The following is a 57,671-nucleotide window of genomic DNA, read 5'->3' as shown; positions in this document are numbered from 1 at the left end:
TCCGGATCCACAGGAGCTTGTTTGGACACACTGACCTCAATATCCTCCAATTCGATTTTTTTCTTTTTTACCGTTGGATCGGGAGGAGTAGAAGTAATATTGCCCTCATCATCGACATAAGCAATCATGTCATCCAGATCGCCCCCTTTATTGGAATTCGATTTTCTGGCTTCTTTCTTTTCTACTTTCTCCTTCTTCTTCCTTAATCTTTTTTTCTCTTTTTCTTTTTTGTTAAAAGTTTCTTTCGATTTTGCCATAAATTAATTTTTGTTGAACGTTACTTATTCCTAACACACAACACAGATTATCCGAATAAGATTGCATAAAAGCCTGATGTTTCTACTAATCGAATGACACTAGGAACTGAAATAAAAAAATCAATTTCGATCAGTAACCTAATCCTGGAAAGCATGTTGTGGCTTTTTAGGATCACAAATTTGACCAAAAAAATGGATTTTTCCTATTTCATCGCTGCAATATATTTCTCAATGTGCTTCTATTTTGATTTTACGCCAGTTTAATTCGGGTAAGTGATTGCTATACTCGGGATTCCCTTTTAATTTCGGAATCGTAACTTTACCAATAACTTCAAACCAATCCACCATTTCGCACATCTAACCCATCCCCTGTTTATGAGAAAGACTGCATTACTCCTGTTTTTTCTAGCCTGGATAACTTCCCTGGATTCATTGGCCCAATCCCAGCAAGGTCCGTACATCCGCATCATGGTCAGCCCATCGGCACCAAACATGATTTACCGTACCGGAGAGGCCATCACGTTTGATGTGGCGATCTACAAATTTGGACAATTAGTAAAAGACGCTGACATCCAGTACGAAGTTGGTCCGGAGCTAATGAAACCCGAAATAAATGGCCAAACGGTACTAAAAAAGGGCAGCGGGCAGATTAAAGGAGGACAGCTATCCGTGCCGGGTTTTATCCGGTGCAAAATCACCTATCAGGAAGATGGAAAAACCTATCAAAACACGGGAACTGCCGGCATCGATCCGGAATCCATTGAACCCACCACCAGTCTGCCGGATGATTTTTCTGAATTCTGGAAAAAGGGCAAAGAGGAGTTGGGCCAGATCCCCCTCGAACCCGTCCTGACACACCTCCCCGACCGGTCAACCCACCTAACAGATGTATACCATGTACAATTCAGAAATATCAGCGGGTACATCTATGGGATTCTCAGCAAGCCCAAAAAACCCGGCAACTATCCGGCTATTCTACATGTTCCCGGAGCCGGAATCCGACCTTATTATGGGGCCAATAAGGATGAAAATGTAATTTCATTGCAAATTGGTATTCATGGCATTCCGGTAAACTTGTACGATTCCCCCATTTATCAAAACCTTTCGGCAGGAGCCTTAAGGGATTACAACCGGATTTTTCTGGAAGATAAAGACCGGTATTATTACAAAAGGGTGTATCTGGGCTGCGTTAGAGCAGTGGATTTTATTTATTCCCTGAGTGAATTCGACGGCGAAACCCTGGGCGTTATGGGAGGTAGTCAGGGAGGTGCCTTGTCCATCGTTACGGCCAGTCTTGACGACCGAATTGATTTCCTGGTAAGTTATTACCCTGCCCTTTCAGACCTTACCGGGTACCTGCACGGACGGGCGGGCGGCTGGCCTCACCTGTTCAAAGAGGAATGGACCAATCAACCGGCCAAGGTTGCTACTTCAAAGTATTATGATGTGGCCAATTTTGCCCGATTTATCCAAGTACCCGGATTCTATTCCTGGGGATTCAACGATAATGTGTGTCCGCCAACCTCCATGTATGCGGCTTATAATGTCATCCCTGGGGATAAGACCTTATCGCTTTATCAGGATGCCGCTCATTGGCGCTATGCTGAACAAAGCGAAGAAGGACATGCCTGGATCATGAAAAAACTTGGCGTCGAATAACGAATTCAAACGAAAATCCGGCAGGGGTATTTCAGTCAGGCCCCCTGCCGGATTTCTACCGTCATTTTTCCGGCCAGCTTGTTTCTACTCCCTGAGATCGGATAAAATCCTGAAACTCGGCCAGCAGCGACCTGTCTTCCCTGACAATTTTTGGACGAACCTTTTTCTCCATCGCAAAGGGCACCAGCATGCCAACCGCCTCTCCGATACTCCACTCTACCGGATGCAGCCGGTAGCATCCGTTAGTAATGTGGGTGGTACCTATGTTTTTATTTGCAGGCAATAAATTCTCCATTTTTCTGGGGATAAGGGCCCCTAAAGGAATCTGAAAGGGCAGCGAACCAAAATCAATGTAATTATCCCCACCGGAACTGGGATGCAAGTCAATATGGTAATACCCTATCCCCACGCTATCGTAAAAATCTGCCGATGTGAGCTCCTGCCCACTTAAGCCCGTAATGCTCGCCCGCTGTTCGGCACCCACATGTTCCTCAAGAACCGTAAATAGCGCTTTTATTCTTCTGGATTCCCGTACATACGGATATTTTGCGAGTCCATCAGAGCTGCCCATCAGGTCATGCCGCAATCGCAAACTGGGCCAACCTTTTCCGCCATCCGGCCTGGGTGCCTCTGTTTGGAGCCAGTAAAGCATGGAAAGGCTTTGCTGCTTTCCGGCATCTACATGTCGGTTAAACTCCGCGTCACTTACATCAATGATATTTCCGGATACGTAATCGTTTTGAGGCCAGTTAACAATGGTAGCATCCCCCTGATAAAAACCAGGCTTAAAATTGTCCTGATGTAAAATTCGCCGGTAAAGCATCAGGTTAAGCTTGTCAGCCGTGGGGATCCCTTCCGGGTGAAAGCCCAGTTCTTTTGGTTCCAGGTTACGGGGATTACTGTAATTCAGTTCCAGCATTTTCCCTGCCCATGGCGGATCCATTTGGGGAGTGAAATTTTTCCAATAGGAATAATCAGCTGGTTGAGGGATGGTCCAATCTTCCCCTTTGACATAATCCATGGCAAAGCAAACCGTAAACGCCTGATTATTATCCGGTCGGTGGCTGCTTCCCGCATGAAATTCTCCGGTGTCCGCCCGGGATTCACTGCCGGTGATGTATTCGGTACCTGTGAGTGGTAATAAGTCTCCCAGCTCCGTGGCATCTACGAAGTACCTGCCTTTGGCGATGATGGTACTGCCTTCACGTAAATTTTTAAAACGCAATTCCTGAACCCGGTTCTGGCGTACCTTAGCAGAAACAACTTTGTGCTCTTTTAGGATGAGAATTTTCCGGGCACTTTCATAGGGTGCAAACATTTCTTCCAATACCCGATGTGCTACCTTTGGCTCATGACACAAGCGGGAAACAGAGCCGTTTCCAGGATTTAATCGTTCATTGGCAGCCGCTTCCGGAGTAAGGGGATAGTGCCGCTTGTAATACTCCCGGACATTTTCCCGAAATTGCCGGTAAAGTGCCGGTGCACCATGGGTTTCGATCCACTGGTGTTCGTCTGGTGGCACTCCCTGCTGAGACAACTGCCCCCCTAACCAGTCCGTTTCTTCCGTCATCAGTACAGAAAGGCCGTTTCTTAGGGCAGCCAATGCGGATGCGCAACCTCCCAAACCTGCTCCTGCAATGACCAGGTCGGCTTCAAAAACGGCTCCGTTTTCCGCTACCTTCACTTCCCTGTTTAATCCCAGTGCAGCGGCCGGCGTTCCTATCACGGAAGCAAAGGAACCCGTTCCCAGCGCTACCTTTCCAATAAAGTCTCTTCTCTTCATACGATTACAAATTTTGGGCTGATGGATGATTATTTAAACTTATAATTGAGCTAGTGATTGCCAAACCTGATAAAGGCCCCTGGGTACGTGAAAACAGCCTTTCCACTTTCCTCCCTTCAAAGGTAGCTGCACCTTACCATACCGGTCCAGGTATCCAAACCATTCCGGATAGTCCGGGTCTTTGAAATGGGTCCAGGTGTACGCATGCACTTTTTCGAACCAACTTTGACAAACCGGATCCCCGGTCATCTGGAATGCTTTGGCCAGAAATACCAGGCATTCCAGGTGAACCCACCATAACTTCTGATTCCATTCCAGTTTATCGGGCGGATGACCTTTGATATCCAAAAAATAATAAATGCCACCGTATTTGGAATCCCAACCGTGTTCCAGCGTTCGCAATCCCGTCTCAATGGCTCTGTCCCTTAATGTTGGATCACCAAATCGCTTCGAGAGGTCCAGCATAAACCACATGGCTTCTATAGCGTGCCCCGGGCTAGTCAGTCTTCCCTCAAAGGAATCACAGAAGCTGCCATCTTCCAACACATTTTCCAGGACCAAGCCCGAATGGGGATCCAGAAACACATCCATCACTTCGTGAATGACTCCTGACACCAGCTCTTGCACCAGCTCTTCATCCAACAAAGACTCCATTTCCAGGGTGAGGTTGCTCAAAATCATGGGAAGCGCAAAACTCTTCAGGTTTCGGGTACCGGGAAAAGCCTTATTGTACTTCTCTTTGGGATTGCTTCTTCGCGAGAGGATGTTTTCAAAGGTACTTACTGCCAGGTGGGCATATTCTTCCTGCTGATCCACTTTATATAGTGCCGAAAAGGCCATGGCTGCAAAACAGTCCGAAAAAATGTTGTATGGCTGCACCAAGGGCTCACCGGCTCTGTTCAACGAAAAATAAAAATTACCCTGCGCATCACTGCCATGTTTTTGAAGAAACCGAGCACCATCTCTGGCCAAATTCAACCAGTCAGGATTGGTTTCCACCTTTTCGCAAAGCATGGAAAAGAACCATACCTGCCGGGCTTGTAACCAGACAAATTTATCGGTATCATAAACCTTTCCCTTTTGATCCAAACAGGTAAAATACCCGCCCTGCTCTTTATCAGGGCTATGTTGCCGCCAAAAAGGAATCACCTGATCGAGAAGTTCGTTTTTGTACGTATCCAGATACTGTTTCATATGCTATTATGTTGGTCTTTTTGGTCTCCTAACCAATACGATTCAATGTCCTCCAGGCTCCTGCCTGAAGTTTCCGGGATTTTCTTCCAAATAAGGTACAGGTAAGGGAAACACATCAACGCAAAGAACATGAAGGTCCCCGAGGGGCCCAGTTTTTCCAAAAACCAGGGGGTCAATTGCCCCACCAGATAGGTCCCTACCCATAAGGAAAATCCGGCAATAGACATGGCCAGCCCCCGTATTTTGTTGGGGTACATTTCCGAAAGCAACACAAAGATTACCGCTGAAATGCTGATGGCGGTGCAGAAAATATACATTAAAAACAAGGTCAACAACAATAAGGAGGACAAACCTAAATTAGAACCAGCATAGAAATAGAAACTGATCAAAAGTAAGCTAAGAATCATTCCGCTTACCCCAAAATACACCAGCTTTTTTCTACCCACTTTATCAATGATCAACAGGGCCAAAATAGTGGTCAGAACATTGACCAAGCCTACCATTACCTGATAAAACAAGGCATCCCCACCGGATAATCCACTTTGCTCAAAAATCCCGGGACCGTAATACAATACGGCATTTACGCCCATAAACTGCCCTAATACCGCAATCGCCATCCCATAGAGAACGGGCCGGAGGATCTTCGGGTTTTTCAACAGCTCGAAGTTGGATTCGCTGGTCTTAGCTGCCTGTTTTCTTACCTCCTCTATTTTAATTTTCGCCAACTTCCTATCCGGATATAGCCGGCTAAACACCCTTTCAGCACGATCCGCACGTTGGTTGATAACTAACCATCGGGGACTTTCCGGTATGATAAACAATACCAGTAGAAAAAACAATGCGGGCAGTAGTTCCATCCCAAGCATTCCCCTCCATACCTGCTGGTGAAAAACCAAATCCCAGGGCTTCTGCTCGCTAAAAAGGTCCGTTGCTGACCATTCCAATAGCTGAAAATTCACCAGGTAAGCCCCTAGAAAACCTACGGTTATGGCCAATTGATACAGGGAGACCAGGCTGCCCCGGATCTTGGCTGGCGCCACCTCTGAAATGTACATGGGAGATACGATGGAAACCATTCCAATACCCGCTCCGCCAATGATCCTGAAAATGACGAGTGAAAAAAAAGAAGGTGCCAAAGCACATCCCAAGGCAGATACCGCAAACAAAAGGGCTGCCAGTAGCATCACCTTTTTCCTGCCAATAAGATCTGCCAACCGCCCGGAAATGGTTACTCCCAAAATAGATCCCAGCAAGGCACAGCCCACATACCATCCCTGAGACATGGCATCCAAATCGAAAAGCTCGCTTACCTGACCTATGGTTCCGGACACCACTGCCGTATCGTATCCAAACAAAAAACCACCTATCGCCGCAATCAGCGATAGCGTCAGAATATACCGAAAGGAAGCATCAAATATCATTGGTTTGCAGCATCGTTGGTGGAAGATTTACTGATAGGGTTGGTATTTTTTCTTGTTGAAAACTATATGTTTTGCATGCCTTTCCAAACCATAAACTCGAAAGAAAATTGCCTAATCAATCCCAATCCGGAATAGACCAGGATTTATGTTTATCATACTTTAATTTCCCCGTAGAAATCACCAAAGGGGACGAAACGTTATTCCGGTAAAGCATCCCTGTTCCCAGCCCTTGCGGGAGTACAGGATTTAGGGAAGAGGTCAATTGAGCAATGGCATTTAGCCCGATATTACTTTCCAACGCAGAGGTCATCCACCATCCGATTCCCAAATCCTCAGCAAGACTGATCCACTCTTTTGTTGCCAGAATCCCGCCTACTAAGCTGGGCTTCAAAATCAGGTAGGCCGGTTTAAGATCCTCCAGTAGGGCTTTTTTCTCCTGGATATCGTGGATACCGATTAATTCTTCATCCAGCGCAATCGGAATGGGGGATGTTCGGCACAATTCAGCCATGGCTTTCCCATTTCCTGGACCAATAGGCTGTTCAATACTATGAATTCCCAGTTTTGCCAATCGATTCAGCTTACCCATGGCCTCATTTGGATTAAAAGCACCGTTGGCATCTACCCTTAATGTGATTTGTTCTTTGCTGTATTTTTCTCGGATCGACTCCAGTAAGGCCAGCTCCGATTCAAAATCAATGGCACCAATTTTCATCTTGATGCAATCAAAGCCCTGCTGCAACTTTTGTTCTATCTGCTGCTTCATAAATGGCTTTTCACCCATCCAGATAAGTCCGTTGATGGGGATTTCCGTGCCGTACTCATAGAAACGGTTGGGAAGAATTTTCCTTATACCCCCGTTTACTAAGTCCAACATGGCTGTCTCCAGGCCAAACCGGAGGCTGGGGAACTCTTCTAGCCCTGCCTCAGAAAGTATCTGTAGGATTTTTGTGGGTTCCGTTGAAAAAGGAATGTTCTCCAGTTCTCCTAAAACTTCCATCGCCCGGTCCATAAAATCCGGACGGTCATCCGGACTTAGCCCTTTTAAGGGTCCTGCCTCTCCTATCCCATAGATTTCAGGAAAAACAGGGGATTGGACCCGGATAAAGTGGGTTTGTTTATCTTTCAATACCCCCCTACTGGTACCTGCATCGAAAGCGAAATCCAGGATGTAGGGCTTGATGGCTGCTTTGACTTTAAAGGTTTGAGTCATTTCCGTCTTTAAATAGGTTCAAATATGCGCATTTTCTTTTAATCCCGACACCCTTTTATTCCCAAATCCTGGTAATGACCTCCCAAATAGTCGTATCTGTACAAGGTCCGGTGACAGGCAATTGGCCTAAAAACGCTATATTTGCCCGAATTTAAAATTGAAAGGATTACCAGACATTGCACATGGAGATTACCCCTAACCTTAAGGACTACGACTACCATTTACCGGACGCTTTCATCGCCAAATACCCCTTGAAAAAGCGCGATGCTTCCAAATTACTTCATTATGAAAAGGGAGAAATTCAACATGCACATTTTTCAGACCTACCTACGATCTTGCCTGCCAATACGCAATTGGTATTCAATGATACCAAGGTAATTCCCGCCAGACTGCATTTTAGAAAGCCTACCGGCGCGGCTATCGAGCTCTTTTTACTAAACCCACTGAAGCCCTCAACGCTTATTCCACAGAGCATGGGCAGTCATGGGCCGGTGGTCTGGGAATGCATGGTGGGAAACCTAAAGCGGTGGAAGGAAGGTGAGCAGATTGCATGCGAAATACTTGTAAACCAGCAAAATATAGTACTCCGGGCAAAATTACTTTCAAAGGAAACGAAAGCAGTGGAATTCAGTTGGGATCCGGCTGAACTTACCTTTGCCTCCATTGTGGAAGCTAGCGGAGAAGTACCGCTCCCTCCCTACCTGAATAGAAAAGCAGATGACTCGGATAAATCAAGATACCAAACGGTCTATTCAAAGATTCAGGGAGCAGTGGCGGCTCCCACTGCCGGACTTCATTTTACCGAAAAGACCCTGGAGGAACTCAAAAAAAGAAACATCCCCCTTCACTACCTTACCCTTCACGTGGGAGCAGGTACATTTTTGCCGATTAAGCATCAAAATATTTTGGAGCATCCCATGCATCGGGAACAAATGGTCTTTTCTAAAGAAAATATCGAAAATTTGTGCCGTACCCGGGGAAATATAGTGGCGGTCGGCACCACCTCCTTGCGATCCCTGGAAAGCTTGTATTGGTACGGGGTTAAACTAATTTCGGGGTCCAATACTGAGTTTCAGGTAGGAAAGTTAGAACCCTACACTGGCGAGGAAAAAAACATTTCCAAAGAAAAAAGCTTTGAAGCCATTTTGGCCCACATGGATAACACCCATCAGACCCAGCTGATCGGTGCCACGGAGATTTTTATTTTTCCTGGCTATCGCTTCAGGGTCTGCAATGGACTGGTAACTAATTTTCATCAACCCTGTTCTACCCTAATATTGCTGATTGCGGCCTTCACCCGTCAACAATGGAGGGTAATTTATGAAGAAGCCTTAAAGAATGAATACCGGTTTTTGAGCTACGGAGACAGCAGTTTGCTATGGTACAATAAATTGGAGGTCTAATCTTTTAATCGAATCCGTTGCTACCCAACTTTTGAACGCCACTGATGAGTGTTTGGTAATAGGTCCTCCCCACAGGAACCTTTTCGTTACGAACGGATACCTCTTTGGGCGAAATGGTTCGGATCTCTTCCAGGTTTACTATAAAGGATTTATGAATTCTGAGGAACGATTCCGTCGGCAAAATTTCCTCAAACTCTTTTAAAATATTTCGTAATGAAAAACTTTTTTCCCTGGTCACCAAGGTCGTATAATTGCCATCTCCTTTGAGATAAACGATCTCGGAATAGGCAATTTTCGTTAGACAACCTTTGTCTCTTATGAAAATAGCATCTTTGATAAGAATCTCTTTGGATCCATCATAAGTATCCGACACGCCATTCACCGCTCTATCCGCTATTTCCTGTATATTTTCTTTGAGTCCCATATTGATTGAATGATTATTTTTTCCTCTTTTAGAATAAACTCCGCTACCAAACAAATGTTTGTATAGCAGTGAAAATATTCAGATGGAAGGCAGATTGGAGGGCTACGGGAGCAAGGTCAGTAGTTCAGTTTTCTATTCTGAAAAAACCAACTCATTTCTATTAATGGGGTTCATTACGGTACAAGCATTCCTTTTACATCTAAATTTTAGCTTTTTAATGCTATTATTTAGCAGCTTATTTTACATTTCAAAAAGTATTTTTTAATTTAAAGTTTGTTAAACGATTAAACGTAAATAAATAATTATGAAATTTTTAAAAAAATCACTGATTGCAGCCTTACCATTGCTCTTTTGTTTCCTAAACGTTGGTTGTTCCGTAGGAGAGGATAATGATGTGGGATCCTGCTCCGTTCGATGGTCGATCGAACTCCAGGATGAAATAAATGCCATGTCACAGGCTGCGATTGCCCGGGCACAAAACCCAGGTCCGACTACCTGTGAAAACTTTAGATCTGCTTCGGAAGCCTTTTTGGAGGCACTACGTCCCTATGGAAATTGCTCCACCCTAACCGGTCAGAGCCGCTCAGAATGGCAAAATGAAATGGACGAGGCCGAAACCCGGATCCAAGAACTTGATTGCAGTGAAGATACCTAAACTTCCATTAACTAGAGGAACTTTTCCAGAATTTTACCAAATAAGGAGGTTCTGTTTTCGTTTTTTATGCCTTTGAATTCCACTGCAAAAGCTTTGGAAATGAGCAAGATCATGTCTTCAGAACTCTCCCTGGTAAAAACTTCGTTTTTCATTTTATTGATGAAATCCAATGCCTTGCAACGCTCGGTGAAAGCATTGTTTAAAAATTCCTGATCAAAAGTAATTCCCAAAGTAGCTAAGGCCAAAATTGAATAATCATGTTGACGAAATAGGAGCCGAAAAGCTATTTCGCCGTTGGGATGTTCCCAGTAAAAATTATGTGAACTATCTCCCCAAAAAGTGGAAAAATCTCCATACGTACACCATTCCAGGCCCGCCAACTGATAGGGGTCTTTCCATTCAAACGTTTCCGCTTCTTGTAGGGAGCTTTCCTTTAGGTACTTTGCCAGGGTAATCCCCTGGGTGGATAGTGGAATTTTGAGGTCCTCAGCCGAACCAGCATGGATTCCCTTTAGGTTTTGACCAATGGCAAAAATGCCATCCTTCGTCTCCAACCCATAGTTTGGGCCTACTCGAAACGATTCTCCTGAATAAGCCGGTTGACCTCTCAAAAAGAAAAAATCCGGGAAATTTCCCTTGTCGTGAAACACCGCCTGGCCGGCCAATTCTTCACCATTCTCCAGTCGTACGCCTCTGATTTCCCCTTTTTCACCCAATAAATAGTTGCTTATTTTTTCATTAAAAATTAGATGAATGCCGCTGGCTTTTAGTTTCTTGGCTACCAGGCATGCCTCTTCTTCCGGCATGCTTTGTATTGCCAACCTGCTCTCAGTACTGATAAGTGTAACCTTCAAGCCCATTCGTTGCAATTGATCAGCGATGGCGATGGCAACGAATCCATCGCCTCTTACAATGGCCTCCCTGACCGACTCCTGAATCCAATCTATATAATCATCAGCAGTAGTCAAATGCCTTAAAAAACCACCCTTTCGGTGAATTAATAACTTAGGTTTAGATTCATTTACGACTACCAACCTATCAAATTCAAGCGGCCCATCTGGCATCAAAAGGCTCTTTTTATCAAAATCAATTGCTTCTACGGATGCAATTATAAATTGCAAATCAGATTGCTTCTGCAGCTCACTTGAAAACGATCGGTTTAATCCCTTCAGGGCACAAAGGGCATTCAAATAGAAAAGATCCGAGGGGTGTTCCGCTATGATCGTAAGCCGAAAAACATCGGGTTCATGTAACCATTCCTTAAGAAATTCAATTCCGGAAAGGCCAATTCCCATCAAAACAAGATGCTTCCTTCTATCTTTTATCAAACTGCTATTCATTGGGCCTGAAACGATCTACATTCACCTTTAAAAAGTAATACACACTTTATCCTACTCGGTTTTCAACAATCAGGCCAAATTAAAAAAGGCAATCCACCGATTTTTACTATTTTGATATTAACTGCTCTCCCCAAGTAATTTAGAGGGTTTCACCGGACTCTTTCTTTTTAATCCAAATTCCTCAATTGCGTATTTTTTGAGATGATTTTCCATTTCTTCCACGCTATCTGTCAATAAAAATAAATCCAGGTCCTCTTGACTGATCGTTCCCTCCCTGGCCATGGAGCGGATATGCTCGAAAAGGTGCTGGTGAAATTCCTTACCCATTAACACTACGGGAAACCGCTTCATCACCCGTGTCTGAATCAGGGTCAATGCTTCAAAAAACTCATCTAGCGTACCAAACCCTCCCGGAAGCACTACGAAAGCAAAACTGTATTTGGAAAGCAAAACTTTTCTCACAAAAAAATAATTAAAATCCATGTATTTGTCCAGGTAGGTGTTGGGATACTGTTCAAAAGGAAGTACAATATTACAACCAACGGATTTGCCTCCCACCAATTTCGCCCCTTTATTGGCTGCCTCCATAATGCCAGGCCCTCCCCCAGTCATTACCGTAAAGCCTAAATGACTGATTGCCTGCCCTACCTTGACCCCTTGTTTGTAAAAATAATCAGAAGGCTCAAACCGGGCAGAGCCAAATACGGTCACGCAAGGCCCCACGAAATGAAGCATTCGGAATCCGCGTATAAATTCAAGCATCACTTTAATTAAAAACTTAAAATCCTTTAACCTGGTCTGAGGACCAGCCATAAATGCTTCTTCCTCGGGGTTAACCAAGGGATTAATAATTTTTTTAGGTTCTTTTACCATGGCTACGTTTTGATATCAAAAATTAACTTTTTAACGATTGAACCGCAAATGAGGCTGAGATCAAAGAAACAAAAATAAAGAATTAAAAACATGCAACTATCAAATAAGGGGAAAATAAGGTTATATTTAAATCAGCTTTAATGAATTGCGAAATTCCCTATCAAACCTGTATCATAATAAAATGTTTCTTGTTAATTTTTTTCGCCATTGCTTATTGGCAGTTGGAATGCCTGTCTTTGAAAGTGACGATTTTGCCTCCCTCAATCCAGAAAATATTCGTAAAATGGATGTTGTCAACAGAAATCTTTACATCAAGGACCACCAATTCAATGGTATGGTGCGCCTGAGCTCCTTCGAAAATGACTTTGGCCCATTTAGTTCGCCAGAGAAAGCGTTGTTTATCGAATAGGCGGGGATTCAACATCCGAGGTTATTTTACAATACCCTGGGCCACGAGAATACAGCAGCCCCTATTCCTGATTTCCGGAACATACTTTATTGGAGTACTGCTAGAGTGAATGAACTGTATTTCAATCCATCTATGCTTAAAGGGAAATTTATCATTAGCATACACTTCGGGGATCGCCTGAATAATATCTGGAAAAGCGAAAATTACCTTACCGATTTGAAATAAAGCCCGTTCGAAGTGATAAAAATCACTGGGTCTGAACTTTATTTATGGGAATTTTATGGTATCAAATAAATTAAAATACCATGAACGAAGAAGAAATAATAACCATACCTAGAATCGGCGATCAGGCTCCGGATTTTGAAGCCATGACAACTACGGGACCGATCAAATTTTCAGAATACATCAAAGACAGCTGGACCATACTGTTCTCCCACCCAGCTGATTTCACACCTGTTTGCACCACAGAAATGAGTGGATTTGCGCTGGAGCAAGGTTTCTTCGATGAGAAGAAAACCAAATTGGTGGGATTAAGCATCGATTCCATTCATTCCCACATTGCCTGGGTAAATAATGTGAAAAAAAATACAGGTGTCTTGTTTGAATTTCCCATTATCGCAGACATTGACATGAAGGTCTCCAAAAAATACGGCATGCTCCAACCTGGAGAAAGTGAAACGGCAGCCGTGAGGGCCGTATTTTTTATCGACCCTAAAGGGAAAATAAGATTGATCATGTACTATCCTTTGAATGTAGGAAGGAATATGGATGAAATAAAAAGGTCGCTGGTGGCCTTACAAACGGCTGACAAATACAAGGTAGCCATGCCATTGGATTGGCGGGAAGGTGACAAAGTCATTGTTCCCCCACCAAAAACCGTAGCGGAGATGCAGGAGCGGGAAAACAGTGATTTGGAAATGGTAGATTTCTACCTGGCTAAGAAAAGCATTTGAAAGTGATCAGTCATTAAATAAACAGGCAGGCCTGAATTGGGTCTGCCTGTTTTGTTTCAATTGGGAATATTTTTTTACTCATGGAATAATATCGTTTCAGTGGCCTTCATTTGATTATTGGCAGTCCAATGCCAGAAGACGTAGTAATTGATGAAGACGGCACTTTTTTAGTTCTTTAATAATTGCCTAGACAGTGGCAGTTAGAGTAGGGAGACTGATCCTAATATTGTAGCTATTATTATCGCCAATAAAACCAAATACTCTTCAATAAGAAATAGCACATTCCAAAAAATAGCACTCCAAAACCCCGACTTTAGCCAAAATTGAGGAAATGTAAGGACATACGATTTTTAATTGGGTTCGGGAATCAAAAATTTCAAATGATTTATTGGATCCGATTTGCCCTGAAAAACAAGAATCGCATCATAGGGGAACAATATAACAGGAAGTATGGGACGTTTTTGGTGAAACCTGGAATCGGGCCATCAATATTGGCCAAAGCCAACGATGCTCCCCTAGCCTGCTAATAAGTGTACGGAGGTATGCTTTGCCCCATTGGTGGTAAATCCCTGAGTTTTGGAGTATATGTAGGGAAATGCTTCAACCCGGTACCCGCTTCGGAAACAGCTACGAATCATCGGTCGCTTTCGTTGTCAGGGTTGCAAACCCTGTTTATCTGGATTCGTCATGGCAAATGTCGAATAGCGCATTTTCTGCTGTTTTATTTTTCCCCAAGCATACCCAGTTCAAAATTCACACGATGCGCCTTCCTTTTATCATACAAGTCATCAAAAACTTCCTTTCTCAATGCACTATCCCCGGATTTTTTGTGCCATTGCTCCTCCCCTGCAAGGACAATACCCGCCTCATGGAAATCCAGCAACTGATCATAAGGCCCCCTGTTTCCCATCAGCTTGACCAGGATAGGGGCCATCTCAATCATGACAAACAGCAAAATAATCAACCAATTGGCCCAGTAAATCGCCGTATTTTTCAATGTCAAATCCTTGAAAGCCTGCAATCGGGCCGCCAATCCATCATAAGCATCCACTGAAACCATTTGGTTCTGAAATTCCTGCTCTTTTAATACATTAATTCCCCTGATCTCTTCCTCCAATTCCTGGATTTTAGACTCGTTTAGCCTTTGTGTATATTGATAATCCTGTTCCGCCTGATCCAGTTGCTTTTCTTTCTTTTCGGCATTTATACCGATTCCGGCCAGGCCCGTGGTGCCTTCGGTTTTGATGCCAAATCTCTCCTGATCGTATTCCCTTTGCTTTTGGTTTCGGAACGCTTCCTTAGCTGCGATGGCATCTCTGAGACCTTGGATTTTACTTTCCAGGGCTGAAATTTCCGGAAACCCCTCGGAAATTTTTTTCCGGCTATTTTCAATGGTAAGGAGTCGATGTTCATCCAGTTGCCTATTGATTTCCTTTTCAAAAATCCGCAACTCCAGGGGCTTGGCAATAACCAGGGCTATCAGTAAAGCCAAGACCAATCGGGGAAGAGCCTGTTTGAATTCCGGGAAAAATTGATCCTGCTTTTTTAACGTGGAAACGATGTAGCGATCTAAATTAAAAATCATCAACGCCCAGATCAAAGCGATGACCAAAATCACCCAAAAAGAGGAAAAAATGGTTGACAAGGCATAGCTTACAGATAGTCCTGCAAAAACTGCCGTAAAAAGGACCGTTGCTCCAATCCCTAAAAACCTGTTTATACTTACCGGACACCTCCGCACCAATGGCAGGTAAGCACCGGAACAAAATATCAGGAATTTCTCTACATTATGCATCTATCATTTAATCTTTTGAACATTGCCATTCAAAATGTATACCATGGAAGTGCCGACACAAGGCCGGAGAAAATAAAAAGCACACCTTGATATTAATAATATATAACAATCTATATTACAGCCACATATATTATTTATAGCAGGACAGGATTAAGAAAAATTCGATCCGGAAATTTAAAGATTAGCCCTGATTAAGCATCTGGATTCATTAAAATCCAAAACTGTACGCTTTTTATGTCCGTTTTTGTGACAGTCATTTTTACAGCAGGTTTTAATCTTTCGAATTATTATAGTAGTTTAAAGCCCGTTAACGATGTGCCCCATGAAAAACCTACTATTCCTTTCCCTGCTTTTTTTAATGCTTTGTCCAGATTCTTTTGCTCAGCACCCCGAACGCTTTTCCGATCAGGTCAGGCAAATAACACAGGATTATCCTCCTCAGAATTTTCAGGCTTCGGTTGTTTTTACGGGAAGTTCTACCATCCGAATGTGGAAAAGTCTCCAGGAGGATTTTCCGGGAGAAAAAATAGTCAATTCAGGCTTTGGCGGCTCCCAGGCCAGTGATTTACTGCATTACCTGGATGAATTGGTGTTGGATTATCAGCCCGAAAAGGTGTTTATATATGAAGGAGATAATGACCTGGCTGCAGGGAAAACCAACGAGGAAATCATTGAAACGTATAATCTGATCGTTAGCCAAATCCACTTGGAACGCCCTCAAACCGAAATCATTTTGATCAGTCCCAAGCCCAGCCTGGCCAGATGGGAATTGGCCGATAACTACCGGGAACTCAATGCTACTCTGAAAAAATACGCCAGAGGAAAGAAAAAGGTATCCTATGCTGACCTATGGAATCCCATGCTAAATTCCAATAAAACACCAATGGAAGATATTTTTCTCGAGGATGATCTTCATATGAACGCTAAGGGATATTCCATTTGGGCAAAGCAGATTAAGAAATATTTGTAGCTCGTTAGATCTATTTTACTCCTCCAAACCGGGTGCACCCTTCATGTAAGTAAACGTGTTTCAATTTTTGTAAGTTATCATTCTACTCATTTTTTGACGCTTAATGGCGGATCTTTCACCCACTATTGGGGCGAAAATCGATCTCGATAAACTTTTTTGGCCTATCGCTTAACATCGGCCATTTTCACCTGAAACAGTTTTTTTCCTAACTCAATTATAAATCGGGTATCCTGCTTCCTATTGTAGGCTAATTCAAGCTTTGAACAGGCCGTCGATAAAAGATTCTTTTTTCCTAAATAGTCAATTTTTACCTTTGCAGGTATAGTAACATAAAGTTAACATTTACTTAACATATGAATAATATTAGATTCCTGCAGGCCTACCGATCGTTAAAGCCGCTTGATAATCCGTCGAAAAAAAATAAATGCGAAGCTAACTCCAACAACGTATGCCATTGAAAACACCTTTTATTTTTATTTTAATATGGTTTTTTCAGGGCACTGTTTTGGCTTTTCAGGACGATCCGCCGGAAAGCGAAACGTCCTACAGTTCTAGAGGCTTTCAGTTTACTTCTGCGGACGGCTTGTATCGGTTGCAATTGGCTGGCAGGCTTCAGTTTCGATTTGCCACTCCGGCTGATCAGGATCCGGTCACTTACGATGACTTTTTTGAACAAAAGCAAAACCTTTTTAAGATCAACCGGGCACGCTTTAAGGTAGGGGGCCATGCACACAAGCCCTGGCTGAAGTATTATTTCGAATACGAGCTCTCCGCATCCCGCCTGCTGGATTTTAGGGTTATGGTAGAAAAATGGCCCTGGCTAAGCTTTAAATTCGGACAGTGGAAATCAGAATATTCCAGAGAAAGGGTGATATCCAGTGGCAACCAACAAATGATGGAGCGTTCTATTGTCAACCGACCGTTTACCCTGGACAGGCAGCAGGGAGCCAGCATTTATGGCAGACTGGATGGAGGAGGGCTGGCTGATTTCAACTATCACCTGATGGTTTTAACAGGTACAGGAATCGGCGCCAGAAACAATGATGACCAAAACTTGATGTATTCAGGGAGGCTCCAATGGAATATCCTGGGAGATGGGGTGTCCATGAGCGGCTCCGCCTTAACCCGCTATAAAAAACCAGTGGCATCTCTGGCCTGGGCAGGAGCGACCAATACCAGCCAATATACCAGATACTCTTCTCAGGGAGGAGGTCAATTGGTAGGTTTTGAGGACAATGTTCCGGGAAGGTATAAGATTGATCAATTTCTCCTTGAAAGTAGCCTGAAATACAAAAGCTTTAGCTGGCACAGCGAATTCCACCGGAAAAGCATACGGGACAACCAACTGAATCAGTCGACAAAATTAAGTGGTTGGTTTGTACAGGGCGGTCTGTTATTGAACCCCCGATCCATTGAAAAAGAATTACCTCTGCTGGAATTGGCCTCCCGATATGCCATATACCAACCGAATCAAGTACTTCAAATGAACAGTGAGGAAGAAATATCATTGGCTTTCAATTGTTTTTTTAATGGACACCAGAATAAGTTGACCGCTGACATCACCCATTTTGAATTTGAAGAAAAATCCGTCAACCGGGAGGCCAGCGGTTGGCGTTTCAGGATTCAATATGATTTTTCATTTTAGCCACCCAAATTCCGCCTTAGATTTGGATATGATCCATCCCCTCCCTTTATTTGCACTTAATTCAGGAAACTGATTTATAAAGAAGAGGCGAGAGAACAGGCTCCGTGAACCTCTGGCAACCTTCCGCCCAACGGAAAGGTGCCAAGACCTGACCCAATTGGGACCGATAAATTAGACAATATGAAAATAATAATTACTTCCTTCCAATCCGAACCGCTACCTTCTTGGCAACGTTTTTTGCTGAGTTCGAATCATTTCCTCCTTTCTTACCAAACCCTTTGAAATAAACCATAAATGGACTATAAAAACTTTGAAACTCAGGCAGTTCGCATAGCTGCCTCTTCCTCTGATCAGCGCGAGCACTCGGCTCCCATTTACCTGAGCTCCAGTTTTGTCTTTGATTCGGCAGAACAGGCCAGGCAACTCTTTGCCGATGAACTACCTGGAAATATTTATTCCCGATACGCCAATCCCAATACCAGTGATTTGATCGAAAAAGTGTGTGCGGCCGAAGGGACCGAAGCCGGTGTTACTACCGCCTCCGGCATGGCGGCCATGTTTGGCAGTATGGCAGCCTTGTTGAGTCAGGGAGATCATGTACTTGCTTCCAGATCACTGTTTGGCAGCACCCATCAATTACTAACCCGGGTTTTTCCAAAATGGGGCATTTCTCATTCGTATGGCGATATTTCGGACATTGGCAATTGGGAGAAACTGGTTCAGCCGAGTACCAAAATGGTGTTCGTCGAAACCCCTTCCAATCCCGGCCTGGAAATCATAGACTTGGAATACATCGCCCGTTTTGCCAATGCCCATAATCTTATTTTAGTGGTAGACAATTGTTTTGCCACCCCCTATTTACAGCAACCAGCCAAATGGGGAGCCCATATCGTGACGCACAGCGCAACTAAATTCATAGATGGTCAGGGTCGGGTGCTGGGCGGACTGATTCTGGGAAAACAGGAATTGATTAATGAGGTACAATTCTTTATGCGCCACACCGGTCCTTCCCTTTCCCCATTCAATGCCTGGGTTTTAGCCAAAAGCATGGAAACCCTGGCCGTCAGAATGGACAGGCATTGTGAAAGTGCCTTTAAAATTGCCAGCTATTTTGAGGGAAACCCGGAAGTGGAAGTAGTGAAATACCCTTTTTTACCATCCCATCCCCAATACCGCCTTGCCAAAAAACAAATGCGCCATGGCGGGGGCATCATCACGCTAACCTTAAAAGGTGGGCTGAGCAGAGCCAAAAATTTCATTGACCGACTGCAGATGATCAGCGTCACCGCCAACCTGGGCGATAGCCGCAGCATCGTCACCCATCCGGCTTCTACCACTCACAGCAAATTGACCGAGGAGGAACGAGAGCGAGTAGGGATCCTTAACGGATTGGTTCGGCTTTCGGTGGGCCTGGAGCACGTGGACGATATCATCCTGGATATTGAGCGGGCACTGGACCAATCGAAGAGTTAAATTATTGAGCGGTTAGGCAAGAATTCCTTTTACGACCTTTCCGTGAACGTCGGTCAGCCGATAGCGTCTACCCTGGTGTTTAAAGGTAAGTTTTTCATGGTCCACTCCCAATAAATGTAATAAAGTGGCCTGAAAATCGTGCACATGGACCGGATCACGGACCACGTTATATCCCAGATCATCCGTCTCACCGTAAGTGATGCCTTTCTTTACGCCGGCTCCGGCCATCCACATGGTAAAGCAGTTGGGGTGGTGATCCCTGCCGTAATTTTCCGGGCTTAGGCGACCCTGGGAATAACTGGTTCGACCAAATTCCCCTCCCCAGACGACCAGGGTATCCTCCAACATGCCCCTTTGCTTCAAATCTCTGATTAAGGCCGCCGTTGGACGATCCATGCTTTGGGACATGGTTTGAATGTCTTTGGGAAGGTTTCCATGCTGATCCCATCCCTTGTGATAGAGCTGGATAAATTTGACATCCTTTTCTGCTAGTTTCCGGGCCAGCAAGCAATTCGCGGCATAGGTTCCCGGTTGGTGTACCTCAGGGCCATACATATCCGTTATATGTTCCGGTTCATCCGAAATATTCATGGTTTCCGGCACAGAGGTCTGCATGCGATAGGCCATTTCGTACTGCGCAATTTTAGCATTGATTTCCTCGTCATGGGACTGCTGATAACCTAAATCGTACAATTTCTTTAAATGATCCAGGTAATTTCTGCGGTCCCTGCCCGAAATACCCGGCGGGTCATTCAGGTAAAGGACCGGATCCTTTCCGGAGCGAAATTGTACGCCCTGATGAAGACTTGGCAAAAAACCATTTCCCCATAAGCGGCTGTAAACCGGCTGGGCACCTTGTTTCCCTTGTGAGAGTAACACACAAAAAGACGGCAGGTTTTCATTTTCGGATCCCAAGCCGTAGCTTACCCAGGAACCGATCGATGGTCTTCCGGGTTGCTGAGAACCGGTTTGAAAAAAGGTAATGGCAGGGTCGTGATTAATGGCTTCCGTATACATGGATTTCACCATGCAAATATCATCTGTAATACCTGCAATATGCGGCAAAAGCTCACTTACCCAGGCTCCCGATTGCCCATATTGCTTAAAATCATAGATTGACCCAACCATGGGAATGGACTTCTGCCCGGCCGTCATCCCTGTCAACCGCTGTCCCTGACGGACACTATCCGGCAATTGGTCGCCGTTTCTTTTCTGTAATTCAGGTTTGTAGTCAAACAATTCGAGCTGAGAAGGCCCACCGCTTTGAAAAAGATAAATGACACGTTTTACCTTGGGAGAAAAGTGCGTACCTCCCCCGAATCCAACTCCTCCCGTCGAGGCAGCCCTGGATTCAAAGGGGGATACCAAAGAAGAAAGGGCTAGCCCTCCCAAGCCCAGTCCGGTTTTGCTCAAAAATTCCCTTCTCGAATAGTTGTTGGTGTGCTGGCACAAATCGGACATGGCGACTACTTATCTTTTGGTATAAAATTCATAATGGTTAAACAGCAAACTTGCCACCATGGTCATGGCTGCCGTCTTTTCAGGCGCAATGCCCCTATCGGCGGGATGTTCTCCTACGGAAATTAAACTCCTGGCCGACTCCAAATCATCCCCAAACCGTTTCCTTTCTGACTCATACATTTGCTTCAATACTTCCAGTTCTTCCCGTTTGGGATTCCGACCCAGGGAGTTTCGAACACCGAAGCTAAGCTGGCGATCCAAATCCTGATCGGCTGCATTCAGCATTTTCTCTGCCAAAACCCGGGAAGCTTCGATCACCTGAGGGTCGTTCATCAGAACCAGCGGCTGCAAAGGCGTATTGGTTTCCTGCCTGCTTACCATGCATTCCTCCCGGTTAGGCACGTCAAAGGTTGTCATCGAAGGAGGAGGAGCCGTTCGGCGAAGAAAAGTATACATGCTTCTGCGATACAAGCTCTCCGCACTGTCCTGTTCATAGTTATACAGAAAATAGGAAAATTCCCCCTTTTCTTCCCATAAACCTGGCGGCTGATAGGGCTTCACGCTAGGTCCTCCCAGGTCGCTGACCAAAAGTCCGCTGGCCTTTAAATAACTGTCCCGAATAAATTCTCCCTGAAGCCTGTGACGAGCCCCCCTGGCCAACAGCACATTATCCGGATCCTTTTCCAGAAGCGTTTCATTCGTTTCAGAGGATTGCCTGTAGGTCGCCGACATGACGATCTTTTTGATCAGGTAGCGCAAATCCCATCCATTTTCCATAAAATCCACTGCCAACCAGTCCAGCAATTCAGGATGGCTGGGCAACTGCCCCTGACTGCCGAAGTCATCTACCGTGGGCACAATGCCCCTACCGAAAATCCGATACCAGTATCGGTTTACGGTAACCCTTGCTACCAGTGGATTTTCTTTGCTGGTGAGCCACTTCGCCAAACCCAGCCGGTTTTTTGGCCAATCGGGAGAAAACCCAGATAGAATTTCCGGAACCGCAGCCAGTACCTCTTCCCCGGGGGCATCGTAAGCACCTCTGTCCAGCACAAATGTTTTTCTTGGGCTATTGCGTTCCTGCATGACCATGACCTCTTCGATTCCTGCCATCAACTTCAATTTTTCGGCTCTTAACCGGGCAAGGGAGTCTCTTATTACCGCCCCTTCAGAATTTTCCCAGTAATTTACATGGGCAAGCTTCATTGATGAATCGGAAAACGGTTTACCAGTAGCTTCGGAAAAAATCCAGGATGCTTCCCATGCGGTCAATTCCCGGTCAAATATTTTTAAACCTGCCAGGCTTCCGGTATATATACCGTCATCCCCGCTAAAAACCCGATAGCTTCTGCCAAGTCGCAGTGCTTTCTTTACTGTTTTGTAACTCGTATTAATAGGAAGGATACTTTTATACAGGTTGTCTTTTTCAATTAGCTTCTGGGATTCCCTCCCGTTTACAAAGAGCTTTAGTCCCCGGGCTTTTCCCGAGCCGTCGTAGGTAAAGGTTACCTGTGTCCATTGGTTGGATGGAATGGGGCTTCCACTAATGTTGATAACGTTATGCGGCAGGGCATGGATCAACTGAACGTTGACCTGATTCAAGCTATCCAAAAATAGCTCATAGCCCCTCCAATAAGTGTTTTTATTTCCAATATTCCCTAGTATAAACCGGTAAGGTTCGATCGTTTCCGGATTAACCCAGATACTAAAGGAAAAGGCTTGATTCATTTCAAACAATCCTGTGGAAGGAATTTCGATAATATCGTAATCTTCTTTAAATCGCAAAGCTTTCGCTCCTGGAGTTGGCCCGGGAACGATTTCCGGACTTCCGGAAACCCGTGCTTCCATGCCTTTTTGTTTGGATAAGGTTTTTTCATCCGCATAATCATCAAGAGGGAAATGAGCCACCAACCCCTTATCGATGGTTTTGGCGGGTGAAATCGGTGCGGTTCCCAGCTCCCCATCCCGGTAGGAATCCGCTAATTTTCCTTCCAGCCTCTTAATTTCTGCTTTGATGCGGGCGATTTCAGCATCCGTCTTTTCATCGGTAAACAGCATCATGGGACCGGCATTCATATCATCACCGGTCATTCCTACTTCATCTACATTATTATAAAAAGCAGCCAGACTAAAATAATCTTTCTGGGAGAGTGGGTCAAATTTATGATCGTGGCATTTGGCACATTCCATGGTTAGTCCCAGGAATGCCTTGGCGGTGGTTTCAGAGCGGTCAAAAACGTATTCCAGCCGGTACTCTTCGTCAATAATCCCTCCTTCCGCTGTCATTTGATGGTTTCGGTTAAAGGCCGTTGCGAGTACCTGTTCCTTTTCCCTATCCTTCATCATGTCTCCCGCGATTTGCCATTGGACGAAGCGATCGTAGGGCATATTGGTCTGAAAGGCTTTGATTACCCAATCTCTCCAGGGCCACATCATCCGAATGCCATCGGCATGCAATCCATGTGAATCCGCGTACCTGGAAACGTCCATCCAATCCAACGCCATGCGTTCGGCGTAGGCATCTGAATGCAATAATTCATCCACAACTTTTTCATAGGCATCCGGTGAAGTATCTTGTCGAAACCTTTCTACCAACTCCCAATCAGGAGGCAAACCGGTCAGGTCCAGGGCCAATCTGCGGATTAGGGTGGTTGGCGAGGCTTCCGGGGAGGGTGACAATCCCTCGCTGTCCAGGCGGCTAAAAACAAATGCGTCTATTTCATTTACCACCTGTTGAGAATCGTTTGGTTGGGGTAAGGATGCCTTTTGGGGTGGAATATACGCCCAGTGGGGCTGGTAAACTGCCCCCTGTTCAATCCAGCGAATTAAAATGGCTTTTTCCCTATCCGATAAACTTAGATTGGATTCCGGAGGAGGCATTAGGTAATCCGGATTCTCGGAAACAATGCGATGATACAGACCGCTTCTTCCAGGCTTGTCCGGAAATACGGCCTTTTTCATCCAGCTTCCTTCTAACGACTGGTAAGCACCCGCTTCCGTGTCCAGTCTTAATCCTGCCTCCCTGGTATTGGGATCCGGTCCGTGACAGGAAAAACACCGATCAGACAAAATGGGCTTTACATGTAAATTGTATACGATTTGTTCTGGAATCAGCTCCGCTTCCTCACGAACCGCCTCCGGAGGATTCGGGCCGCAACCCCATAATACAATAGCAATGAGTCCCAAAAGAACCCCGTTGTAAATGAAAATGCAAGTAGACCTAATCATACCATAAAAGCAGGTGATTAGGCTAAAATAAGAAAAAAAATAGTAGAATAACGAAAATACTCCCAACAAAATCTGCCATAGATCTATTTGAAGGAAAAGAACGTAAGGTGCGGCTTGCCTTTTGATCTAATAGGAGTCACGCTACTCGCCTGGAGCGTCTGTGCCTTCGATCAGTTTTACGGGCTTATCATTTTCCAATTGAGTGCTAACGATAAAATAAGGGCCCGTAATCACTTCCTGTCCCTCTTCCAGCCCCTCCAATATTTGAATATTTTCAAAATCAGATATACCGGTTTTTACTTCCTGAATTTTGGCAAGCTCTCCGTCCCGGATAAACACCAATTCCTTCATAGCACCATTACCATCTTCGGAATCAATGGTTTGACCCGCACGAGTGGTAACGGCAGCGAGTGGAATCGACAGCACCTCCTCTTTTTTCTCGGTAATGATCTCTACACTCGCGGTCATCCCGGGCCTAAAGGGGAAGGGGTTTTCATCCGTAATGAGCTCTTTATAGGAATCATTCAAAATTCGTATGCGGACTTCAAACTCCGTAACGGCATCCGAACTTGCTTTTTCGTTGGCAGAATTGGCAATGGCGGTTACCACCCCCGTAAACGTTTTCCCGCTAAACGTATACGCATCCACCTCAATTAAGGTCGTGTCCTTCAAACTAATGCGTACAATATCATTTTCGTTCACATTTACCCGTACTTCCATTCGGGACAGATCTGCTATACGCAACATTTCGGTTCCGGCCATTTGGGCTGTTCCCACTACCCGCTCTCCCTGTTCAACCAGCAAACTGGAAACCACCCCGTTGGTGGGAGAATACACGTTGGTCAACCGTAAGTTTTCGGCTGCCTCGTCTACTGATGCCTGTGCGCTTTTGATGATGTATTCGGCAGCTAATACCGATTGTCTGGCCGCCTCCAGGTCGTTCTGAGCCGTTAAAAAATCCGCCTTCGCCTGTTCAAAATCAGCATCCGAAATCACTTTATCCTCGTACAATTTGGTGTTTCGATTAAACGAAAGCTCGGCCCTGTTAAATTGCGCTTCGGAACGTTTTAGCGTCGCTTTGGACTGGGCAAGATTTGCCAGTTGCTGGTTTAAATTGGCCTGAGCCCTATCCAAAGCAGATATGAAATTATCCGGTCGAATTTTCACCAACAAATCTCCTTTATTTACGGAATCGCCTTCATTGACATTCAGTTCAATGATTTCTCCCGCCACATCCGGGCTCATTTTTATCTCCGTTTCGGGTTGTACCACCCCTGAGGCACTTACCTTTTCCACGATATCCCGTTTAACGACCGCTCCCACCTCTACTTCCAACGGCTTTTCTCCGCCGATCCACCCCGCTTTTCTTCCTATAACCGTAGCCAGTACCAAGACCACCACGATGGCCAAAAGGATATAAATTAACTTACTTGACTTCTTTTTTGCCATGATTTTGGTTGGATTATAATGTAAGTGGGTTTCCCAGGTAAAAGTCCAGCACTTTAGCACTGAAAACATATTCGTATTTGGCAGTCACGAGATCTGCCTGCGCATTGAAAAGATTGTTTTGGGCTACCTGAAAATCCACTGCGTTGATGGCTCCTACTTCAAAACGCTGCCGGGCCATTCGAAACGCTTCCTCCAAGGCCTCTACTCGTAATTGTGAGCTTCTGTAGGATTGCCGGGCAGCATAGGCCGAAGTGTAGGCAGACTCAATATCCTGCCGCAATTGGTTCTTTACTTCAATCTGCTGAATTTCACTCAAGCGTTTTTGCACCCGCGCCCGTTGTACACCGGCTTGGTTTCTGAAATTAGAAAAAATCGGAATGGAAAGCCCCAGGTTTGCGGACTGGGAGAGGTTGTTTTCAAATTGCCGCAAAATCGGATCTGAGGTAGTAAAACTAGTCTGATCCACGTAATTGGAAAAGACATTGGCACTCAGGTTGAGGCTTGGGAGGTAGGCTCCCTTGGCGATCTTAATACCGTATTCCGCAGCTTGCACCCCAAATTCAGCTGCCTTAATTTGCGGTAAGGTACCTACGGCAACCGAGTAGATCTGCTCCACTCCCTGGGTACCAACTGTCAATCCATCCACCTCAAGTTCCGGAATAAGAATATCAAAATCCTCTGAAAAAGGCATCTGAAGTGCCTGTGATAAATTTAGTCGGGCAATCCTCAAATTGTTTTCCGCATTGATTACTTCCAGCTCGTTGGTCGCCGTTTGTGCCTGCAAATCCAGTTGATCTGCCATTGGTAACGAACCGGCAGCTACCAATTTTTCGGTTCGTGAAAGCTGCTCCCTGCTTGTGGTCAATTGGGAATTGGCTATGTTGAGTTGCTCCTTCGAAAAGGCAATATTGATAAATAAATTAATCGTATTTAACGTAATATCATTTCGGCTTGCTGCCAGATTCAACCGATCCGTTTCCACATTCAAAGATGCCTGCTTCACACTATTCCGAATCTGACCACCCGCAAAAACGGGTATACTTGAGCTGGCAGAAACATTAACATTCCCAATCCTTCTGGTTTCAAAAAGATTCGTAACAGGGTTAATAGACCTTCCCCAACGAAATCCAGTAGAGCCTCCCATTGAGAAGGAGGGCAATTGTTGTCCTTTGGATTCCAACAAGGTGGCCTCCGATGAAACCAAATTCAACTCGCTCCTTCTTAAATTAAGGTTGTTCTCCAATGCAATGGCTACACACTCTTCCAGCGATAATTTTCCTGCGGTATCTTGAGACAAGCCGGTGGTCAATTGACCCAGTCCTAATAAAAATGCCAGTAAAACGTGTTTCATGAAATGAGGGTATATTGGAATTTACCTAAACAACTATATCGAAGCATGATATGAATACAAAAGATGACTATAAAGTTAATAAAAACTTTTCAACAGCATCCAAAATTGATGCTAAATTCAGCACTACCTATAAGTTTATGCGAATATATGCAATAGCTCCGTCTGGACCTGATTTTTTAATTAAATTTAACCTTCCATAAAATAAGTGAATACTCACTGTCCGTATTCGGGCGGTCAACTGTACGGTAATGAAACATTTTCTTTCCAACAACCAAAAAGCATTTGAAGAAGTCGATTCCCTGTCGTTAAACAGGGCGATGCTTTTCGGGGATGGTATTTTTGAAACCATGGTTTATCATCAAGGAGAAATTCGGTTTAGCAGTGCACACCTGGAAAGAGCAAACCGGGGCCTCCGGATTCTTCACCTATTGCCTGAAAAACCCCTTGATATGGCCCGGATTTCCACCCTGATCAACAGCCGTTTTGAGAACCAAAACACCTATCGGATTCGTTGGAATATTTTTCGCAACGGATTGGGCAAGTATACCCCAGTAGCATCTGATTTTTCCGAATTGCTCACGATCTCGGACTTTCAGGCAGCCCCAAAAATAAAAGAAAGGGCTTTCATCAGTGAATCCGTTCGCTTGTATGATTTCCTTTGGGCAAACTGTAAAACCCTAAATGCCCTTCCCTATGTATTGGCTAATCAGGAACGAGTGGAACGAAAGATGGACGAAGTTATCCTTCTGGATAACAAGGGCTTTTTATCCGAAGCGGGAAGTTCTAACCTTTTCTGGCGTAAAAATGGACGGATCTTTACCCCCTCCTTAAATCATGCCTGCATTGCCGGTGTTGGGAGAAAACACATTTTAGAACGACTCCGACAATTAAAAATCAAACATACTGAGAGCAGTTTCCGACCCGATGAACTAATGGATGCCGAGCAGGTATTTGTGAGTAATATTTCCGGAATAAGTTACCTAAAACAGCTAAACGGGCGGCGGTTTGATACCCGTCCCATTCCGGAACTGGAATCCCTATTCGACCTTGACACCCAAGGCTAATCAAGAATTTTTTAGACCGACACGGCAGCCTTTATGTGCGGATGCGGATCGTAATTTTCCAAAAGGATATCCGCATAGGTAAAGGAAAATATATCCTTCACATCCGGATTTAGTTTCAACTGAGGTAATGGCCTGCAGTCCCGGCTGAGTTGTAATCTTGCCTGATCCAGGTGATTGCTATACAAATGAGCGTCGCCAAAAGTATGGATAAATTCTCCCGGTTCGAGATCACAAACCTGCGCCATCATGCTTAAGAATAAGGCATAAGAGGCAATATTAAACGGCACGCCCAAAAACACATCAGCACTTCGCTGGTACAGCTGACAGGAAAGCCTTCCCTCCGCCACATAAAACTGAAAGAGTAGGTGACAGGGAGGAAGTGCCATCTGGTCCACATCCGCCACGTTCCAGGCACTTACAATCAGTCGGCGGGAATTCGGGTTGGTCTTGATTTGATGGATAAGGTTTTTGATTTGATCTATTTCTCCACCTTTTCCGTCGGGCCAGTGCCTCCACTGGTAGCCATACACGGGGCCAAGATCACCCTTCTCGTCCGCCCACTCATCCCATATGGACACCTTATTTTCTTTCAGGTAGGAGATATTGGTATCGCCTTTCAAAAACCAGAGCAACTCGTGAAAAATAGAGCGGGTGTGACACTTTTTGGTCGTCACCAGGGGAAATCCTTCCGAGAGATCAAATCGCATTTGGTACCCAAATACACTCAGGGTGCCGGTACCCGTACGATCTCCCTTTCGGATACCACTGTCTAAAATATGTTGAAGCAGCTGATGGTATTGTTTCATAATCTCTTTTCTTATCCGTAATGTTCCTGGTAGTATTTCAGGTAATCGCCTGAGGTGACACCGCTTAGCCAGGACTCATTTTCCAAATACCAATTTACCGTTTTTTCAATGCCCGACTCAAAGGTCTGCACCGGACTCCATCCTAACTCCGAATTGATCTTTGCCGCATCAATGGCATAGCGTAAATCATGTCCGGCCCGGTCCTTCACAAAAGTAATCAGTTTGGCGGATTCTCCCTCCTCTCTTCCTAGTTTTCGGTCCATGATTTGGCAAATAAGCTTTACGATATCGATGTTTTTCCATTCGTTAAAACCGCCAATATTGTATGTTTCCCCTTGCTCCCCCTGGTGAAATACCAGATCAATGGCACGCGCATGGTCTTCTACATACAGCCAATCCCTCACATTTTCTCCCTTTCCATATACAGGGAGGGCTTTTCCTTCTTTGATATTGTGAATGCAAAGGGGAACCAATTTTTCGGGGAATTGATTGGGTCCGTAATTATTAGAACAGTTAGAAATCACCGTGCGCAATCCATAGGTATTGGCATAAGCCCGTACAAAATGGTCTGAAGCAGCCTTTGAAGCGGAGTAAGGAGACTGTGGGTCGTATGGGGTGTGTTCAGTAAAATAGCCCCCCTGATCCAGTGATCCATAGACTTCATCCGTAGAAACATGGTAGAAAAGATGGTTAGGTAGGCCCTTCCAGAAATTTTTTGCGGTATTTAACAAATTCACGGTTCCCATCACGTTGGTTTTCACAAAGGACAAAGGGTCTGAAATGGATCGGTCAACGTGGGATTCTGCTGCCAGATGGATCACATCCGTAATTTGGTAATCGTTAAAAACCTGCTCCAAAAGCTGGGCATCATTTATATCCACTTTCGAAAAAACGTAATTGGGTTTATCTTCTATGTCGGAAAGGTTTTCGAGGTTTCCAGCATAGGTGAGACAATCCAGATTAATAATGCGGTAATCGGGATAGGTGTTTACAAAAAGTCTAACAACATGCGAACCAATAAAACCGGCTCCTCCGGTGATCAAAATAGATTTTTCCATAATTTATGTATCCAATCAAACTAATATGTAAATCTCCAAAAGCTTCGTCAAAAAGCAAATCATACTTTAAATCTATTGATAAGATTTTTAAACCATCCGGATTTATAAACTGGCTCTTCGGAATAATAACCCTCTCCATACCTGTTCTTCTTCATGTAGGAGTAATTATAACCATAGCCGTAATTGTAACCGCCAAAATCATAGGTATCCCCTCCACTTTTTAGGCCATTAAAAATGGCATAAAAATTTCGTATCTGATCGTTGGCATACAGGTCATTAATCATCAAAAGTTGATTTTTGTGCGTAAAATCATGCCTGACAATGTATAAATTCACATCTGAAAACCGCAGCAAATCCATGGTCTCCGAAACCAAGCCTACTGGAGGACAATCCATGATAATGATGTCAAAATCCTGCTCCAGCTTTTCCAAAAAGGTATTCATTTTGGTTTTTAGCAATAATTCTGCGGGGTTGGGGGGTACAGGCCCGGAAGGAACCACCGATAAATTCTCGTATTTGGTAGGAATGATAATTTCATCCGCCGAATCCTTATCTATCAAATACCCGGACAAGCCTTTCTTGCTGGAAATTTCCAGGTAATTGGAAAGCTTGGGCTTTCTTAAATCCAGGCCTAAAATGCAGGTTTTTTTACCACTTAACGCCATGGCAGAAGCCAGGTTCAGGCTGATGTAGGTTTTTCCTTCCCCGGAAACACTAGAAGTCACCAGTATCTTTTTACATTTTTTTTCACTTGCAATGTAAAATAAGGCCGACCGCAGGGACCGGAAGGATTCGGATGCCAGTGATCGCGGGTGCTCAGCGACCAGCAAATTGGTATCCTTGTCACTGTATCCAATCGTACCCAATAGTGGTATTTTCAGGAGGTTTTTTAGTTGCACCTGGTCCATAATACGATTGTTGAGGTAATGAAATAAAAGTAGAATGCCCAAGGGTAGAAAAAAACCCAGGCCCAATGCATAAGAATAGTTTTGCGTTTTTTTAGGATAAATTAGTACGCCCCTTTTAGCATAGTCCACGATGTTGTTATCCGGCACGTTGGAGGCTTTTGCGATACCGGCTTCTGCCCTTTTTTCCAATAAATAGGTGTAAAGGTTTTCCCTCAGCTTAAACTCCCGGAAAATTGAGGAGTAGTCGGATTCTGCCTGAGGAAGGTTGGCAAACTGACGATCAAAGGTTTCCAACTTTAGCTGGTATTCCTCTTTCTTTCTTTCGGTATTGCTCACCAGGTTCTCGATATTTTCAAAAACGTTTTCTTTCAATCGCTCCATCTGCTGATCCAGTGCAGCGACATCGGGATGCGTTTCCTGCACCACGGACAACAACCTCCTTCTTTCAAGCGAAAGGCTTACCAATTGCTGGATCAGATCATTGAGCAAGCCATCCGAAATACCAATCAATGAGGGAGCAACGATTTCCTCAAAATTTCCCGTTTTGTTAACCAGGTAATTTTCCAGGGTTTTGTAATAAGCCAGTTCAAAATCAATGGATTGGATGTTTTCCTCCAGCAGTTGAATACTGTTCAAGACCCCCCCAAATTCTGCATTCACATCCAGCATCTTATTGTCCACTTTAAACCGCTGCATCCTCCGCTCTACGGAATTCAGCGAATCTTCGACAATATACAGTTGCTCTTCTATAAATTTCAATGCATTTTCGGAGATGCGATTTTTTTCCCTGAGATCGTATTCCAGAAAGGAATCCATCAATGCATTCACATAATCGCTCCCTTTTTCCACGATTTTGGTAACCATACTCACTTCCAATACCGATCCGTAATTGACAAGTGGCCTTACCTGAACCGCACCGGCATATCTTTCTATCAACGATTGGGGCGAATGTAACAAAAATTCATACTCATCATACTGCCTTGTCTTGGTCAGCAGAAAAACGGTAAATTTTGCGTTCTCCCCTTTTACTTCCTTTCCAAAATAAAATTCCCTCTGGAAAATATCCCTATCTTCCTCCTCGTATTGGTAGCTCATAAAAAACCGGTCCAGAAACATGTTTTCACCCGGCAAAAGCCGAAAGGTAGAATCGGAAAGGATGTTAATACGGAATTTTTTATTAACCAACTGCGGGTATCCCCAATCAACCTCCACCCGGATCGGGCTGTTTTTATACAACTCAATTTCCTTAATATTGGTAGACGCAAAATAACTGACATCAAAATGTACTTTGCTTAAGGCCTCCGCAGCCAGATTTTTAGAAGAGAATAGCAAGATATCATTGGTAAGGTTATCTCCTCCTGAAAAAATATTGGAACGGTCCAGAATTCTTACTTCCGGTGCCAGGTTGCTTTTTATCATCACACTTCCTTTTACCTCGTACCGTTCCATGGTGTAGCGGTGAAAAAGAAAAACAGCAAGCACGCCTATCAGGATACAAAAAAGGTAAAGTGGCCAGTAACGGGAATACTTGATGATATAATATTTGATATCAATGGGCCGCTCCTGTTCCTCAAATTTGGATAAATCTAAATTTTCCATAATTAAAAAATTCCAGAACTGATACCATAAATAAACATCATCGCTGTGATGATGGAAATCCCCAACTGAAGGCTTGCGGAAAAATTTTCCCCCGACCCAATTTGCCGTATTTGCATCGGTTGTAAATACAAAATGTCATTGGGCTGAATAAAATAAAAAGGGGAAGCAAGTAATTGCCGGTCATTAAGATTAATCTGATGTATCTTCGTACCCCCGTCGTATTGCCGTATCAAAAACAGTTCGTTCTTCCTAGCCAGGATATTGGACTCCCCGGCCATTGAAATGGCATCAAAAATGGTCGCCCGGTTTTTCAAAATTATCTTTGGCCCCACGCTATTAAATTCTCCCAATGTGGTATAGCGGATCCCGCCGATCCGTAACCTAACCTCTACATCCTCCTTAAAATAAATACTAATGGCTTCCTGAACTTTATTTCTGGCCATTTCTTCGGTCAATCCCGATAATTTAATTTGCCCTAGAACTGGCATGCGTACAAAACCATCTTTATCAAGCGAATAACCTGAAAAGTAAAAAATATCCATGGCTCCACCCCCGGCCCCTCCGGCACCACCCCGTGCAGCCATGGCTCCCTGATACTCAAATGCTCGGAGCAATTCCTCATTAGGAGTAGCAAAATCAATGTCTACAATATCGTGCGGTTGTAAAATGTACTCGTAATCCACTTCCGCATAAGGGATAAACTCATCCAGGTCGATGGATTCATTTCCTTTCAGATTTTGAAGGTAATTGATTCTTTTATTACTGATACAGGAGGAAACCAATACCGCAGATAACACTACTAAAATCAGCCTCATTGGGTAAAAATTCATTATGACCGTCCTCAAAATTAAGCAAATAGACTTATTTACGAAATTTATATTTGGTTTTAATTTAATCAACGTTATTTCCTATTTAACATACGGTTATATGCCTTTAAAATACTTCTATGCATGGATTTTCGGTCGTACCCACTGACTACTTTCTCATGCAGCTTCTCTGCAAAACCTTGCATTTCGGCTCTTTTTACAAAAGCAAACTCCAACGCTTCCTTCAGCACTTCTGCCCGGCCCACAGGAAAAATCAGCGCTGTTTTCTTGTGGGTGGCAATTTCTTTATTCCCCTCTATATCCGAGCAAATCACCGGACAACACATGGCTCCGGCTTCCAGCAACACGTTTGGGAAACCTTCCCGGTGTGAGGGGTGCACCAGCACGTCACATAGTGCCATGTAATGCGCCACATGATCGGACCAGGGAACGTGAACAATTTTGGGGTGATCGTTAATTTGATTGATGGTTTTTCGTTCAAGGGGGTTTAAATCCTGTTCGAAATCTCCCAACAGCACCAATTTGGACCGACTTACAATTTTAGAGTGAATAAACGCTTCCACCAGGTCAGCAATCCCTTTGTCTTTCACCATCCTGCCCACGGCCAAAAAGAGAAATTCATTTTCTCCGGGCTTGATCCGCATGGTCGCGGCCACCAAATGATTTTCCTGCAAATTTGACCTGCTAAACTGCTCCAGGTCTACACCGTTGGAGGAGCCATTTCCGATGACGTTGACTTTTTTTTCATTTACTAATTTCTTCCGGATAATGTAATCTTTCAGTGAGTACGCATTCGGCCAGACCTCATTCGCTAGTCGAAAGGTAATTTTCTCAATCAGTGAAAGAAGGGTTTGTTGGGTCTTTGACCCGGAAACCAATGGCAGGCCCGCCAAAGTGTGGATCCGGACAGGCACCCCCGCAAACTTCGCAGCTACCATCCCCAATAGCCCGGCTTTTGGGGTATGGGTATGGACGATATCCGGCCGCTCTCTCTTAAAAAATTTATAAAGTAGCCATATACAATACAGATCCTTTACCGGGGTGATTTTTCGCGTAAAAGGAATAATTACTTTTTCGATATGCTTTTCACTTTTTAAAACATCCTGCCATTCTTTCCCCTCTGAGGAAACGGCCAGTACCTGAAATCCCGCTTCAGCCATAAATCGTAATTGGTGTTTGATCAATAATTTCAGTGAGAGGGGTACCGTCGTGATTCTGATTAATTTTGGCATTCAAAAGGGCTATTAATTTTAAAAATGTAAATATACCGCTAAAATTAATAAAGCTGGGAATTATTAAGACGATCCTGGAACTTCCGGAAACGCGAGGGCTCTATTTCAGGCATGTTTGGCGAGAACACCCTTTAGCATAACGAAAAAAAGACACCTAAAATGTGCGGGCGCGAATCATTTAAAAACAAATTTTCCCGCCTTGAGCATTACCTTACTTCCGGGGATATTGGAATCTTCCGCACCTGCCCCGAAAAGGCGGTTATTTCCATCTCCCGAGTCGCCGGGGGGATTTTCAGCCAGCGGGTGGACTGAGATAAAAATCCGGACCCATGGTACAATTCCTTACGAATCGCCTCACCATCCCTCAAATGAAAAATAACCGAAAAATCAAGGGGCTCCGGGAGGAAGAAAGTGGCAGAATCCAGCTCCTGAAATCGTTTAAATGCTTTTAACCTACCTCTGTTTTGCCCGGCAAGAGTCAGCAATTGCTGCTCGCTGGTTTTCAATTGCACCAGTGATTTACCGTCTCCTGGCACCAGAAACCCGCTTTCTACGGGTAAAACAGGTTCAAACCCACCTTGTCCGTCTCCTTTGAGCCAGAGGCCTACAAAGGCATCCTGTCTGCCCGAAAATACCTCGTGGCCATAATCATTGCCTACCAGGAGTATATCGAGGAAGCCATCCTCATCCAGGTCGGTAGCAACCATGCCATAAACCGGAGCTACCTGGCTTAATAAAGGTAAAGGATGCATCTTAAACCTACCGTTACCAAGGTTTTCCAGGTAACTGCTGCCCATGTGATTGGCTTCTAATCTTATGGCTGAACGGATCTCCTCCTCCGTCAAAACCTCCGTCAATCCGGCCCTTCCATAGGATTTGTAATTTGAAAAACGCTTCCTAAACAAAGGACTTTGACTGTATAAATCCTGCCAAAAGTGAACGGGATAGGATTCGAAATTGCCTTCCTCATTTTTAAAATGTGCAAATAAGACAGGGTCAATGCTTTGGTTTTTATCAAAATCACCGGCGTAAAGGCTGAGGGGCCTGTCGGTGGTTACCTGGTAAAAGTTATTCTTTCCCAAATTGCCCACTACATAATCGATGTCTCCATCCGAGTCAAAATCAGCAGCCGTAATTCCATTCCACCAACCCGTCAGATCTGCAACACCTGTATTTTCATGTTTTTCTAATCCTTCTCCAGTATTCTTAAAAAAGGTTACCGGCATGAATTCACCCACTAATAGCAAATCCACTTTTCCATCCTGATCCATATCCGTCCACAAGGCATCACTAACCATCCCGATCTCTTTCAATCCCGGTGCCAGCCGATCGGTTATGTCAACAAGTTTATCTCCTTCCTTTTTCAATAGCACATTTTTTCCGGAAAGCGGATAGTTACCCTGGCCGGATCGGGCACCAACAAAGAGTTCCAAATACCCGTCTCCGTCAAAATCGGCCGCCCGGACCACCGTGCCTACTTCCTGCATATCCGGTGTCGCACCCTCCAAAAGGTGAAAATTACCCTTCCCATCGTTTTCGTATAATCTGTCCCGGTACACCTGGCTGCCTAAGGCATATTCACTGCTCCCACTGACGGCATACAGGTCCAAATCCCCATCCATGTCCCAATCAAACAATAGCAAGCCCATGTCTTCCATCTGAGTTTCAGAAGGCAGGGGAAAGTCCGTGACCTCAAAACTTCCGTTCTGATTTTGGGTTATTAATTTTCTGGGATACCCTGCTGCGCCTCCCATCACCAAATCGTCCAATCCATCGCCATTGATATCCCCTACCGCCAACCCGGGTCCAAATTGGGATAATTTGTGTGGAAGGGTTCGCTGCATGTTAAAATCCACCGCATCCCGTTCCTGATGATCAATAGCCAGGCCAAGCTCCTCTTCAACGCCCAATAAAAGGGGCTCAATTGCGTTAACCGCCGTTTCCTGTTGTACGTCTACTTTTGATGCATTTGCTATATCCAGGTTCAATACCCGATTTAGGGGTACGTTTTGAAGTTTCTGACTGGTTCCGTTTGGCCAGAGCACCTCTAGCAATTCGACATTGTTTCCACTTCCCAAACCAAAATGGACTATATCCTCCACAGAAGACATGTACCCCCGTGCGGTATAATGTTCATGAAACAGCGTCTCCCCGTTGCTCAAGGTGAGTTTAATCCGGGTTCCCAGGCCGTTGGCATTTTCGGGGGCTCCGGTAAATTGAATCCTCAGGTAATCGACCTGGTTTTCCGAAGTTTCGGAATACAATTGATTTTCAAAAACAAACGCTTCCTGATTGATATTGCTTACGATATAATCCAAGTCCCCATCCAAATCCAAATCGGCATAAACGGCTCCGTTCGAAAAGGAAGGAAGGTCTATTCCCCAAGTGCTACTTACATCTTTGAAGGTCAGGTTTCCATTATTTTTGAATCCGTAATTTGGGATTTTTACCACTGGAATGGAATCCAGCAGCGTTTTATCGGTCGCAACCGAACCCAAATCCGCCCGGAAATTGGTAAAATCCTTGTCGGTAATATCTCTGGGATAACCGTTGGTTACTAATAAATCCTTGTACCCATCGTTATCCACATCCGCCCAAAGCGGGGACCAGCTCCAATCGGTCTGGTAGATCCCCGCCAGAAATCCAATTTCACTGTATGGTATCCCCTGCCCGTTGTTAAGATGCAACATGTTACGAACGTATTGATGCTCAAAACCCCAACGCTCGTTATGAATGTATTTTTGGTAAGAATTCTGGCTGATGGTGGTTTTCATACGAAAATTAGTCTCCGCCAGCATGTCCAGGGTAACGATCTCCTGGATCCCGTCGTTATTGATATCTCCTATATCCATACCCATGGAAAAATGACTTTGGTGACGAATATAATTCCGGATGTTATTGCTAAAGGTACCGTCCTGGTTGTTGATATAAAGTATATCGTTTGACAGGTAATCGTTGCTAACGTAAATATCCGGATAGCCATCTCCGTTAACATCAGAAATACCAAGTCCCAATCCATACCCTTCGATTTGAATACCGGCTTCCTTACTCACATCAGAAAAGGTGCCGTCTCCATTGTTTCGATAGAGCCTGTCGTTGTTTCCGGCAGACCCGTCGGTTAACTTTTCCCGGAATACTCCTGGTAAGTCTGTGACCAATAGATTATTCAACACATACAGGTCCAGGTCGCCATCCAAATCATAATCGAAGAAAGCGGCCGACATGCTGTATCCCATCTCATTGATTCCGAAATTTTCGGCTTCTTCCGTAAAAACAGGCACTCCCTCCGCATTCAAACCCTGATTGACAAAAAGTAGATTTGCCCGGCCCAGAGAGTCTTTTTTCATGGCTGCAGAAACGTAAACATCCATCCATCCATCGCCATTGATATCGGTGATGGTAACCCCGGTACACCATTTTCCGGACGCTTTGATGCCAGCCCCTTCCGAAACATCTAAAAACTGAAACGCTCCCTGATTAAGGTAGAGGTGATTATCCACTTCATTCCCTGCAAAAAAAAGATCGGGAAGCCCGTCGTTGTTAAAATCAGCTACGCCTACCCCGGCTCCATTGTAGATAAACTCTTCGGTCATGATATTGAAGGAATCGGTTTCCATAATGGTATTGGCAAAATTAATTCCCGAGTGTTTTGAGCATACCTTTTTAAAAAGTGTCTTTCTATCGATCTCATTACATGAGCACAGGATAATCAAAGCTCCTATTGTTGCTAAAATAAACCTGATAAAGCATTTGAAATTACTCGCAATCAACATTGGATTAATTTATCATTTTTTTAAATCGAAACCTAAAAACCCTAAAACAAGAAAAGTGAGGAAGGTCCTCACTTTTCTTGTTTATTTTATAAGATTTCAACTATTAAAAAGCAGGATCTTGAACCAATGTGGGAGCTCCATCTTTGAATGACCTTTCAATAGCTTCCAAAGGTATAGGGAAATATTCATGCGTTCCTTTCGTAAAGGACCTACCAGAAAGGTAGGACCTCCTAGTGCCCTCTAACGCAAGGTATTCATTAAGTACCTCAGCCGCAACTCCCCATCTTTGCAAATCAAAGAAGCGGTGTCCTTCCATCGCAAACTCCAACCGGGATTCCATCCTAACTGCCTTTCTTGCCACCTCTGGATCGGTCCAGGGTTGATCATATGTGGAAATTACGTAATTGGCAGCAGGTTCTCCTTCTACAATGGTAAAATCATTCCTCTCTTCGCCCTGTATAGCCCGGGGAACAAAGCCCTGAGGGTTGGCTGCACGTTCCCGAATCATATTGACCAACTCTCTTGCTCTTTCCAGATTACCCAATTCAACTTCCACTTCTGCTAACCAAAGCAACACCATACCGTAACGCATGATCCGGTAATTGTTGGCTGAAAGGTTTTGCCATCCCCCTACACCATGTGCTTCAGGTTCCGCTACATGTTTTTTGGGAGAATAAGGTCCTGCATACCCCAAATCTCTGATAAAATCGGTGTCGTGAATTTTAAACCCTTTATACAAGATTCCCGGTCTTCCCAGGGTATGATCAATTCTTGGATCCAATGGCTCTGTATATTCCGTTTCCCAGGTTACACTTTCCTGATTAAAATCCTCCAGCATTGGTAATCCATCAGCGGTAGTTTTAAAGGCATTCACTAAATTTTGAGAAGCCTGGTAAAACCCACAACATCCCCATGGATCCGTATAAGGGTGGGCCAACCCAACCCCTTGGTTTGATTTATCCCCATTTGCACTGGAGATGGCAAATTGGATTTCAAAAATGGATTCCTGATTGTTCCTGGTGGCCACCAAATGATTGTCCTCAAAGTTTGGCACCAATTCAAATTGGCCGGAGGCAACAATCTGGTCTAACAGTACTTTCGCTTCCTGTAATTTAGCAGTATTGGCCTGACCAGTACTTTGGTCCCAACCCTGGAACATTTTCGCTTTGGCCAGGAAGGCCATGGCTGCCCATTGAGTAGGTCTTCCGGGTTGCCCCTGCGTCTCCGGCAATACATTCATGGCAGCTTCAAAATCCGCTTCTATTAAGGGCCAGATTTCTCTGTCGTTGGGTACTTTAGAGCTCTCCAGATTATTCAATTCAAAGGTCTCTTCATCTATGTAGGGAACGGCTCTCCACATTTTTCTTGCTTCAAAATGATAGAAACCTCTTAGGAATCTGGCTTCCGCAATCACTTGCTGCCTGCGCTGCTCGGTCATGTCTTCAGCCTCCTCGAGCGTATTCAACACATCATTGGTTCTGGCCACTCCCTTGTATACCCCTCTCCATTTATTTCTTAAATGGGTGTTAGTAGCCTGAAAATCGTAAGCCTCCAGAAAGGACTGCTCAGGCTGGTCACCTGCGTCTGTGCCTTTGTAGGCATCATCTGAAGTTAGTCCTCCAAATACCCAATTTTGGATATCGTTATTCCAAGGTGCCTGACCATCCAAACCAGTACCTGATAGCATGGCATACGCACCCAGCAATAATCCTTCTACTCCATCTGCATTGGCAACAGCCACTGTACTGAATTGTCCCTGAGGAATCGTTTCCAAAAACTCATCGCTACAAGCGAAAGTGAGCGCTCCTGCGATCACGGTGCCAATACCAATATTTCTATATTTTCTAATTATATTCATTTTTGATTCAATTTAAAAGGTAAGGTTAAGACCAAGAATTAGGTTTCTCGAAACCGGCATGTAACCGCCATCAAATCCTAAAGTATTATCCGTTCCTGTCTGAATTTCAGGATTCAACCCCGAATAATCGGTTAATGTCAATAGATTTTGTCCCTGAAAATATACGGAAGCATTGGTCAATCCAACAGCATCCAAAGCTGTTTTAGGTAAGGTATATGTCAACTGTATGTTCCTGAACCTGAAATAAGATCCATCCTCTATCAAATAAGTGGATGGACGGCTGCTGATCTGATCGTTGGCATCCATAATGGGGGAAGTTCCTGAAGGATTATCGGGTTGCCAGGCCTCATACAAAGCTCTTCTGGACCTGTTCCCCTGAAAGGAATTGAAGTCGGCAAAAAACCTCACGTAATTAAATATATCATTTCCTATAGAACCATTGCCAAACACATTCAAATCCCAGTTCCTATATCCCAAATTAAGGTTAAGGCCAAATACAAAATCAGGATGAGGATTTCCAATGATGGTACGATCTGCATCGGTTATCACTCCGTCTTCATTCACATCTTCAACCTTGAATTTTCCGGGAGCGTTATAATCTCCATAGGGAGGGTGATTGTCAGCCTCTTCTTGTGATTGGAAGATACCTAAATTGTTATAACCAAAGAACGAGGATATGGGCAAACCTGCCTGTGTCACAGTCACTGCCGGAACCCTTGAGGTATTTCCAAAGAATATGGTTTCCTCACTTTCATCCAAACGGTCAACTGTGTTTCTGTAAACAGAATAATTTCCTGAAATGCTATACCTAAAATCTCCTCCTGCCAGGGTATTGTTGTATCCTATATTCAAATCATAACCCTTGTTGGTCATTTGCCCCACATTGAAAGATGGAGCGGTGGCATCGCCATGTGCAAAGCTGATAGGAGGCACGAACAGCATGTCTGAAGTTATTCTATTCCAAATGTCAAATTCGAGGAAAAACTTACCATCCAACATCTCCACGTCTAATCCAAGGTTGTTGGAAGTAGTGGTTTCCCATTTTGCATCAGGGTTTCCAAATTTTGCCGCATCAAAACCAATTGTGGGACTTGAAGTAGATCCGTCGATGGGATAACCTGCATTAAATATGTTGGATCTGTAAGTGGTATAGGCATTATAGTCTCCAATTGATTGGTTACCTGTCTGACCCCATCCATACCTTAATTTCATATCTGAAACAAAAGGTAGGGCTTCCGCAACAACTGCCTCATCAGACAGTCTCCATCCTAAACTAAAAGCAGGGAAAGTCGCATTCCTTGAAGCTGCCAGGAACCTGGAAGAAGCGTCATTTCTCAAAATAAACTGCACCAGGTATTTACCCTCATACGAATAATTTAACTGCCCAAAGGTGGAAAAAAGCCTGTAGTCAGTGGTCGCCCTTCCGAAATTTGTTGCAGTAGTTGGGTCACCTAAATCGAGATAACTTAAAATGTCCGTCGTTTGAAAGGCAAATCGTTGCCTTGAAGCTCCAAATATTTCTCCAAATTCTTGTATGGCTTCAGTTCCCACATAGGCATCAAATTTATGCGATTCGTTGAAGGTTTTAGTCCAGCTTAGTGTGTTGGTCCATACCCATTGTAAGGAATATTGATTTTCTGCTGTTGAAGAGTTGATAAAGTTACCTTCTACATATTCGGGTTGGGGTCTACCCAGAAATCTTCCGCGTCTATTGGTGCCATCAAAGCCGAAGCTGGTCTTGAATATTAAATCCTCCGTAAAATCATAAGAGGCGTAAACATTGCCAAAGCCCCTAATCCTGAAATTCCTGTTGTCTTGTTGCCTTACCAATATGGCTACCGGATTGAAATTGTTTCCAAGGTTAGCACCCCGGCTTCCGGCAAAATTTCCCATAATATCATAAACGGGTAATAAAGGATGATGCTTATATGCACCGGACACTGCATTCTGTTCTTGGCTGTTTCCGAAGCCTCCCTTTCTGGTATCGAAAGAAACGGACAGATTTTCTCCAACCGTTAATTTGTTATCCAATGTTTTAAACTCGGTATTTGCCCTTAAGGAATAGCGCTCATATCCCACATGCTTTACTACACCCTCCTGATTGAAATAGTTAAGGGATAAGGCATACCTTCCATTTTCGGTACCCCCATTGGCTGTGACCTGATAACTTTGTATCGGTGCTCCGGGATTTATGGATTCAGCCCACCAATCCGTATCTGCCGCTCTGGTAATAGGATAAATGTTTCCGGGCTCAAGGGCATATAGACTGGGATCCACTCCAGGATCACCTTCCATTCCAGCACTTGGAAATACGTAATCGGGAATCGAAACTTCCCCATTTGGACCATAACTGTACTGACCATGCTCTGTTCTTCTTCCTGCATAGGTGTTAGCAAGAAAAATATACCTTCCCAGTTCTTCTGCATTCAATACCTCAGGAGCTCCGTCGGGAGTTTGTGAACCATAAAATGAATTTACAGAAATGGTAGGCTTCCCAACTTTTCCTCTTTTGGTGGTGATGATGATTACCCCATTGGCTGCCCTGGATCCGTAAATGGATGCTGCAGAAGCATCTTTCAATATTTGAATGGATTCGATGTCATTGGGATTTAAATTTCCCTGATTTTGAGTGGGTACCCCATCGATCACATAAAGAGGATCATTGTTACCTATCGTGCCGAAACCTCTGATCCTTACGGTTGCATTTCCTCCCGGAGTAGCATCATTGACAATGTTTACCCCAGCAGCTCTACCTTGCAATTGTTGGGCAAAAGTAGTAGCTGGGATTTTAAGTAATTCCTCCGAATCCACCGAGGAAACAGCACCCGTAATTTCTCTTCTGGACTGGGAGCCATAACCTGTGATGACCACCTCATCAAGACCACTGATCGCTTGTTCAAGCTGAATATCAATGTTGCTTTGACTTCCCACTTCAACTTCCAGGCTGTTGTACCCCAGAAATGAAAAAACTAAAATGGCATCATTTCCAGGCACGGAAATAGCGTACTCTCCATCTATATTGGTAACTGTACCAGTGGAAGTACCCTTTACCAATACCGCTGCACCCGGAAGCGGATCCCCTAGATCATCGGAAACAACTCCTGTTACTTCCCTTTGGGCAAATACCATAAAGGTATTCGTCAAGCCAAAGAGCAAGGTTAACATAATTAATTTGTAAATTTTTAACATTTTTTTTTGTTTAAGTTAAAATTAGGTTTATAAATGGCTATATTTTCTATGTAAAATGACATAACAAATGACACGGCTACCACTATACTAAAAATATTATAATTAAAGGCAAAACACTTTAACTGAAAAGGTGGTAGACTAAATTGGTCAGACAGGGAATAATGGTAAAAAATAACTTTGACGCTGTCTTGAGATTTTTTTTAAACGTTTCATTTTGGTTTGGGTCTAATGAAAGATCAAAGATGCAAATTTTAACTTTCCGTATAAAGCTAATGTTTGCCAATTATACAATTTTTTTTCCCTTAATTAAAAAATAGAGTTAAAAAAATATCCGGTCCTCCTAATTCGATTCATCTAAAATCCAGGTTTAGCCTCCCGTTGTAGTCACTTCCCATATAACTCCCCCATTTCACGGGTCTTTTAATTTTGACGCTGGTTTTCATACGGTGAATCAACATTCCGTCAAAGGCATATCCCTGAAAAAGATTATTGCTGTGACAAAAAACAATGTCCAGTTGCCCATCTTCATCCATATCTCCGATCCAAGGTGTAGAGGCGATATTTTGTCCATCTAGTGGATCTAAAAGTTCAAATTTTTTATCATTTAAAAAATCTACCACAAAGAGTGTGTTCTGATAGATTTTTCTGCCTTCTTCGGAAAAACTCTCGTAATTAACACTCAACAATATTTCATCCACCCCATCTCCATTTAAATCCACCACCAAAGGCGAGCTGGATTGAAAATATCCCAATGTGTCTGTCTTTTTAATGCTGCCGTCCTCCCCATCTATCAAGGTATGTTTTGAATACCCTAAATTTGGCCAGGTTCCAATGGCCGAAGTCACATAAACCCCAGGCAAATCCGATTTTTCAAAGTATCCTATGGCAGGAGTTCCATAAATTTCCGTACCTGGAATTTCCGCTTTCCACAACTGCTCTTTGGTTTCACCATCGAAAGCATAGACCTCCCCGTCTACCGAGGCAACTATCAAATCCTCCTTGCCGTCTTTATTGATATCCACCCATACAGGAGGTGCAATAAAACCCTTGCTACTGTTGGTTGCAAGCTTCCTCGAATCAGAAAGATTACCTCTTAGTACATCCGTAAGTTTACAAACATAGAAACTGCCTCCTACCGTTTCCCCACCGGTGCCAAAGGCTACTTCTATTTCTTCAGGATCATTCGCATTGGATAAAACAGCCGATTGATAGGTTTCCTTGCTATCAGGCATGGGAGCCTCCTGTAAAATGGAACCGTCAGCACTACTAATCACCATTAAATATCCCACTGGTCTGTTTTCATCGTAGGGTTGTATCAAGACATTGCCTCCGTTGGCCACAAGTAGGTCCATTAACCCATCTCCATCCTGATCAGGAATTAATTGCGGATTGTAGAAATTAAAATATTTATTTCCAATCAATTCATCAGGGACGGAGGAGTTAAATTTCCAGAGGATTTCCCCAGTATGCCCATTGATCGCATTCAAAATGCCATTTCTACCTCCTATGAACACATCTTCTATACCATCCTGATCAATATCATATAATAATGCCGAGCCAAACACCTGATTTTCGGCGGAATGTTTCCAGAGTAACTCTCCTGATTTTCCGTCTATGGCCATCATCGCCGTATCCGATGATTGAAATTCCATTCTTCCAGCACCAACAATTACATCCCCTACCCCATCTTTATTCAAGTCTGCAATTCTGGGAGAAGAAGATGTTCCATTCCCCCTCACCGGGAAGGACCAGGTAGGTACCCGTTCAATGTCATAATATATCACCCTATGGGTGGTGGGGAAATCTGAAGATCTAAAATCAATTTGATAAAAAACAACTATGCCAATCGTCAATAATGCAGTAAAAAAATACAATCCCCTATTCTTTTTTATATTCATTCCACGCAGGGCATTACTAGCCGATTAGTATTTTTAAAGAAAAACGAAATTGATTGAGAAAACCGAGTCAATCAACTTTAAATTAATCATCTCATTATTACTTAAATTTCCAACACTCCCAACGTTTTTGGGCGCATTATAAAACCAACCTTCATCTCTTTTCTAAACCCAAACAATCCTATTTTTGTTTGATAGATTATTTCAATGAATTGATCCATTTAGCAATTTTTAAGGCATCCGCTTCCGGGACATGCGGCATGGGGGGCATGGGAGTAGCATATTCCGGCCAATTTTCTGGCTTTGGAGTATGTATCAGGGACACAATTTCTTCGGGTGTGTAGTTTCGTTTAGCTACCTCCTTGTAGGCAGGCCCCACTTGCTTCGTTTCCGTATTATGACAGGCAATACAGGTATGTCGGGAAAGCAGTGAACTTACCAACGCCTCGTCAATGGTGTCTTCATCACCTTCAGAAGCATTGCCCGTGTCCTCTGAGGCAGATACTGCCACCGCCTTTGGACTGACACTGGCAGGCTCCGGACCCGTAGCTTGTTCGGAAGAACGATAGGTGCTCATATCATTTTCTGCCAAGATATCTCCTTCCGGAATTTCATTTAAGGTATAATAGGCAGCGGGGTGTACCAGGGAATAAAAATGATCCCTTTCTCTGATCCCATCCAATTGCAAGTGATGAATATGGTACTGGGTCAGGCCATCAACTTTAATCCTTACCCGCATCAAATCTTCCGAAACCTGTACCCCCTGGACTTCAGCCATTTCGTTGGCCACCGGTGGACTGCCATAAACGGGATGGTATTTATAGGTAAAGGTCTGTACCTGGTAAGATTCAAGGTCTTCTGCGGACTTTCGATCTATCGGTTTTGTAAATTCCACTTCAAACCCGTCGGGCATGGCATGAATGTCCCGAATCTCGAAAGGAACTTCTCCATTCCAAACCAGGCGCTCCAGGCCCTCGTTGGCCTCACCCGCAGAGCCCCATCCCCTGTTGGTCTCACCAACAAACAAGGAACCGTCCTGGCCCCATGCCATTCTTAATACACCTGAGCGAAAACCACTTCTGAAATCAATGGCTGCTCCCTGAAGCACCCCATTCACTTCTTCCATCATTACCCGCATGATTTTACTCTGCCCTTGATCACCAACCAGCATTTGACCGGAAAAGGGGCCAAAATTACCTTCCGGTATGTTGATCGGTTCGGAAGTTGAAATCCCATAAATCCCATAAGGAAGCCAAACGGCCGGTAGGGTAATTTGCGGCAATTTTTCTTTTGCCTGATAAAGGGTTAGGTAATCTTCGTCGGTTACATTTTCAGGCTTGATGTAGCGGCCCTGTTCGTTTTTCACTTTACGGGGATCAACTACCGCATGAAAGGCCTCCGGGCTGAGGTCCAGTGGAGAATTTTCCCGGTCGGTCCAGCTGAGGCCGGCAGGATGTCCTGCAAAAGACCCTTTCTGGATGTGCCAGATTCCTCCTGAAGCCATGTAATCGCCCTGATTTTCAGTGTAAAAGAGCTTGCCATCAATATAGCCCAATCCGGCAGGAGATCGCATGCCGGTTGCCCAGGGCTCCATTTTTCCATCGGGACTGATTTTCATGATCCAGCCCCGGTAAGGAACGCGACTCTCTCCTCTCCACCATTCTTCATTTCCAAAAGCCACATTTCCGGATACGTAAAAATTACCCGCTTCATCCACTACAGGACCATAACTGTATTCGTGATAATGTCCCGAAACCGGCCAACTAAAAACCGTTGTGTACAGGTCCGCACGTCCGTCTTGATTCGTGTCTTCCAATCTGGTCAGCTCTCCCCGCTGAGAACAATAAAAGGCCCCATCCCTGTAAATCAATCCCAAAATTTCATGTAATCCCGAGGCAAATTTCCTAAAATAGGGACTTGGGCCGGTTGGGTTTTCCACCAGGTAAACTTCTCCTCTTCGGGTAGCCAGGCCGAGATTTCCATTCGGCATGACGGTCAATCCCCCTACTTCGAGCAACAAACCCTCCGGGGCTTTCACCTTCAGAATTTTGAAGTAATCTTCTTCCATTGGAGATTCCTGGGCCATTAGTTTCGGCGAAATAATGGCAAAGACCAATACCAGGAAAAGGATGCCGATTGATTTATTTTCTATTCCCATGTTACCGTTGTCTGTAAAAATCAAAACCATATTACGTATTCCATGTTTTCCCGGGCAGGAACCAATAGTTCCTGTTGCCCATTACTGTTCCTTAAAACCGGGGCCAATTGGCTTTGTTCACCTAGTTGAACATAATAATCCTTTTCGCCCACCAGATAGAGCCCTTGTCCAAGCTCTTCGATTTTGCCAGCAGCTACCAGTCGGACATACCTGTTTTCCAAAGCCCCTCCCATATTCAGGGTTCGCTTTAATCCTTTACCACCTGATTCCACTTCCAGTTTATCCTCAACGGCTACTCCAAAGATGTCATACGAAAATTGAAGCTCATGCTCTTCCGCCAAAACGCGGTATCCATTAACTTTATATCCACTGCCCAGGGTATCGGTTGGCCAGACCTGCTCCATTGAATTAAGTTCAGCCAGACTAAATGCCGGGCTACCCAGGTAGAGCAGGGTACCCATAGGGCGGGAAGATCCATCGCCTCTGCTGTACCACATAGGGGTGGCATTTAGAAATTCCCCTTTCCAGACCTGGATCAGGTTACCATAATCCATATCGTAGGTATAATGTACTTTATCCGGGGAAGCCACCGATACGGCATGCGTCATCCGATATCCACCGGGAAGGTCCATAAAGCTCCTCAGGACCGGACGCTCATTAGGATCAATTAAAATAGGGTCCGGGCCGCTCGATCCCACAAAAGACCGATCCGAAAGGAGCATCGGCCGAATGCCGGGACCCGCTATTTCTGCAGTGAGCAGTGGATCGACCCAGTCCTGAACTTTGGAATAAACCAATTCTACCGGATGAAGACCCGGGTCCAGGGATACTTGCCTTGCTACCTTTCCTCCAGAAGGTCCAAAAACCTGCTTTCCTCCAACGAAAAGCGCACCGGCTCCCCCTGGAAAGGAAAAGTTGAACGAGTAGCTTCCGCCTTCCTTAATGTCCAATTGCCCCCGGTAACGGATGAGGAATTGATCCGTCGATCCGGAAATGGAGGCGGTAAGGGAAGTCAATTCACCCGACTTTGCCGCCTTGAGCGAGGAATAGTCGGGCACTGATTCGAATCTGCCTTTGTATAAATCATAGGTTAGGTCTGTTAGCTCCGGAGCAGGATTGTCAAACGGAGTGAGGCGAAGGTTTCGAAAGGCTACCGCCCCATGATCTCCCTGAATGCGTAAGGGACCGCTGCCCATTTCCTGGCTTGCCATCGCTCCCCTGGTGGGGCCAAAAAGTTCTACATCCTCATGAATGGTTACGCCATTCAACTCTACGGAAAGAATCCTTGCGTTTTCAATTTTAGCGCCCTCTTCATCAAATCTGGGAGCCTGAAATGAAACCCTGAGTTTTTGCCATAAGCCGGGAGCCCTGCTGGCATTTTGCCGGGGAGCGTAGCCCTGATAGCCCTTTTGGCCCTCCGGTTTGGAATCATCCCACCGCTCGTAAATACCTCCGTTATCTCCCGCTCGCGGAATGCTCACTCCCCAGCTATCCAAAATTTGAATTTCATACATTCCCTGGAGGTAGATTCCGGAATTGGACCCTTTGGCCACCAAATACTCCAGTTCTAGATCCAGATCACCGTAGGATGCTTTGGTATATAAATCCTGCCCCTTGTTTTTTTCCGTTGGCAAATTTACCAGCACCCCATTTCCTTTGGATACGGTTAAGAAGCCCTGCTGTGATAGGTCCGCTCTGGCATCCGCCACAATGCTCCAGGTTTTTCCGGGGGTTTCAAAAGCATCCAGATTTTCGAATGATACGGCATTTTGAGCAACACCGGGGTAATGCAGGAAAATAGAAAAAACCATTAAAATAATTCCGGGTAGGATGGAAAAGAAAGGTTTAGCCTGGATCATGGGGTAGCATTATTAATTCAATGAGACAAAATCTTAGCTGGCAAAAATAGCTTTTTTAAATTAAAAAAGTAGCGAAAAAACATAATTTGAAAAAACCCCATTAATTCTAGCGCATGCCTGTTATTGTTCCATGAATTTGTTTAAATTAATTTCATAACCCGTTTTTTGGCTGATTATCTTTACTTGAAAAAAATCATCATGCAAACACAAACCATTTTGGGTGCCGGAGGAAACATTGGAAACGGTCTGGCCGAAAAGCTTTCTGATCATAACGTACGGTTGGTGAGCCGAAATCCGAAAGGGCGACTAGGGAAGGAGGAACTGGTCAAAGCGGACCTACTGAAGGCCTCCCAGGTAAATGAGGCGGTAAAAGGATCCGACATCTGCTACCTGGTAGCAGGCATTACTTACCGGGCTGCCGTCTGGGAAAGGGATTGGCCGGTAATTATGAAAAATGTAATCGCCGCTTGCAAAACCCATGCAGCAAGGTTGGTTTTCTTTGACAACATGTATGCCTACGATCCGAAAGCGATCGGGTTGCTGCGGGAAGATAGCCCTATCCGTCCGGAAAGTCGGAAAGGAAAGGTACGGGCCCAAATCGCGCAACTGCTTATGAATGAAATTGACCAGGGTCAATTGACCGCTATGATTGTCAGGGCTGCAGATTTTTACGGCCCGGGCGCTCAGCAAAGTATGGTGCATGAAACCATTATCAACCGAATGATCGCAGGTAAATCAGCCCAATGGATGTATCATAAAAACAAAAAACATTCCTTTACCTATATTCCAGATGCCGCCTATGCTACGGCTTTTTTAGCGCAACAGGAGGACTCCTGGAATCAGGTATGGCACCTCCCTACCTCCAAATCCTACCCCTCTGCACAGGAAATCGCCACCATTCTGGCTTCTAAATTAGGTAGAAAGGATACCGTACAGGTTTTGCCTGGCTGGGTTGTTTCCGTCCTGGCCGTTTTTATGCCCCTGATGCAGGAAATAAAAGAATTGAGGTATCAACTGGAGGAAGATTATTGTTTCGACAGTTCCAAAATTGAAGCTGCCTATGGATTAACAGCCACTCCTATAGAAGAAGGATTACAAGCCTGCATTGACCATTGAAAGGAAGATTTGTTTTGTTACCTTTAGGGTTACCGGCAATACTATAACCTACAACTACCATGAAGAAGACCCTCCCTGGAATCGAACTTTTTAATTTAACTAACAAAAAAGCCATCATCACCGGCGGTTCCAAAGGCCTGGGACTGGCCATGGCAGCAGGTCTGGCATCCTCAGGAGCCGATGTATTGCTGGTTAACCGAAACCAGGAAGACGGAGAAAAAGGTGCGGCTGCCATTTCCGAAGCGTTTGGAGTCAATGGCCTTTCGTTCGTTGCCGACATCACGCAGGAAGAACAGACAAAGGAAATGACCGCTTATGCACTGGATAAATTTGGCAGAATCGACATTCTGATCAATAGTGCAGGAATTAATATCAGGGGAGGAATAGAAGCACTTAGCCTGGAGGCGTTCAATCAGGTAATGGCCGTCAATGTGACCGGCACCTGGTTGTGCAACAAGGCAGTTGTCCCCCATATGAAAGCGCAAAAAGCAGGAAAAATCATCAATCTGGCAAGTACACTTGGATTGGTGGGACTGGCAGACCGTACCCCCTACACCTCCAGCAAAGGAGCGGTAGTACAAATGACCCGGGCATTGGCAATTGAGCTGGCGCCTTTTTCCATCAATGTAAATGCCATTTGCCCCGGCCCATTTTTGACGGAAATGAATATTCCGGTTGCAGACGATCCTGCCACCCGGGACTTTATCATCGGTGCCACTGCCTTTGGAAGGTGGGGTGAATTGAAAGAAATCCAGGGCGCTGCGCTATTTCTGGCAAGTGAGGCTTCAAGCTATATGACCGGATCCATGTTGACCGTTGATGGTGGGTGGACGGCAAAATAAGAACTTCGAAGGTGGATTTTTTAAGGCAAACAAAAAAGAGCGGCAAAGCGGATCCGGTTGAGTGCCTCTCATCAATAGGGTTCCCTCGAGCTTTTGGTGCCCTATTCCTGGGTAGTTACCATCGTGACAGGAAACTGTAATAGGCTATCGGAATCCTCAGCTCTCTGAATCACATTATTGGGTATAGGTCTTTTAGCTTCGATTTTTAAATTGCAAAGGCTGGAAAAAGGTGATTGGAAATTGAACGCTGCTTCCCGGTCAGCCAAAAAGTATGGTGTCACGGATATTACTCTACGCAAAAAACCACTATTACTTAATATTCTTAAAAATCGTTACATGACCATATATACGTTCTATTTTGTTTGATTTCAAAATATTATTATTCTTTTTAAAAAATTTTTCGACATATTTAGCATTTTAATTAATTTAAAAAACCTTTTTTTATATATAAATATAACCTACTGAAATATTACCCATTAAACAGTTATTTTTTTTGTTTTTTTAATTTACCTTTAATTTCATATTAATCATAAACCAAAAGTTAAAATTTTATTATGGAAGAACTAATGGGCACTATTAAGATGTTCGCCGGCAATTTCGCCCCCAGAGGTTATGCCCTTTGCAACGGACAAGTATTAGCCATCAGCCAAAACCAGGCGCTCTTTTCGATTTTAGGAACTACTTACGGGGGAGATGGCCGAACTACTTTTGCCTTGCCGGATTTCAGGAGTAGGGTACCTATGGGACCCGGTCAGGGACCGGGCCTTTCTAACAGGCAACTGGGTGAAAAAGGTGGCCAGGAAACCACCACGCTAACGGTTGCCAATTTGCCTGCTCACAACCATACCCTTTCGGCCAACACTGCAGCGGGAAATACCAATAACCCGCAAAATGCCTTTCCAGCCTTAAGCCAGGTACAAGTTGATCGTTCAAATCCCCCTGTGGCGGTAAACGCCTACGATGGTGCGGCTAACACCACCATGAATGCTCAAGCCATTGGAGTAGCCGGGCAGAGTCAGGCATTTGACCAAACGCCTCCTTTTTCCGGAATGAATTTCATTATCTGTACAGAGGGAATTTATCCCTCACGAAGCTAAACTATTCCGGAAAGGATTCCCCGATCATGGTCTCGGGGTATCCTTTTATTTTGATTCCTAACTTTTGTTGTAATGAAGCTATTTTTAAAAAATTCTCTCCTCATTGCGCTGCTATTATTAAGTTACCTACCAGTAAAGGCCCAAACCACTACGGTTACTTTTAACGAAATCACCAACTACCTTGGAACTTTCGGCGAAACCTATGACAATGGAGGCTTACGATTTTCGGTTACCAAAGAACCCAATGCGACTCTCAACTCCGGAATAAAAGCCACCGAAAACGACGGGTTCCTGGGCAGTGTGGCTTTGAATGACTCCAATCTCGCTCCAAACGGAATCAAACAGTGGTCCATACGCAAGTCGGACGGTTCTTCCTTTCAATTTATCAGTATTTTTCTTCAGGAGGGTGGCGTAGGGGCTTCGACTTCGGGTACGATTAGCGCTTTTAAAGGAGGAAGCCAAGTAGGTTCTTCCAAATCAATAGACTTTAATTCGGCTTCTAATGGCTTGAAGACATTTGATAATGATCCGGATTTTTATGATGTGGATGAAATCCGAATTAATGCAGACGATATTTATTTTTTTCTTGATCATGTCAGCACCGGCCCGCCTTTTTCACCCCTGGATGAGGATCCTCCGGTAGTAACCGGGATCAGCCTGAATGGAGTCCCCGCTACCACAGCAGAATCGGTCACTTTCACTGTAAATTTTTCGAAAACGGCGTTAAACGTCAGCCTGGATGACTTTCTACTAACTACTGCCGGTACTACCGCCAGTTTAGCGGCCATCAGTGGTACGGGCAATAGTTACCAGGTTACCGTGGATGCCATCAGCGGTGAGGGCTCGATACGATTGGATTTAAAAGGCGGTACCGATATCACCAATGAGGACAATACTAGCGGAGTTCCGGCTTTCAGCTCCGGAGGCACGCACATGGTAAGTGCTTGCTTCACTGAAAACATGGAAAACAGCCCGGATGCAAGCAGCAGTTTTTCCAGCAATGGCCTCTCCTTTTCGCTTAGCACCGGTCTGGAAACCGAACAACGCCTGGGCTTCGGCGCCGGTAATTCCGATGGATTCATCAAAAATAATAACACTGCAGGTAGTTTCTCCATCAGCTCTTCCGAACCTTTCACCATGAATACAGTCGATCTGTTTTTATCCGATTTATCCAACGGCGATAATCCGACAGGAAACGGAACACTCACGGTTACAGGGAAAAACAATGGAAACACCATTTTTACCATCATTAAAACATCCGGTTTTCCAGTAAACACCACTCAAAATGGAGGTTTTTTTACCCTTGACTTTTCTACGGATGGACCACAGAATTTTAGAAATGCCAATGTAGATGAGGTTGAATTCAGCATTGCCGATGGGTTTCTGGAATTGTTAATTGACAATTTTAACTTTTGCGAAGAAGTACCCGACACCGATACGGCAGCACCGGCAGTACAGCGAATATTACTTGATGGCAGCCCCAATAGTACCGCCTCTTCCATTGTGTATGCTATTGTATTTGACGAAGATGCGTTTAACCTAAGTTTGGATGATTTTTCGCTGGTAACCACAGGGACCGCCACCGGAACAATAACTCAAATTAGCGGTTCCGGCAGCACCTATCAGGCAGAGATAACAGGCATTTCGGGGGAAGGCACGCTCCAACTCCAATTAAAAGGAGGAACGGACATAGCGGATGCGTTGGGAAATACAAGCCCCCTGGAATATGTCAACGGACAAATCCATTTGGTAGGGTCCTGCTCCTCTGAGTCTTTTGAAGACGAATCCGACGGAGCCAGCAGCTTCAGTGGAAACGGGAAAGATTTTAGCTTATCAGGCAGCTGGGCCGTTAAACATAGGGTCGGTTTTGGTGCCAATGGATCGGCAAAATACCTGGAATCATCCGGCTCGGGACCGTACACCCTTCAGGTTTCCGGAACTCCGGTGGCGGTCAGTAAAATAGGCCTATACCTCTCCTCCTTCGCATCCGGGGTATCTCCCACAGACGACGGTTCGCTTACCATTACCGGAAAAAGGGATGGAAACACGCTCTATACGGTTGAAAAAACGAGTGGCTTTCCTTCCGACTTCGGCGGAACAGGCGGATTTTTCACCCTGGATTTTGCGACAGATGGCCTTTCAGACTACTCAGCTGTACTGGTAGATGAATTAGTGCTTGAAACAGGCGGTGCCTTTTCGTACCTGGCGTTAGATAATTTTGATTTTTGTGTCGATAATTCCGCACCTTCGGGTTACTCGGTAACCATTGATCAGAATGTGATCGACGAAGCCAACCAGGATCAGGTAGGATTTACTTTTGCTGGAGCTGAATTGGAAAGTACTTATACGTTTTCCTTCAACAGTTCGGGAGGAGGCGCAGCTATAACCGGCTCGGGTACCATCCTAAGTACAACCCAACAAGTAACTGGAATCGATCTGAGCAGTGTACCGAATGGACTGATAACACTGACTGTAGCCTTAACGGATATATCGGGAAATCAGGGTCCGGAGGTAACCGCACAAGTCGACAAATTTATTAATACCATTCCCGAGGTAGGTCCGGACCTTTACACTGCACCTACCTACGAGGAAAATGCCGCTAACCTTCTCATTTTGGAGAACATCGAGGTCAGCGATGCTGATGGAGACGAACTTGTTCGTGCCATCATCCGGTTTGAAGGGTCAGGGAAAATTTCAGGAGATGAGTTGAGTCTGGGCGACCCCTCGCCTTTTACTTTTCAAGAGGTAGACGTTAACACCTTGGAACTGACAGGCACCGCCACTGCAACTGTCCTCACCGACATACTCAGAGGGCTGGCCTTTCGCTCCACTTCAGAGGATCCAACCCTGGGTGGAACCGAAACTGAAAGAATTATTTCTATTATTATAGAAGACGAAAACGGAGGGTTTTCTATCCCGGCAAATGGTACCCATAATGTTCGACTGCCCATTGAAGCTGTCAACGATGCTCCGGAACTATCCCTCCCTTCCAACCAAGAAGTCCTCTCCAATCAACCGTTGACATGGAGTAGCGCAGGAGGTAATGAAATAACGGTTAGCGATCCGGATGCTGGATCCAATGCGCTACTAGTCGAACTATCCGTGACCAACGGCAGCCTGGACCTGGCAACGACCACCGGGCTAAGCTTTAATCTGGGCACAGGTGCCGGAAACAGCTCCATGCAGTTCTCTGGAGACCTTACTGCTATCAACAATGCGCTGGATGGATTAGAATTTACCAGTACCACTAGTTTTGTCGGTGAAGCGGTACTCACAATGGAAATTAACGATCAGGGTAATACCGGTACCGGCGGATCCCTGTCAGCGAACGGTACCTTGTCTATTCAGGTAAACGCTCCCAATGCTCCTCCGGTGGCATCCGGCGTAAGTGCCTCAGGCACGACAGCTGTTGGTGAAAGTTTGACAGGTGCCTATACCTATACCGATACCGAAAACGACGCAGAATCCGGGACTAGCTTTCAATGGTGGATTGCCGATGATGCCGTGGGTAGCAACGAGACAGCTATTTCAGGTGAAAGCGGACAGGATTTAACCCTTCTTACCGACTACCTGGGGCATTTTATCAGTTTTGAAGTGACCCCATCCGATGGAAACAATTTCGGTGCTCCGGTAAAATCCGGGTACATAGGTCCTGTTTTTACCCTTCCTCAAGTAAGCACAACCGATCCTGCTGGTATTTTATTCAATGCTGCCACATTAGGAGGCGAGGTGGAAAACGAGCAATTTAGTGATGTGGCCGAAAGCGGGATTGTCCTCAATACTTCCGGAAGCCCGGATCTGACAGACCAAAAAGTTAACATGGGCAGCGGTCCCGGCACCTTTTCTGCCAGCGTTTCCAACCTGGCTCCCAATACCACATATTATGTACGGGCTTTTGCGACTAATGCCGCAGGTACCGCATTCGGTCAGCAAGCAAGCTTTACCACAGAAAAACAAACACTGACATTGGGTGGGTCTTTCCAGGTAGAAAACAAAACCTACGACGGAACCAGCCAGGCAGTCATTCTTACCGATGACCTTGAGCTTCTTAGCCCTCAACCTGGAGATGAAGTAATGGTGTCCGATCTGGTGCTGGCATTCGCCGATTCTCAAAGTGGCACGGACAAACCAGTTTCGATCGTATCAGCGGTATTAAGTGGCGCAGATGCTGAAAATTATACCTTAACTATTACCGCTGCTCCATCCGGCATTGCCAGCATTTTCCCCAAATCTCTAACCGTATCGGCTACAGAAGGAATCGCCAAAACCTATGGCACATTGGACCCTGCATTTACCTTTACCAGCAGTGGCTTTGTAAATGGAGAGGACGAGACCTTGTTTACAGGAGCACTGGGAAGGGAGCCGGGTGAAAACGTCGGCACTTATGCAATCACCCAGGGAGACCTAACGGCCAGCGCCAATTACACCCTGGACTTCACAGCGGCAGACTTTACCATCAATCCAAAAACCTTGGTGCTCACCACCGATGCCGGACAAAGTAAAACCTACGGGCAAGCCGATCCGGTATTTACCTTTACCACCAACGGTTTTGTGAACGGAGACGACGAATCTCTAATCACCGGGTCCCTGAACAGGGAGCCGGGTGAGAATGTAGGCGCTTATGCAATCAACCAGGGAGACGTAAGCACCGGTGCCAATTATACACTAGACTTTACAGCGGCCGACTTTACCATCAATCCGCAAACCTTGGTACTGACTGCCGATCCCGGACAAAGCAAAAGTTACGGCCAAACCGATCCGGTGTTTACCTTTACCAGTAGCGGATTTGTGAACGGAGACGACGAATCGTTACTTTCCGGGGCCCTGAACAGGGAGCCGGGTGAGAATGTCGGCACTTATGCAATCACCCAGGGAGACGTAACGGCTGGCGCCAATTATACACTAGACTTTACAGCAGCCGACTTTACCATCAGTCCGCAAACCTTGGTACTGACTGCCGATCCCGGACATAGCAAAATATACGGGCAAGCCGATCCGGTATTTACCTTTACCAGCAGCGGTTTTGTGAACGGAGAGGACGAATCTCTAATCACCGGGGCCCTGAACAGGGAGCCGGGTGAGAATGTCGGTACTTATGCAATCACCCAGGGAGACGTAACGGCCGGGGCCAATTATACACTAAACTTTACAGCGGCCGACTTTACCATCAATCCGCAAACCTTGGTACTGACTGCCGATCCCGGACAAAGCAAAACTTACGGCCAAACCGATCCGGTATTTACCTTTACCAGTAGCGGTTTTGTGAACGGAGACGACGAATCATTACTTACAGGAATCCTGAACAGGGAGCCCGGTGAGAACGTCGGTGCTTATGCAATTACCCAGGAAGACGTAAATGCCGGTGCCAATTATATCCTGGACTTTACAGCGGCCGACTTTACCATCAGTCCGCAAACCTTGGTACTGACTGCCG

At 44.8% G+C, this 57,671-nt stretch carries 37 protein-coding genes and 1 riboswitch (1 of these 38 running past the window's edge); of the genes, 12 read left to right on the top strand and 25 right to left on the bottom strand.

Annotation, left to right across the window (positions count from 1 at the left end):
• Positions 1-257: the 5' portion of a cold-shock protein gene (locus GJQ68_RS22075; RefSeq protein ID WP_162419439.1), read on the bottom strand. The gene continues 202 nt to the left of window position 1, outside the view; the window shows 257 of its 459 coding nt (coding positions 1-257); its start codon is at positions 255-257; the stop codon falls past the left edge of the window.
• A gap of 375 nt (positions 258-632) precedes the next feature.
• Here GJQ68_RS22075 and GJQ68_RS22070 point away from each other — a divergent pair, with 375 nt between their 5' ends.
• A complete protein-coding gene (locus GJQ68_RS22070; protein ID WP_162419438.1) occupies positions 633-1,916 on the top strand; it encodes an acetylxylan esterase in 1,284 nt (427 codons plus the stop codon).
• 61 nt (positions 1,917-1,977) lie between these two features.
• On the opposite strand, the gene GJQ68_RS22065 is transcribed toward GJQ68_RS22070, so the two are convergent.
• From GJQ68_RS22065 to GJQ68_RS22050, 4 genes are all read right to left on the bottom strand, one after another.
• The gene (locus tag GJQ68_RS22065; protein ID WP_162419437.1) at positions 1,978-3,699 is read right to left on the bottom strand and encodes an FAD-dependent oxidoreductase; all 1,722 of its coding nucleotides are present in this window, start codon (positions 3,697-3,699) and stop codon (positions 1,978-1,980) included.
• 39 nt (positions 3,700-3,738) lie between these two features.
• A complete protein-coding gene (locus tag GJQ68_RS22060; protein WP_162419436.1) occupies positions 3,739-4,893 on the bottom strand; it encodes an AGE family epimerase/isomerase in 1,155 nt (384 codons plus the stop codon).
• Positions 4,890-6,314, bottom strand: coding sequence for a sugar porter family MFS transporter (locus tag GJQ68_RS22055; protein ID WP_162419435.1), 1,425 nt, complete (start codon positions 6,312-6,314; stop codon positions 4,890-4,892). The genes GJQ68_RS22060 and GJQ68_RS22055 overlap by 4 nt, the downstream gene beginning before the upstream one ends.
• 115 nt (positions 6,315-6,429) lie before the next feature.
• On the bottom strand, positions 6,430-7,527 hold the full coding sequence (locus GJQ68_RS22050; RefSeq protein ID WP_162419434.1) for an o-succinylbenzoate synthase: 1,098 nt from the start codon (positions 7,525-7,527) through the stop codon (positions 6,430-6,432).
• Positions 7,528-7,709: 182 nt separating this feature from the next.
• Between GJQ68_RS22050 and GJQ68_RS22045 the strand changes: the two genes are divergently transcribed.
• Entirely contained in the window at positions 7,710-8,930 is a 1,221-nt protein-coding gene (locus GJQ68_RS22045; RefSeq protein WP_162419433.1) for an S-adenosylmethionine:tRNA ribosyltransferase-isomerase, read from the top strand.
• A 4-nt stretch (positions 8,931-8,934) separates the two neighbouring features.
• On the opposite strand, the gene GJQ68_RS22040 is transcribed toward GJQ68_RS22045, so the two are convergent.
• Positions 8,935-9,354 (bottom strand): LytR/AlgR family response regulator transcription factor, encoded by a 420-nt coding sequence (locus tag GJQ68_RS22040; protein WP_162419432.1) that lies wholly within the window; start codon positions 9,352-9,354, stop codon positions 8,935-8,937.
• Positions 9,355-9,658: 304 nt separating this feature from the next.
• On the opposite strand from GJQ68_RS22040, the gene GJQ68_RS22035 reads away from it, so the two are divergent.
• Entirely contained in the window at positions 9,659-10,009 is a 351-nt protein-coding gene (locus tag GJQ68_RS22035) for a hypothetical protein (protein WP_162419431.1), read from the top strand.
• Positions 10,010-10,020: 11 nt separating this feature from the next.
• Here the strand turns inward: GJQ68_RS22035 and GJQ68_RS22030 are convergent, their stop codons facing one another.
• The 3 genes from GJQ68_RS22030 to GJQ68_RS22020 all read right to left on the bottom strand — a co-directional run bounded on the left by GJQ68_RS22030 (position 10,021) and on the right by GJQ68_RS22020 (position 12,646).
• Entirely contained in the window at positions 10,021-11,349 is a 1,329-nt protein-coding gene (locus GJQ68_RS22030; RefSeq protein WP_162419430.1) for an NAD(P)/FAD-dependent oxidoreductase, read from the bottom strand.
• Positions 11,350-11,466: 117 nt separating this feature from the next.
• Positions 11,467-12,222, bottom strand: coding sequence for an LOG family protein (locus tag GJQ68_RS22025; protein ID WP_162419429.1), 756 nt, complete (start codon positions 12,220-12,222; stop codon positions 11,467-11,469).
• Positions 12,223-12,433: 211 nt separating this feature from the next.
• The gene (locus GJQ68_RS22020; RefSeq protein ID WP_162419428.1) at positions 12,434-12,646 is read right to left on the bottom strand and encodes a hypothetical protein; all 213 of its coding nucleotides are present in this window, start codon (positions 12,644-12,646) and stop codon (positions 12,434-12,436) included.
• Positions 12,647-12,936: 290 nt separating this feature from the next.
• Here GJQ68_RS22020 and GJQ68_RS22015 point away from each other — a divergent pair, with 290 nt between their 5' ends.
• Positions 12,937-13,584 carry a peroxiredoxin gene (locus GJQ68_RS22015; RefSeq protein ID WP_162419427.1) on the top strand — a complete coding sequence of 216 codons (648 nt, stop codon included), beginning with the start codon at positions 12,937-12,939 and terminating at the stop codon, positions 13,582-13,584.
• A 721-nt stretch (positions 13,585-14,305) separates the two neighbouring features.
• Here GJQ68_RS22015 and GJQ68_RS22010 read toward each other — a convergent pair.
• Positions 14,306-15,379, bottom strand: coding sequence for a DUF4407 domain-containing protein (locus GJQ68_RS22010; RefSeq protein ID WP_162419426.1), 1,074 nt, complete (start codon positions 15,377-15,379; stop codon positions 14,306-14,308).
• Positions 15,380-15,701: 322 nt separating this feature from the next.
• Between GJQ68_RS22010 and GJQ68_RS22005 the strand changes: the two genes are divergently transcribed.
• The 3 genes from GJQ68_RS22005 to GJQ68_RS21995 all read left to right on the top strand — a co-directional run bounded on the left by GJQ68_RS22005 (position 15,702) and on the right by GJQ68_RS21995 (position 19,467).
• The gene (locus tag GJQ68_RS22005; protein WP_162419425.1) at positions 15,702-16,349 is read left to right on the top strand and encodes an SGNH/GDSL hydrolase family protein; all 648 of its coding nucleotides are present in this window, start codon (positions 15,702-15,704) and stop codon (positions 16,347-16,349) included.
• 448 nt (positions 16,350-16,797) lie between these two features.
• The gene (locus tag GJQ68_RS22000) at positions 16,798-17,994 is read left to right on the top strand and encodes a porin (RefSeq protein ID WP_162419424.1); all 1,197 of its coding nucleotides are present in this window, start codon (positions 16,798-16,800) and stop codon (positions 17,992-17,994) included.
• A 71-nt stretch (positions 17,995-18,065) separates the two neighbouring features.
• Positions 18,066-18,167: riboswitch (SAM riboswitch) on the top strand.
• Positions 18,168-18,288: 121 nt separating this feature from the next.
• Positions 18,289-19,467, top strand: a complete 1,179-nt coding sequence (locus GJQ68_RS21995) for a trans-sulfuration enzyme family protein (protein WP_162343849.1) — start codon at positions 18,289-18,291, stop codon at positions 19,465-19,467.
• A 12-nt stretch (positions 19,468-19,479) separates the two neighbouring features.
• On the opposite strand, the gene GJQ68_RS21990 is transcribed toward GJQ68_RS21995, so the two are convergent.
• From GJQ68_RS21990 to GJQ68_RS21975, 4 genes are all read right to left on the bottom strand, one after another.
• The gene (locus GJQ68_RS21990) at positions 19,480-20,928 is read right to left on the bottom strand and encodes a DUF1501 domain-containing protein (protein ID WP_162419423.1); all 1,449 of its coding nucleotides are present in this window, start codon (positions 20,926-20,928) and stop codon (positions 19,480-19,482) included.
• 9 nt (positions 20,929-20,937) lie between these two features.
• On the bottom strand, positions 20,938-24,156 hold the full coding sequence (locus GJQ68_RS21985) for a DUF1553 domain-containing protein (RefSeq protein WP_162419422.1): 3,219 nt from the start codon (positions 24,154-24,156) through the stop codon (positions 20,938-20,940).
• 141 nt (positions 24,157-24,297) lie between these two features.
• Positions 24,298-25,605, bottom strand: a complete 1,308-nt coding sequence (locus tag GJQ68_RS21980; protein WP_162419421.1) for an efflux RND transporter periplasmic adaptor subunit — start codon at positions 25,603-25,605, stop codon at positions 24,298-24,300.
• A gap of 13 nt (positions 25,606-25,618) precedes the next feature.
• Positions 25,619-26,956 (bottom strand): TolC family protein, encoded by a 1,338-nt coding sequence (locus GJQ68_RS21975; protein WP_162419420.1) that lies wholly within the window; start codon positions 26,954-26,956, stop codon positions 25,619-25,621.
• Between the two features lie 248 nt (positions 26,957-27,204).
• On the opposite strand from GJQ68_RS21975, the gene GJQ68_RS21970 reads away from it, so the two are divergent.
• Entirely contained in the window at positions 27,205-28,020 is an 816-nt protein-coding gene (locus tag GJQ68_RS21970; protein WP_162419419.1) for an aminotransferase class IV, read from the top strand.
• A gap of 11 nt (positions 28,021-28,031) precedes the next feature.
• Here GJQ68_RS21970 and GJQ68_RS21965 read toward each other — a convergent pair whose 3' ends face one another.
• From GJQ68_RS21965 to GJQ68_RS21915, 11 genes are all read right to left on the bottom strand, one after another.
• Entirely contained in the window at positions 28,032-28,826 is a 795-nt protein-coding gene (locus tag GJQ68_RS21965; protein ID WP_162419418.1) for a thymidylate synthase, read from the bottom strand.
• A gap of 11 nt (positions 28,827-28,837) precedes the next feature.
• Positions 28,838-29,884 carry a dTDP-glucose 4,6-dehydratase gene (rfbB, locus tag GJQ68_RS21960; protein WP_162419417.1) on the bottom strand — a complete coding sequence of 349 codons (1,047 nt, stop codon included), beginning with the start codon at positions 29,882-29,884 and terminating at the stop codon, positions 28,838-28,840.
• A 59-nt stretch (positions 29,885-29,943) separates the two neighbouring features.
• Complete coding sequence (locus tag GJQ68_RS21955) at positions 29,944-32,391, bottom strand: GumC family protein (protein WP_162419416.1); 2,448 nt, start codon at positions 32,389-32,391, stop codon at positions 29,944-29,946.
• A 2-nt stretch (positions 32,392-32,393) separates the two neighbouring features.
• Entirely contained in the window at positions 32,394-33,206 is an 813-nt protein-coding gene (locus GJQ68_RS21950; protein ID WP_162419415.1) for a polysaccharide biosynthesis/export family protein, read from the bottom strand.
• Between the two features lie 86 nt (positions 33,207-33,292).
• The gene (locus GJQ68_RS21945; protein WP_162419414.1) at positions 33,293-34,450 is read right to left on the bottom strand and encodes a glycosyltransferase family 4 protein; all 1,158 of its coding nucleotides are present in this window, start codon (positions 34,448-34,450) and stop codon (positions 33,293-33,295) included.
• A 206-nt stretch (positions 34,451-34,656) separates the two neighbouring features.
• The gene (locus tag GJQ68_RS21940) at positions 34,657-38,067 is read right to left on the bottom strand and encodes a VCBS repeat-containing protein (protein ID WP_235941845.1); all 3,411 of its coding nucleotides are present in this window, start codon (positions 38,065-38,067) and stop codon (positions 34,657-34,659) included.
• A gap of 259 nt (positions 38,068-38,326) precedes the next feature.
• Positions 38,327-40,081, bottom strand: coding sequence for a RagB/SusD family nutrient uptake outer membrane protein (locus tag GJQ68_RS21935; RefSeq protein WP_162419412.1), 1,755 nt, complete (start codon positions 40,079-40,081; stop codon positions 38,327-38,329).
• Between the two features lie 12 nt (positions 40,082-40,093).
• Complete coding sequence (locus GJQ68_RS21930; RefSeq protein WP_162419411.1) at positions 40,094-43,270, bottom strand: SusC/RagA family TonB-linked outer membrane protein; 3,177 nt, start codon at positions 43,268-43,270, stop codon at positions 40,094-40,096.
• A 350-nt stretch (positions 43,271-43,620) separates the two neighbouring features.
• Positions 43,621-45,168 carry an outer membrane protein assembly factor BamB family protein gene (locus GJQ68_RS21925; RefSeq protein WP_162419410.1) on the bottom strand — a complete coding sequence of 516 codons (1,548 nt, stop codon included), beginning with the start codon at positions 45,166-45,168 and terminating at the stop codon, positions 43,621-43,623.
• Positions 45,169-45,364: 196 nt separating this feature from the next.
• On the bottom strand, positions 45,365-47,353 hold the full coding sequence (locus GJQ68_RS21920; protein WP_394351338.1) for a hypothetical protein: 1,989 nt from the start codon (positions 47,351-47,353) through the stop codon (positions 45,365-45,367).
• Entirely contained in the window at positions 47,344-49,182 is a 1,839-nt protein-coding gene (locus GJQ68_RS21915) for a 3-keto-disaccharide hydrolase (protein ID WP_162419409.1), read from the bottom strand. Before GJQ68_RS21915 ends, GJQ68_RS21920 begins: the two co-directional genes overlap by 10 nt.
• Positions 49,183-49,380: 198 nt before the next feature.
• Between GJQ68_RS21915 and GJQ68_RS21910 the strand changes: the two genes are divergently transcribed.
• From GJQ68_RS21910 to GJQ68_RS21895, 4 genes are all read left to right on the top strand, one after another.
• Entirely contained in the window at positions 49,381-50,298 is a 918-nt protein-coding gene (locus tag GJQ68_RS21910; protein ID WP_162419408.1) for an NAD-dependent epimerase/dehydratase family protein, read from the top strand.
• 59 nt (positions 50,299-50,357) lie between these two features.
• Positions 50,358-51,140, top strand: coding sequence for an SDR family NAD(P)-dependent oxidoreductase (locus tag GJQ68_RS21905; RefSeq protein WP_162419407.1), 783 nt, complete (start codon positions 50,358-50,360; stop codon positions 51,138-51,140).
• A 554-nt stretch (positions 51,141-51,694) separates the two neighbouring features.
• Positions 51,695-52,237, top strand: coding sequence for a phage tail protein (locus tag GJQ68_RS21900; protein WP_202927997.1), 543 nt, complete (start codon positions 51,695-51,697; stop codon positions 52,235-52,237).
• Positions 52,238-52,309: 72 nt separating this feature from the next.
• On the top strand, positions 52,310-57,671 hold a 5,362-nt coding region (locus GJQ68_RS21895), incomplete at its 3' end, for an MBG domain-containing protein (RefSeq protein ID WP_235941844.1).

The sequence above is a fragment of the Cyclobacterium roseum genome (assembly GCF_010119225.1).
Taxonomy (GTDB): domain Bacteria; phylum Bacteroidota; class Bacteroidia; order Cytophagales; family Cyclobacteriaceae; genus Cyclobacterium; species Cyclobacterium roseum.
This window is presented reverse-complemented; position numbering and strand designations above follow the sequence as displayed.

What these genes read in the sequence shown, in the direction of transcription:
- GJQ68_RS21910 (WP_162419408.1), top strand. Translation starts at nt 49,381, where the DNA reads ATGCAAACACAAACCATTTTGGGTGCCGGAGGAAACATTGGAAACGGT.
- GJQ68_RS22000 (WP_162419424.1), top strand. Translation starts at nt 16,798, where the DNA reads ATGCCATTGAAAACACCTTTTATTTTTATTTTAATATGGTTTTTTCAG.
- GJQ68_RS21970 (WP_162419419.1), top strand. Translation starts at nt 27,205, where the DNA reads ATGAAACATTTTCTTTCCAACAACCAAAAAGCATTTGAAGAAGTCGAT.
- GJQ68_RS22070 (WP_162419438.1), top strand. Translation starts at nt 633, where the DNA reads ATGAGAAAGACTGCATTACTCCTGTTTTTTCTAGCCTGGATAACTTCC.
- GJQ68_RS21990 (WP_162419423.1), bottom strand. Translation starts at nt 20,928, where the DNA reads ATGTCCGATTTGTGCCAGCACACCAACAACTATTCGAGAAGGGAATTT.
- GJQ68_RS21905 (WP_162419407.1), top strand. Translation starts at nt 50,358, where the DNA reads ATGAAGAAGACCCTCCCTGGAATCGAACTTTTTAATTTAACTAACAAA.
- GJQ68_RS21975 (WP_162419420.1), bottom strand. Translation starts at nt 26,956, where the DNA reads ATGAAACACGTTTTACTGGCATTTTTATTAGGACTGGGTCAATTGACC.
- GJQ68_RS21945 (WP_162419414.1), bottom strand. Translation starts at nt 34,450, where the DNA reads ATGCCAAAATTAATCAGAATCACGACGGTACCCCTCTCACTGAAATTA.
- GJQ68_RS21955 (WP_162419416.1), bottom strand. Translation starts at nt 32,391, where the DNA reads ATGGAAAATTTAGATTTATCCAAATTTGAGGAACAGGAGCGGCCCATT.
- GJQ68_RS21995 (WP_162343849.1), top strand. Translation starts at nt 18,289, where the DNA reads ATGGACTATAAAAACTTTGAAACTCAGGCAGTTCGCATAGCTGCCTCT.
- GJQ68_RS21920 (WP_394351338.1), bottom strand. Translation starts at nt 47,353, where the DNA reads ATGGTTTTGATTTTTACAGACAACGGTAACATGGGAATAGAAAATAAA.
- GJQ68_RS22050 (WP_162419434.1), bottom strand. Translation starts at nt 7,527, where the DNA reads ATGACTCAAACCTTTAAAGTCAAAGCAGCCATCAAGCCCTACATCCTG.
- GJQ68_RS21915 (WP_162419409.1), bottom strand. Translation starts at nt 49,182, where the DNA reads ATGATCCAGGCTAAACCTTTCTTTTCCATCCTACCCGGAATTATTTTA.
- GJQ68_RS22010 (WP_162419426.1), bottom strand. Translation starts at nt 15,379, where the DNA reads ATGCATAATGTAGAGAAATTCCTGATATTTTGTTCCGGTGCTTACCTG.
- GJQ68_RS22040 (WP_162419432.1), bottom strand. Translation starts at nt 9,354, where the DNA reads ATGGGACTCAAAGAAAATATACAGGAAATAGCGGATAGAGCGGTGAAT.
- GJQ68_RS21965 (WP_162419418.1), bottom strand. Translation starts at nt 28,826, where the DNA reads ATGAAACAATACCATCAGCTGCTTCAACATATTTTAGACAGTGGTATC.
- GJQ68_RS21900 (WP_202927997.1), top strand. Translation starts at nt 51,695, where the DNA reads ATGGAAGAACTAATGGGCACTATTAAGATGTTCGCCGGCAATTTCGCC.
- GJQ68_RS21950 (WP_162419415.1), bottom strand. Translation starts at nt 33,206, where the DNA reads ATGAGGCTGATTTTAGTAGTGTTATCTGCGGTATTGGTTTCCTCCTGT.
- GJQ68_RS21935 (WP_162419412.1), bottom strand. Translation starts at nt 40,081, where the DNA reads ATGAATATAATTAGAAAATATAGAAATATTGGTATTGGCACCGTGATC.
- GJQ68_RS22045 (WP_162419433.1), top strand. Translation starts at nt 7,710, where the DNA reads ATGGAGATTACCCCTAACCTTAAGGACTACGACTACCATTTACCGGAC.
- rfbB (WP_162419417.1), bottom strand. Translation starts at nt 29,884, where the DNA reads ATGGAAAAATCTATTTTGATCACCGGAGGAGCCGGTTTTATTGGTTCG.
- GJQ68_RS21930 (WP_162419411.1), bottom strand. Translation starts at nt 43,270, where the DNA reads ATGTTAAAAATTTACAAATTAATTATGTTAACCTTGCTCTTTGGCTTG.
- GJQ68_RS22025 (WP_162419429.1), bottom strand. Translation starts at nt 12,222, where the DNA reads ATGGTAAAAGAACCTAAAAAAATTATTAATCCCTTGGTTAACCCCGAG.
- GJQ68_RS22015 (WP_162419427.1), top strand. Translation starts at nt 12,937, where the DNA reads ATGAACGAAGAAGAAATAATAACCATACCTAGAATCGGCGATCAGGCT.
- GJQ68_RS21985 (WP_162419422.1), bottom strand. Translation starts at nt 24,156, where the DNA reads ATGATTAGGTCTACTTGCATTTTCATTTACAACGGGGTTCTTTTGGGA.
- GJQ68_RS22030 (WP_162419430.1), bottom strand. Translation starts at nt 11,349, where the DNA reads ATGAATAGCAGTTTGATAAAAGATAGAAGGAAGCATCTTGTTTTGATG.
- GJQ68_RS21940 (WP_235941845.1), bottom strand. Translation starts at nt 38,067, where the DNA reads ATGGAAACCGATTCCTTCAATATCATGACCGAAGAGTTTATCTACAAT.
- GJQ68_RS21925 (WP_162419410.1), bottom strand. Translation starts at nt 45,168, where the DNA reads ATGAATATAAAAAAGAATAGGGGATTGTATTTTTTTACTGCATTATTG.
- GJQ68_RS22065 (WP_162419437.1), bottom strand. Translation starts at nt 3,699, where the DNA reads ATGAAGAGAAGAGACTTTATTGGAAAGGTAGCGCTGGGAACGGGTTCC.
- GJQ68_RS22020 (WP_162419428.1), bottom strand. Translation starts at nt 12,646, where the DNA reads ATGTTGAATCCCCGCCTATTCGATAAACAACGCTTTCTCTGGCGAACT.
- GJQ68_RS22060 (WP_162419436.1), bottom strand. Translation starts at nt 4,893, where the DNA reads ATGAAACAGTATCTGGATACGTACAAAAACGAACTTCTCGATCAGGTG.
- GJQ68_RS22035 (WP_162419431.1), top strand. Translation starts at nt 9,659, where the DNA reads ATGAAATTTTTAAAAAAATCACTGATTGCAGCCTTACCATTGCTCTTT.
- GJQ68_RS22055 (WP_162419435.1), bottom strand. Translation starts at nt 6,314, where the DNA reads ATGATATTTGATGCTTCCTTTCGGTATATTCTGACGCTATCGCTGATT.
- GJQ68_RS22005 (WP_162419425.1), top strand. Translation starts at nt 15,702, where the DNA reads ATGAAAAACCTACTATTCCTTTCCCTGCTTTTTTTAATGCTTTGTCCA.
- GJQ68_RS21980 (WP_162419421.1), bottom strand. Translation starts at nt 25,605, where the DNA reads ATGGCAAAAAAGAAGTCAAGTAAGTTAATTTATATCCTTTTGGCCATC.